The 54574-nt window shown below is 70.7% G+C and carries 58 protein-coding genes and 3 tRNA genes (1 of these 61 cut by a window edge); 30 read left to right on the top strand and 31 right to left on the bottom strand.

Features of this window, described 5'->3' with window-relative positions; genetic code table 11:
- Positions 1 to 251, top strand: partial view of a right-handed parallel beta-helix repeat-containing protein gene (locus DJ73_RS09145; RefSeq protein ID WP_094557817.1) — the 3' end only. Its footprint begins 991 nt before the window's first position; the window shows 251 of its 1242 coding nt (coding positions 992-1242); its start codon lies beyond the left edge, outside the window; the stop codon is at positions 249 to 251.
- A gap of 64 nt (positions 252 to 315) precedes the next feature.
- On the opposite strand, the gene DJ73_RS09140 is transcribed toward DJ73_RS09145, so the two are convergent.
- Both DJ73_RS09140 and DJ73_RS09135 read right to left on the bottom strand, forming a co-directional pair.
- Positions 316 to 1317, bottom strand: a complete 1002-nt coding sequence (locus DJ73_RS09140; RefSeq protein WP_094525744.1) for a cytochrome d ubiquinol oxidase subunit II — start codon at positions 1315 to 1317, stop codon at positions 316 to 318.
- Positions 1310 to 2758, bottom strand: coding sequence for a cytochrome ubiquinol oxidase subunit I (locus DJ73_RS09135; RefSeq protein WP_094527377.1), 1449 nt, complete (start codon positions 2756 to 2758; stop codon positions 1310 to 1312). Before DJ73_RS09135 ends, DJ73_RS09140 begins: the two co-directional genes overlap by 8 nt.
- A gap of 833 nt (positions 2759 to 3591) precedes the next feature.
- On the opposite strand from DJ73_RS09135, the gene DJ73_RS09130 reads away from it, so the two are divergent.
- Positions 3592 to 4017, top strand: coding sequence for a universal stress protein (locus tag DJ73_RS09130; protein WP_094525742.1), 426 nt, complete (start codon positions 3592 to 3594; stop codon positions 4015 to 4017).
- Positions 4018 to 4073: 56 nt separating this feature from the next.
- Here DJ73_RS09130 and DJ73_RS09125 read toward each other — a convergent pair whose 3' ends face one another.
- Entirely contained in the window at positions 4074 to 5477 is a 1404-nt protein-coding gene (locus tag DJ73_RS09125) for an NAD(P)/FAD-dependent oxidoreductase (protein WP_094557816.1), read from the bottom strand.
- 301 nt (positions 5478 to 5778) lie between these two features.
- On the opposite strand from DJ73_RS09125, the gene DJ73_RS09120 reads away from it, so the two are divergent.
- Complete coding sequence (locus DJ73_RS09120; protein WP_094527427.1) at positions 5779 to 6546, top strand: MBL fold metallo-hydrolase; 768 nt, start codon at positions 5779 to 5781, stop codon at positions 6544 to 6546.
- A gap of 123 nt (positions 6547 to 6669) precedes the next feature.
- Entirely contained in the window at positions 6670 to 7674 is a 1005-nt protein-coding gene (gene moaA / locus DJ73_RS09115; protein ID WP_094525740.1) for a GTP 3',8-cyclase MoaA, read from the top strand.
- A 57-nt stretch (positions 7675 to 7731) separates the two neighbouring features.
- On the opposite strand, the gene DJ73_RS09110 is transcribed toward moaA, so the two are convergent.
- From DJ73_RS09110 to DJ73_RS09100, 3 genes are all read right to left on the bottom strand, one after another.
- Positions 7732 to 9702 carry a prolyl oligopeptidase family serine peptidase gene (locus tag DJ73_RS09110; RefSeq protein ID WP_094557815.1) on the bottom strand — a complete coding sequence of 657 codons (1971 nt, stop codon included), beginning with the start codon at positions 9700 to 9702 and terminating at the stop codon, positions 7732 to 7734.
- A 138-nt stretch (positions 9703 to 9840) separates the two neighbouring features.
- Positions 9841 to 10755, bottom strand: coding sequence for a substrate-binding domain-containing protein (locus tag DJ73_RS09105; RefSeq protein ID WP_094557814.1), 915 nt, complete (start codon positions 10753 to 10755; stop codon positions 9841 to 9843).
- Between the two features lie 523 nt (positions 10756 to 11278).
- Positions 11279 to 11353 (bottom strand) — tRNA-Arg (locus DJ73_RS09100).
- Between the two features lie 102 nt (positions 11354 to 11455).
- On the opposite strand from DJ73_RS09100, the gene DJ73_RS09095 reads away from it, so the two are divergent.
- Both DJ73_RS09095 and DJ73_RS09090 read left to right on the top strand, forming a co-directional pair.
- Positions 11456 to 12070 (top strand): AAA family ATPase, encoded by a 615-nt coding sequence (locus DJ73_RS09095; RefSeq protein ID WP_094557813.1) that lies wholly within the window; start codon positions 11456 to 11458, stop codon positions 12068 to 12070.
- Positions 12067 to 12519: an RNA-binding domain-containing protein gene (locus DJ73_RS09090; RefSeq protein ID WP_094525736.1), complete on the top strand. Its 453-nt coding sequence runs from the start codon at positions 12067 to 12069 to the stop codon at positions 12517 to 12519. The genes DJ73_RS09095 and DJ73_RS09090 overlap by 4 nt, the downstream gene beginning before the upstream one ends.
- A 36-nt stretch (positions 12520 to 12555) precedes the next feature.
- Here DJ73_RS09090 and DJ73_RS09085 read toward each other — a convergent pair whose 3' ends face one another.
- The 4 genes from DJ73_RS09085 to DJ73_RS09070 all read right to left on the bottom strand — a co-directional run bounded on the left by DJ73_RS09085 (position 12556) and on the right by DJ73_RS09070 (position 15589).
- Entirely contained in the window at positions 12556 to 13134 is a 579-nt protein-coding gene (locus DJ73_RS09085; protein ID WP_094557812.1) for a transporter, read from the bottom strand.
- Positions 13135 to 13227: 93 nt separating this feature from the next.
- On the bottom strand, positions 13228 to 13821 hold the full coding sequence (locus DJ73_RS09080; RefSeq protein ID WP_094525734.1) for a GNAT family N-acetyltransferase: 594 nt from the start codon (positions 13819 to 13821) through the stop codon (positions 13228 to 13230).
- Positions 13822 to 13918: 97 nt separating this feature from the next.
- Positions 13919 to 14839 carry a DMT family transporter gene (locus DJ73_RS09075; RefSeq protein WP_094525733.1) on the bottom strand — a complete coding sequence of 307 codons (921 nt, stop codon included), beginning with the start codon at positions 14837 to 14839 and terminating at the stop codon, positions 13919 to 13921.
- 78 nt (positions 14840 to 14917) lie between these two features.
- Entirely contained in the window at positions 14918 to 15589 is a 672-nt protein-coding gene (locus tag DJ73_RS09070; RefSeq protein ID WP_094525732.1) for an ArsR family transcriptional regulator, read from the bottom strand.
- Positions 15590 to 15800: 211 nt separating this feature from the next.
- On the opposite strand from DJ73_RS09070, the gene gpmI reads away from it, so the two are divergent.
- Complete coding sequence (gene gpmI / locus DJ73_RS09065; RefSeq protein ID WP_094557811.1) at positions 15801 to 17372, top strand: 2,3-bisphosphoglycerate-independent phosphoglycerate mutase; 1572 nt, start codon at positions 15801 to 15803, stop codon at positions 17370 to 17372.
- A gap of 21 nt (positions 17373 to 17393) precedes the next feature.
- Here gpmI and DJ73_RS09060 read toward each other — a convergent pair whose 3' ends face one another.
- The gene (locus tag DJ73_RS09060; RefSeq protein ID WP_094527368.1) at positions 17394 to 18866 is read right to left on the bottom strand and encodes an amidohydrolase; all 1473 of its coding nucleotides are present in this window, start codon (positions 18864 to 18866) and stop codon (positions 17394 to 17396) included.
- A gap of 175 nt (positions 18867 to 19041) precedes the next feature.
- On the opposite strand from DJ73_RS09060, the gene DJ73_RS09055 reads away from it, so the two are divergent.
- From DJ73_RS09055 to DJ73_RS09035, 5 genes are read left to right on the top strand one after another with little or no spacing between them, the layout of a single operon-like run.
- Positions 19042 to 20184: a thiolase family protein gene (locus tag DJ73_RS09055; RefSeq protein ID WP_094557810.1), complete on the top strand. Its 1143-nt coding sequence runs from the start codon at positions 19042 to 19044 to the stop codon at positions 20182 to 20184.
- 47 nt (positions 20185 to 20231) lie between these two features.
- The gene (locus DJ73_RS09050) at positions 20232 to 20819 is read left to right on the top strand and encodes a DUF655 domain-containing protein (protein WP_094525728.1); all 588 of its coding nucleotides are present in this window, start codon (positions 20232 to 20234) and stop codon (positions 20817 to 20819) included.
- Positions 20820 to 20864: 45 nt separating this feature from the next.
- Positions 20865 to 21803, top strand: coding sequence for a 16S ribosomal RNA methyltransferase A (locus DJ73_RS09045; RefSeq protein WP_094557809.1), 939 nt, complete (start codon positions 20865 to 20867; stop codon positions 21801 to 21803).
- 8 nt (positions 21804 to 21811) lie between these two features.
- Complete coding sequence (locus DJ73_RS09040) at positions 21812 to 23128, top strand: mechanosensitive ion channel family protein (protein ID WP_094525726.1); 1317 nt, start codon at positions 21812 to 21814, stop codon at positions 23126 to 23128.
- Positions 23125 to 23742, top strand: coding sequence for a HemK2/MTQ2 family protein methyltransferase (locus DJ73_RS09035; RefSeq protein WP_094525725.1), 618 nt, complete (start codon positions 23125 to 23127; stop codon positions 23740 to 23742). The genes DJ73_RS09040 and DJ73_RS09035 overlap by 4 nt, the downstream gene beginning before the upstream one ends.
- Positions 23743 to 23748: 6 nt before the next feature.
- Here the strand turns inward: DJ73_RS09035 and DJ73_RS09030 are convergent, their stop codons facing one another.
- Positions 23749 to 24699 (bottom strand): ABC transporter substrate-binding protein, encoded by a 951-nt coding sequence (locus tag DJ73_RS09030; RefSeq protein ID WP_094525724.1) that lies wholly within the window; start codon positions 24697 to 24699, stop codon positions 23749 to 23751.
- A gap of 111 nt (positions 24700 to 24810) precedes the next feature.
- Here DJ73_RS09030 and DJ73_RS09025 point away from each other — a divergent pair, with 111 nt between their 5' ends.
- The 3 genes from DJ73_RS09025 (at position 24811) to DJ73_RS09015 (ending at position 27758) form a co-directional block, all read left to right on the top strand.
- Complete coding sequence (locus DJ73_RS09025) at positions 24811 to 25812, top strand: 5-methyltetrahydropteroyltriglutamate--homocysteine methyltransferase (protein ID WP_094525723.1); 1002 nt, start codon at positions 24811 to 24813, stop codon at positions 25810 to 25812.
- Positions 25812 to 26882 (top strand): methionine synthase, encoded by a 1071-nt coding sequence (locus DJ73_RS09020; protein ID WP_094557808.1) that lies wholly within the window; start codon positions 25812 to 25814, stop codon positions 26880 to 26882. The genes DJ73_RS09025 and DJ73_RS09020 overlap by 1 nt, the downstream gene beginning before the upstream one ends.
- 126 nt (positions 26883 to 27008) lie before the next feature.
- The gene (locus tag DJ73_RS09015) at positions 27009 to 27758 is read left to right on the top strand and encodes a sugar phosphate isomerase/epimerase (RefSeq protein ID WP_094557807.1); all 750 of its coding nucleotides are present in this window, start codon (positions 27009 to 27011) and stop codon (positions 27756 to 27758) included.
- Between the two features lie 36 nt (positions 27759 to 27794).
- On the opposite strand, the gene DJ73_RS09010 is transcribed toward DJ73_RS09015, so the two are convergent.
- The 3 genes from DJ73_RS09010 to DJ73_RS09000 form a co-directional block, all read right to left on the bottom strand.
- Positions 27795 to 28685 carry a hypothetical protein gene (locus DJ73_RS09010; RefSeq protein ID WP_094525719.1) on the bottom strand — a complete coding sequence of 297 codons (891 nt, stop codon included), beginning with the start codon at positions 28683 to 28685 and terminating at the stop codon, positions 27795 to 27797.
- Between the two features lie 85 nt (positions 28686 to 28770).
- Positions 28771 to 30009, bottom strand: coding sequence for an enhanced intracellular survival protein Eis (gene eis, locus DJ73_RS09005; protein WP_094557806.1), 1239 nt, complete (start codon positions 30007 to 30009; stop codon positions 28771 to 28773).
- Positions 30010 to 30113: 104 nt separating this feature from the next.
- The gene (locus DJ73_RS09000; protein ID WP_094525715.1) at positions 30114 to 31217 is read right to left on the bottom strand and encodes an NADH:flavin oxidoreductase/NADH oxidase; all 1104 of its coding nucleotides are present in this window, start codon (positions 31215 to 31217) and stop codon (positions 30114 to 30116) included.
- 148 nt (positions 31218 to 31365) lie between these two features.
- Between DJ73_RS09000 and DJ73_RS08995 the strand changes: the two genes are divergently transcribed.
- Positions 31366 to 31551 carry a hypothetical protein gene (locus tag DJ73_RS08995; RefSeq protein WP_094525714.1) on the top strand — a complete coding sequence of 62 codons (186 nt, stop codon included), beginning with the start codon at positions 31366 to 31368 and terminating at the stop codon, positions 31549 to 31551.
- A gap of 168 nt (positions 31552 to 31719) precedes the next feature.
- Here the strand turns inward: DJ73_RS08995 and DJ73_RS08990 are convergent, their stop codons facing one another.
- The 4 genes from DJ73_RS08990 to DJ73_RS08975 form a co-directional block, all read right to left on the bottom strand.
- Positions 31720 to 32265 carry a DUF1684 domain-containing protein gene (locus tag DJ73_RS08990; RefSeq protein WP_094525712.1) on the bottom strand — a complete coding sequence of 182 codons (546 nt, stop codon included), beginning with the start codon at positions 32263 to 32265 and terminating at the stop codon, positions 31720 to 31722.
- Between the two features lie 85 nt (positions 32266 to 32350).
- A complete protein-coding gene (locus DJ73_RS08985) occupies positions 32351 to 33052 on the bottom strand; it encodes a helix-turn-helix domain-containing protein (protein WP_094525710.1) in 702 nt (233 codons plus the stop codon).
- A 157-nt stretch (positions 33053 to 33209) separates the two neighbouring features.
- Positions 33210 to 33488: a hypothetical protein gene (locus DJ73_RS08980; RefSeq protein ID WP_094525708.1), complete on the bottom strand. Its 279-nt coding sequence runs from the start codon at positions 33486 to 33488 to the stop codon at positions 33210 to 33212.
- Positions 33485 to 33883, bottom strand: a complete 399-nt coding sequence (locus DJ73_RS08975; protein ID WP_094525706.1) for a helix-turn-helix domain-containing protein — start codon at positions 33881 to 33883, stop codon at positions 33485 to 33487. The genes DJ73_RS08980 and DJ73_RS08975 overlap by 4 nt, the downstream gene beginning before the upstream one ends.
- Positions 33884 to 34013: 130 nt before the next feature.
- Between DJ73_RS08975 and DJ73_RS08970 the strand changes: the two genes are divergently transcribed.
- The 3 genes from DJ73_RS08970 (at position 34014) to DJ73_RS08960 (ending at position 37043) form a co-directional block, all read left to right on the top strand.
- Positions 34014 to 35648: a TrkA family potassium uptake protein gene (locus DJ73_RS08970; RefSeq protein ID WP_094525704.1), complete on the top strand. Its 1635-nt coding sequence runs from the start codon at positions 34014 to 34016 to the stop codon at positions 35646 to 35648.
- A gap of 190 nt (positions 35649 to 35838) precedes the next feature.
- Positions 35839 to 36210, top strand: coding sequence for a 30S ribosomal protein S8e (locus DJ73_RS08965; protein WP_094527355.1), 372 nt, complete (start codon positions 35839 to 35841; stop codon positions 36208 to 36210).
- 50 nt (positions 36211 to 36260) lie between these two features.
- Positions 36261 to 37043 (top strand): ribonuclease HII, encoded by a 783-nt coding sequence (locus DJ73_RS08960; protein ID WP_094525700.1) that lies wholly within the window; start codon positions 36261 to 36263, stop codon positions 37041 to 37043.
- Here the strand turns inward: DJ73_RS08960 and DJ73_RS08955 are convergent.
- From DJ73_RS08955 to secF, 4 genes are all read right to left on the bottom strand, one after another.
- On the bottom strand, positions 37040 to 37792 hold the full coding sequence (locus tag DJ73_RS08955; RefSeq protein ID WP_094557805.1) for a TMEM165/GDT1 family protein: 753 nt from the start codon (positions 37790 to 37792) through the stop codon (positions 37040 to 37042). The two genes, DJ73_RS08960 and DJ73_RS08955, sit on opposite strands and share 4 nt — an antisense overlap.
- Positions 37789 to 37932 (bottom strand): hypothetical protein, encoded by a 144-nt coding sequence (locus DJ73_RS20290; protein ID WP_176451107.1) that lies wholly within the window; start codon positions 37930 to 37932, stop codon positions 37789 to 37791. Before DJ73_RS20290 ends, DJ73_RS08955 begins: the two co-directional genes overlap by 4 nt.
- A gap of 101 nt (positions 37933 to 38033) precedes the next feature.
- Positions 38034 to 39635 carry a preprotein translocase subunit SecD gene (locus DJ73_RS08950; RefSeq protein ID WP_094525698.1) on the bottom strand — a complete coding sequence of 534 codons (1602 nt, stop codon included), beginning with the start codon at positions 39633 to 39635 and terminating at the stop codon, positions 38034 to 38036.
- Positions 39635 to 40516, bottom strand: coding sequence for a protein translocase subunit SecF (secF, locus tag DJ73_RS08945; protein ID WP_094557804.1), 882 nt, complete (start codon positions 40514 to 40516; stop codon positions 39635 to 39637). Before secF ends, DJ73_RS08950 begins: the two co-directional genes overlap by 1 nt.
- Positions 40517 to 40651: 135 nt before the next feature.
- Here secF and DJ73_RS08940 point away from each other — a divergent pair, with 135 nt between their 5' ends.
- Entirely contained in the window at positions 40652 to 41002 is a 351-nt protein-coding gene (locus tag DJ73_RS08940) for a hypothetical protein (RefSeq protein ID WP_094527353.1), read from the top strand.
- A 1-nt stretch (position 41003) separates the two neighbouring features.
- On the opposite strand, the gene DJ73_RS08935 is transcribed toward DJ73_RS08940, so the two are convergent.
- Both DJ73_RS08935 and DJ73_RS08930 read right to left on the bottom strand, forming a co-directional pair.
- Entirely contained in the window at positions 41004 to 41534 is a 531-nt protein-coding gene (locus tag DJ73_RS08935) for a DUF5812 family protein (RefSeq protein WP_249269059.1), read from the bottom strand.
- 45 nt (positions 41535 to 41579) lie between these two features.
- Entirely contained in the window at positions 41580 to 42164 is a 585-nt protein-coding gene (locus DJ73_RS08930) for a hypothetical protein (RefSeq protein ID WP_241881530.1), read from the bottom strand.
- An 82-nt stretch (positions 42165 to 42246) separates the two neighbouring features.
- Here DJ73_RS08930 and DJ73_RS08925 point away from each other — a divergent pair, with 82 nt between their 5' ends.
- Positions 42247 to 42936: an undecaprenyl diphosphate synthase family protein gene (locus DJ73_RS08925; protein WP_094557803.1), complete on the top strand. Its 690-nt coding sequence runs from the start codon at positions 42247 to 42249 to the stop codon at positions 42934 to 42936.
- Between the two features lie 30 nt (positions 42937 to 42966).
- Here DJ73_RS08925 and DJ73_RS08920 read toward each other — a convergent pair whose 3' ends face one another.
- The 3 genes from DJ73_RS08920 to DJ73_RS08910 all read right to left on the bottom strand — a co-directional run bounded on the left by DJ73_RS08920 (position 42967) and on the right by DJ73_RS08910 (position 45305).
- Entirely contained in the window at positions 42967 to 44133 is a 1167-nt protein-coding gene (locus DJ73_RS08920; RefSeq protein ID WP_094525690.1) for an inorganic phosphate transporter, read from the bottom strand.
- 302 nt (positions 44134 to 44435) lie between these two features.
- Positions 44436 to 44506: transfer RNA gene (locus DJ73_RS08915), tRNA-Gly, on the bottom strand.
- A gap of 88 nt (positions 44507 to 44594) precedes the next feature.
- On the bottom strand, positions 44595 to 45305 hold the full coding sequence (locus DJ73_RS08910) for an enoyl-CoA hydratase/isomerase family protein (RefSeq protein ID WP_094557802.1): 711 nt from the start codon (positions 45303 to 45305) through the stop codon (positions 44595 to 44597).
- 59 nt (positions 45306 to 45364) lie between these two features.
- Between DJ73_RS08910 and DJ73_RS08905 the strand changes: the two genes are divergently transcribed.
- The 9 genes from DJ73_RS08905 (at position 45365) to DJ73_RS08865 (ending at position 52131) form a co-directional block, all read left to right on the top strand.
- Positions 45365 to 46030 carry a hypothetical protein gene (locus DJ73_RS08905; protein ID WP_094525686.1) on the top strand — a complete coding sequence of 222 codons (666 nt, stop codon included), beginning with the start codon at positions 45365 to 45367 and terminating at the stop codon, positions 46028 to 46030.
- A gap of 148 nt (positions 46031 to 46178) precedes the next feature.
- Positions 46179 to 46250 (top strand) — tRNA-Thr (locus tag DJ73_RS08900).
- 136 nt (positions 46251 to 46386) lie between these two features.
- Positions 46387 to 47085: a haloacid dehalogenase type II gene (locus tag DJ73_RS08895; RefSeq protein ID WP_094527350.1), complete on the top strand. Its 699-nt coding sequence runs from the start codon at positions 46387 to 46389 to the stop codon at positions 47083 to 47085.
- Positions 47086 to 47197: 112 nt separating this feature from the next.
- Complete coding sequence (locus tag DJ73_RS08890; RefSeq protein ID WP_094557801.1) at positions 47198 to 47857, top strand: hypothetical protein; 660 nt, start codon at positions 47198 to 47200, stop codon at positions 47855 to 47857.
- A gap of 25 nt (positions 47858 to 47882) precedes the next feature.
- The gene (locus DJ73_RS08885; RefSeq protein ID WP_094557800.1) at positions 47883 to 48851 is read left to right on the top strand and encodes an A/G-specific adenine glycosylase; all 969 of its coding nucleotides are present in this window, start codon (positions 47883 to 47885) and stop codon (positions 48849 to 48851) included.
- Between the two features lie 86 nt (positions 48852 to 48937).
- A complete protein-coding gene (locus DJ73_RS08880) occupies positions 48938 to 49336 on the top strand; it encodes a DUF5778 family protein (RefSeq protein ID WP_094525678.1) in 399 nt (132 codons plus the stop codon).
- A gap of 33 nt (positions 49337 to 49369) precedes the next feature.
- Positions 49370 to 49999, top strand: a complete 630-nt coding sequence (locus tag DJ73_RS08875) for a dienelactone hydrolase family protein (RefSeq protein ID WP_094557799.1) — start codon at positions 49370 to 49372, stop codon at positions 49997 to 49999.
- A 78-nt stretch (positions 50000 to 50077) separates the two neighbouring features.
- Complete coding sequence (locus DJ73_RS08870; RefSeq protein ID WP_094525674.1) at positions 50078 to 51316, top strand: cytochrome P450; 1239 nt, start codon at positions 50078 to 50080, stop codon at positions 51314 to 51316.
- A 104-nt stretch (positions 51317 to 51420) separates the two neighbouring features.
- Positions 51421 to 52131 (top strand): class I SAM-dependent methyltransferase, encoded by a 711-nt coding sequence (locus DJ73_RS08865; protein ID WP_094557798.1) that lies wholly within the window; start codon positions 51421 to 51423, stop codon positions 52129 to 52131.
- A gap of 45 nt (positions 52132 to 52176) precedes the next feature.
- On the opposite strand, the gene DJ73_RS08860 is transcribed toward DJ73_RS08865, so the two are convergent.
- From DJ73_RS08860 to DJ73_RS20940, 3 genes are all read right to left on the bottom strand, one after another.
- Positions 52177 to 52506 carry a transcription factor S gene (locus DJ73_RS08860; RefSeq protein ID WP_094525670.1) on the bottom strand — a complete coding sequence of 110 codons (330 nt, stop codon included), beginning with the start codon at positions 52504 to 52506 and terminating at the stop codon, positions 52177 to 52179.
- Between the two features lie 366 nt (positions 52507 to 52872).
- A complete protein-coding gene (locus tag DJ73_RS08855; protein ID WP_094557797.1) occupies positions 52873 to 53985 on the bottom strand; it encodes a putative sulfate/molybdate transporter in 1113 nt (370 codons plus the stop codon).
- Positions 53986 to 54072: 87 nt separating this feature from the next.
- On the bottom strand, positions 54073 to 54574 hold a 502-nt coding region (locus tag DJ73_RS20940; protein ID WP_254921625.1), incomplete at its 5' end, for a hypothetical protein.

Below are 54574 nucleotides of genomic sequence, written 5' to 3'. Positions count from 1 at the left end.
TCGGGTGCGTCGACGCCGACGTGTACGCCGCCTCGCACCACCTCGAGGAGACCGAGCTCTTCGCCCGCGACCCGACGCGAAACGGCAACGCCCGAGCGCGGTCTCACGGCGTCATCCTGCCGACGGACCTCACCGCCGTCGACGGCGCCTGCGAGTACGACCGGGGGTACCACGTCGGCGGCGACGGCGTCGAGGGCCACGCTATCTGGCGGAACGGCGGGTGGAAGGTGTCAGAGACGGTCTCGCTCTGAGGCGTTCCGCGCGCCGAAGCGAGCGGGATCCCGCGTCGGGGTCCCGCGGTCGACGATTGACGGGTCAGCTCCCGTACCCCTCGGCGTCGACGGGGCCGCTGAACACGCCGTAGAGGAATTTGAAGTACCATAACACCAGTAGCAACACGGGGAACCCGAGGACGGTCACGAGGTTCAGCGCCAGCGGCGAGACGACCGCTCCCCTGACGCTCAGCCCGGTCGACGGGTAGAGCGTCGGGTACAGCAGGAGCGCGAGCAGTACGCTCAACAGCGCGGGAAGCGTCAGCGCGCTCGCCAGCCAGGCGCGGTACGCGCCGCGTCTGGCCAGAACGGTCCCGGCAAGCCCCGCGGCGATCGAAAGGGCGACGACCGCCACCGCGAGCGGCGAGCGGATCGCCTCGGCGGCGCCGCCCGCGTCGGTCGCGACGACGGAAGCCAGCAGCGCGACCGTCCCGCCGAGGTACGCCAGCGTCGCGGCGGTTCCGTACCCCCGCAGTTCCGACGCCACGTCCGGGTCGCTTTTCGCCGCGAGGAACGCCGCTCCCGTGACGATCGAGACCGCGACGAGGTCGACGCCGGTGAGCAGTGCCGGAAGCGACAGCGTCGCGACGTCGAACGCCCAACGACCCGCGAGCATCCCGAACAGCAGCGGTGCGGTGGCGCTGCCGCCGACGAACGCGTAGTCGCAGTACCGCTCCCACCGCTCGTCGTCGCGCTGTTCGCGTAGCTCCGGACCGAGTCCCCGGAACAGCAGCGCGAAGACGAGCCCGATCGCGAGCAGATTGTGGTCGGCCAACAGCGCGGAGTACACGCGCGGGAACGCCGCCAGCAGCATCGTCGCGAAGGCGATCAGCCACACCTCGTTGGCGTCCCAGACCGGACCGAACGCCGCCAGGAACGTCTCTCGCTCGTGTTCGGTCGTCCGCGTCGCGTACAGCATCCCGATGCCGAAGTCGAACCCGTCGAGGACGACGTACATCCCCAGCGCGAACATGACGGCGGCGAACCAGATCTCCGGCAGCGACGCGACGAGATAGGCGTCGACCGGCAGCAGCGACTCAGTCATCGTCGCTCACCTCCGGGAGCGGACCGCGCCAGCGGTCGCCGCTCGGCTCGTTCACGCCGAGCGCTCGGAGTTCGTCTTGGATCAGCCACTTCAGGACGTACAGCGCCGTCGTCACCAGCCCGACGTAGACGACGACGAACGCGGCCAGCGTGAGGGTCGCCTCCGCCCCGGTCAGCGTCGAGGAGACCGCCTCACCGGTTCTGAGTTCGCCCTGAATGACCCACGGCTGGCGGCCGATCTCGGTGACGTACCAGCCCGTGAGCAGGGCGGCGTATCCGAGCGGCGACGCCGCGACCATCGCCTTCAGGTAGCGGTCGCTGTCGGAGAGCCGCCCGCCGTACGTGAGGTAGCCGCCCCACAGCGCCAGCGCGATGAACAGGAAGCCGAGTCCGACCATCGCGCGGAACGACCAGAACACGAGCGCGACGGGCGGGTTCTCCTCGTACTCGTTCAACCCGGTCACCTCGGCGTCGAAGTCGCCCCCGCTGGCGAGGAACGACCCGACTCTGGGCAGGCTCACCGTGACGAGGTTCTCGGCGCGGGGGTCGGTGAGCGCGTCGACCTCGCTCGGGAACGCCAGCAGGTGCAAGTCGGCCTCGTCCGTCTCGTAGTGGGCCTCCATGGCCGCGAACTTCTGCGGCTGCGTGTCCTCGACGTGACGGGCGTAGGCGTCGCCGTGGACGGCCTGCACCGGCGCAGTGACGAGCAGGATCACCACGGCGAGCTTCAGCGCGGTGTTCCACGCCGCCGACTCGCGGGTCTTCCAGACGATGTACGCCGAGACGCCCGCGACCAGTAGCGCGACCGCGATCAGCGACGCGTTGATCATGTGAACGTACATCCAAGGCATGCGCGGGGTGAGGAACGCGGCGCTCGGGTCCGTGAGCCTGGCGACCTCCATCCCGTTCCGGGAGACCATTTCGTATCCCCTCGGCGTCTGCATCCACGCGTTGACGATCAGGATCCAGAACCCCGACAGCCACGCGCCGACGCCGACGAGCACCGACGAGAGGACGTACGTCCCGTCCCGGACGCGCTCGCGGCCGTACAGCAGCACGCCGAGGAACACGGCCTCGAGGAAGAAGGCCATCTTCGCCTCGAAGGCCAGCGGACCGCCGATGAGCTCTCCGGCCACCGCCGAGAACTGCGGGAAGTTCGTCCCGAACTGAAAGCTCATCGGGATCCCGGTGACCGTCCCCATAACGAAGCCGACGGCGAACACCTTCACCCAGAACGAGCGCAGTCGCGCGAACCGCTCGTCGTCCGTCCGCACGTCCTTCCAAGTGAAATAGATCATAAACGGCGCGAGACCGATCGAGAGAGACGCGAAAATGATGTGAACGGAGATGGTCCAGCCGAACTGTGCGCGGCTCGCGAGCTCCGGGGAGAGGAGCGCCACCCACCCCGGATCGATGCCACTGAATAACGTGCTCGGCAGCATGCGGCCCGTCTTTGGCTCGAAGGCGTAAAGAAGATTGACCCGGCTCCCCGTTCGGAGTACCGTACTCCAACAACTTATCCGTGTCAGGCCGTAGCTCTGGACCGGCACCGTTCCGAGTGGGCGCGAGGAACGAAGCGGTACGGCTCCGTGTACGCGGACCCGGAACCGGCCGCCTCGCCGGAGATAGCGACCGGGTCGAACGAGACGTCGCTGAGCGAGAGGGTCCGTGCGCGCTGTCGGGGTCGGGAATCGCCGCTACACGACATCGTATCAGACTTATATACTATCATTACTTTTTATATTTCGTCGATCGGCCAGTCGGTCACCCGTTCGCGGTCGGCTCCGGAGCGCCGACCGACAGCCCGCGGACCGAACGCGTCGAGAGCGTGTCGCGGCCGGTAGAAGCCAGAATCGCATCGACGGGCCGCTGGATCGGTCGGACGCCGCCGTCGATTCGAAGTCGGCGATGTATCGGTCCAAACGCGCGTTATGCGTCAATTACTCGAGTGACTGCCGAAACGGTCCGTTCCGAACTCCGCGGGAAACGTCGGGTGGAAGCCGCGGTCCGCCCCGGCGACTGGGTTCCGTGACCCCGCGTTGCACGTCGCCGTCACGGGCGCCGACTCCGACGCGAAGCGGGGCGGTCGGAACAGCGCTATATGTATTATATAATATCTAACTGATAAATTAACAGTCTGCTTAATTATTTCGGTGGCCCCGCTATCGGTGACGCGCGGCTCCGGACCGCGGCCACCGTCGAGGCCCGGTCGATATGACCGCCGCTCCGGATCCGAGACCCCATCGTTATTGTGGCGCCCGTCGAACCGTCGCGTATGTACGACGATATCCTGGTGCCGACCGACGGCAGCGAGGCGGTCGACCGCGCGCTCGATCACGCCCTGCGGCTGGCGAGCGACCACGACGCGACGGTCCACGCGTTGTACGTCGTCGACCGGCGGATCGCGACCGCGAACTCCGGCGACCTCCACGACGAGATCGTCGAGGACCTGGAAGCGCAGGGCGAGGACGCGGTCGCCGCGGTCGCCGAGCGCGCCGAGGGAGATGGACTCGCCGTCGAGACGAGCGTCCTCCGGGGAACGCCCGACACGGAGATCGTCTCCTACGCCGACGAGAACGGGATCGACGTGATCGTGATGAGCCCGGAGGGGAAGTCGCCGCGCGAGCGGATCCGGTCGCTCGGCAGCGTCTCCGACCGCGTCGCCGACGACGCGAGCGTCCCGGTGTTCCTGATCAAGTAGGCGGCGCGGGAGTCCGGCGGCGGCCGACGGCGCGGGACCGGGGAGCCTGGCGGCCGCTACTCCGCGAGCGTCGCCGCCGCCTCCCGGAGGAGGCCGTCGAGGATCTCCGGCGTGGTGGGGTGGTACGCGCGGTCGGGCACGTCTCGGACGTCCGTCCCGGTCTCGATTATCACCTGCATCGTCTTCGCCATCGCGTCGGCGTGGTAGTGCAGCCCCTGGTACCCGAGGACCGCCCCGTCGGCGCCGACGACGAGCCGGGCGAGGCCCTCCGGGACGTTCTTCGTCTTGAACACGCCGTCGTCCGCCGCCTCGCGGGTGACGACGCGGTGGTCGAGGCCGGCCGCCTCGGCCGACGCCGCCGAGTGCCCGACGCGGGCGAACGGGAGCACGCCGAGCCCGGAGAACACGACGTGGTGGTGGACGTTCTCGTAGTCGACGAGCGGGTCGCCGTCGCGGTGCCGCAGGACGTTCTCTGCCGCCGTCGCCCCCTGTTCCTTGGCGACGTGGAGGATCTGCTCTTTCCCGTTGGCGTCGCCGACGACGAAGACGCGGTCGTCGTCGCGGACCCGCATCGCGTCGTCGACCCACCCCCGCCCCGGGTCGAGGCGCGTCTCCTCCAGACCGAGCCGGTCGAGCGCCGGGCGGCGACCCGTGAACGCGAACAGCTGGTCGGCCTCGACCGCGGTCTCCTCGCCGTCGCGATCGACGCGGAGCCTGACGCCGCCGGAGTCGGTCGGCTCGACGCGCCGCTCCCTCGCGTGCGTGAGCACGTCGACGTCGAACGCGTCCCGGTAGTAGTCGAGCAGCGCGTCGCCGAATGGTGCGTCGGCCTCGTCGAGCGGGCGGGCGTCGTGCTCGATCACCGTGAGGTCCATCCCCGCCGCCTCGCTGAGGTATGGCACCAGCTCCATGCCGACGTAGCCGAACCCCATGACGACGCCGGAGTCGCCGAAGGCCGCCGCGTCGAGCACGTCCGCGCTCGTCGTCACCTCGACGTCGTCGATCCCGGGCAGCGACGGGAGGTTCACCGTCGAGCCGGTCGCGATCACGACGTAGTCGGGATCGATGGTCCGGTCGCCGACCGCGAGGCGGCGGTCGCCGACGAACCGCGCGGCCTCGCGGTGGAACGCGACCCCGTCCCGCTCCGCGAGCTCCTCGACGGCGGCGCGGCGGTGAGCGGCGAAGCTCGACGTGTGCTCGTTCTTCCGCGCCACGACCGCTTCGAGATCGACGTCCGGGAGCGGGCCGGAGAGGCGGTCGTCGTGTCGCGCCGCGAACCGGTGTTCGGCCGCCGACAGCACCTCCTTCGAGGGCATACAGCCGCGGAGGATACAGAGCCCCCCGCCGGGGTCGCCGTCGTCGATCAGCGTCAGCTCGACGTCCGGGGCGTCCGCGAGCCGCTCGGCGGCGGCGACACCGGCGCTCCCGTACGCGCCGACGACCGCGACGTGCGTTGGCATACCCCGACCCTTTCGGTCGGCCCACATAACGGTTCCGCGGAATGGTGGCCGATCGACAGACGCGGTCGCCGTCCGGTCGGTACCGAGCCGACCCGGAGTCGGTCGGAGATCGACGTCGCAACACAGTTAACCGTGCCTGTCACCGTCGGTTAGCCACGATGTGCCGCGAGAGACGCCGACACCGAACCGGGAGGCGACCGGCGCGCGGCTCCGAAACCGGGAGCGGACCGCCGCGCGGCTCCGGAACCGGGGGGCGACCGCCGCACGAACGCGGGGCCGACGGAGCGGGGGCGCTCGGCTGATGGAGCTCACCGTCCTCGGCTCCGGCAGCGCGATGCCGGTCCCCGACCGCGCGCAGGCGGGCTACCTCCTCGACGACGGCGACCGCTCCCTCCTCGTCGACTGCGGCAGCGGCGTCCTCCAGCGGCTCGCGGGCACCGAGACCGGCTACGAGGGGGTCTCGACCGTCCTCCTCACGCATCACCACCTCGACCACGTCTCCGCCCTCCTCCCCCTGCTGAAGGCCCGGTGGCTGGCGGGCGCCGAACACCTCGAAGTGGTCGGCCCGACAGGGACGAAGTCGCTCGTCGACGGACTCCTCGACGTCCACGACTACCTCGACGGACGGGTCGACCTCGCGGTCCGGGAGGTGTCTGCGGCGCGCCCGTTCGCGGCGGCCGGGTTCGACGTCGCCGCCCGCGAGACGCGCCACTCGATGGACGGGCTGGCCTATCGGTTCTCGCCGCCGAGTTCCGACACGGATCCCGCCGCCGGCCCGCTCGCGCTCTCCGGCGACACGGAGGCGTTCGCGGGGATGGCGGCGTTCGCCGACGGGAGCGACCTCCTCGTCCACGACTGCTCGTTCCCCGACGGCACCGACGTGTCGAACCACCCGAACCCCGCGGAGCTGGGCGCGTCGCTCGCGGGCGTCGACGTCGACACCCTGCTCCTGTCGCACCTCTACCCGCACACGGGCGGTCGAGAGCGCGAGATGGCTCGGAGCGTCCGCGAGGCGGGGTTCGACGGCGAGGTCGACGTCGCGAGCGACGGGCTGCGCGTCGAACTCTGATCGGCCCTCGGCCCGGATCCGGTCCCGATCGTCGGCGGTTCCGCCGAAAACGTAACCGTTGGTGATTACCTGAACCCGTGAACGACCCTGATATTTAAGCGATCATAGCCGCACGGTTCGGACATGACCGAGCCGCTCGCGGACGACTTCGGACGGGAGGTGACGGGGGTCCGGGTCTCGCTCACCGACCGGTGTAACTTCGACTGCGTCTACTGTCACAACGAGGGGTTGGGCGATACGCGGGGGCCGATGGAGCCGAGCGACGACGAGATGAGCACCGACGACGTGGTCCGCTTCCTGGAGGTCGCGGAGGGGTACGGCGTCGACTCCGTGAAGTTCACCGGCGGCGAGCCGATGCTCCGCCAGGACCTCGAGGAGATCGTCGAGCGCACGCCCGACTCGATGGAGGTGTCGATGACGACGAACGGCACCTTCCTGCCGGGCCGCGCCGAGGACCTGAAGGCGGCCGGGCTCAGCCGCGTGAACGTCTCGCAGGACGCGCTCGACCCCGACGACTTCGCGGAGGTGACGAAGTCCGGCGCCTACGAGCGGGTGCTGGAGGGCGTCAAGGCCGCCGTCGACGCGGGGCTCGACCCCGTGAAGCTGAACATGGTCGTGTTCACGCACACCGCGGGCTACGTCGAGGAGATGGTCGACCACGTCGCCGACAACGAGGGGCTCCAGCTCCAGCTCATCGAGTACATGCCGGAGCTCACCGGGAAGCCGGAGTGGAACATCGACATCGGGCGCGTCCACGACTGGCTCGCCGAGGAGGCGGACCGGATCGAGCACCGCGAGATGCACGACCGCAAGCGCTACTTCGTCGGCGAGGACGCGGACGGCGAGGGCGGCGGGATGGTCGAGATCGTCGACCCCGTGGAGAACGAGGAGTTCTGCGCCAACTGCGGCCGCGTCCGCGTCACCCACGAGGGGTATCTGAAGGGGTGTCTCAACCGCAACGACGACCTCCGGTCGATGGGCGAGATGACGCGCGAGGAGATCGCGGAGACGTTCGAGGCCGTCGTCGCCAACCGCGTCCCCTACTACGGCGAGTACTTGGTCGAGAACGAGGAGGGCGAGTACGAGATCAACGAGGAGTACCTCGGGACGCCGAGCATCGCGGACTGAGGCCGCGTCGCAGACTGAGGGACCGCGTCGCGAGCGGTAGCGGAGCCGCGCCGCGAGCTACTCCGGCGGCTCGTACGGCCGACTGCTCCCGTCGTCCGGGAGCTCTTGCAAGTACTTCGCGAACAGGTCCGCGACCCGCGTGTACGCGTCGAGGACGTGCGCTCGCTCCCCGAAGCCGTGCGGTTCGCCCTCGTACCGGCGGAGCTCGTGGCGGACGTCGTGCCGCTCCAGTTCCTCGACCAGCTGCTCCGACTGGCTGATCGGGACGCGGGCGTCCTCCTCGCCGTGGAGCACCATGAGCGGGTCGTCGATGTCGGGCACGGTCCGGATCGGGCTCGCGTCGCGGTAGGCGTCGAGGTCGGAGACGAAGTCGCCGAGCTCCCGCTTGAGGAGCTGCCAGCCCACGTCGTCGGTGTCGTCGACGAACGTCTCGTAGTCGTACACGCCGTAGAAGGCGGCGCCGGCGCGGAACCGGTCGCTGTTACCCAGCGCGTTCACGGTCATCAGCCCGCCGCCGGAGCCGCCGAAGATCCCGACGCGGTCGCCGTCGACGGCGTCGTACCGCGTCGCCGTCGCGTCCGCGGCCCGGACGACGTCGTCGAGGTCGCCGCCGCCCCAGTCGCCGTCGTTCGCCATCCGGAACGCCCGGCCGAAGCCGTCGGAGCCGCGGTAGTTCGGGCGGACGACCGCGTAGCCGAGCGCCGCGAAGTAGGCCGCGCGGTGGTCGAACCCGAAGCCGTCGAAGGCGGTGGGGCCGCCGTGCGGCTTCACGAGGAGCGGGACCGTGTCAGGCTCGGCGTCTGACCCGCTCTCGGCGTCTGACCCGCTCTCGGCGCCCGACTCCGGCGGGTGGACCACCGCGTGGACCTCGGTCCCGGCCGAGTCGTATGTGAACGCCTCCGGCTCGGGGAGCCGCGCCCCGAACCCCGCCGTCGCCGCCGGCGTGAGCCGCTTCCCGGTCGCCGCGTCGACGACGGCCGGGGGGTCGGTCGGCGTCTCTCGAACCGAGATCACCCGGTCGCCGTCCCACCGAGGCGCGCCGTGGATCGCGTCGCCCGTCGCGAGCGCGATCGCGTCCTCGGCGTCCGCGGGATCGACCTCCGTTCCGAGGCCGGCGTCCGCGAGCGGTCCGTCGACGTCGACCGCGTGGACGTGAGTTCGACCGCCGCTCGTGGCGGTCGCGGCGAGCCGGTCGCCCGCGTCGTTCCACTCGGGCGCCGCGACTTCCGTCTCCGAGACGCCGTAGATCGGGATCGGCGAGCCGCCCTCGGCATCACCGCCGCCGTGGTCGCCTCCGGCGACGCCGTCGATTCCGTACACCGCGTCGTACCCGCTCCCGTCGTGGACGAACGCGACCGCCCCGTCGTCGCCGGGGCGCGGGCGCGGGCAGGCCGCCCGGACGCCCGGCTCGGCGAACAGCTCCGTGACCCCCTCCTCGTCGCCCTCACTCTCGCCGGCGGGGGAGAGGGGGACGCGGACGAGCGCGGCCTCGTAGTCGAACAGGTCGGCGTGTCGCGATCGGGTCGCGACGACGGTGTCGCCCTGCCAGTGGGGGTCGGCGTAGAGGTACTCGTCGTTCGCGATCGCCTCGACGCGGTCGCCGTCCGGCGAGACGACCGCGAGGCTCGCCCGCGAGAAGCCGTCCGTGACGACGGCGATGCCGGGCTCGCCCCACGCGAGGCCTGAAATGCCTCCCGACAGGTCCGTGAGCACGTCGACCGCGCCGGTGTCGGCGTCGACGGTCGCCAGTTCGGCGTCCGCGGTGACGAAGGCGATCCGGTCGCCGTCGGGGCTCCAGTCGAGCCACCGCGCGTCGGTCCGGCCGTAGCGCATGGCGGAGACGCCCTCGCTGGTGAGTCGGACGTCGCCGCCGTCGGTCGCCAGCCAGAGGTCGGTGGTCAGTTCGCGGTTCTTCGCGTAGGCGATCCGGCCGTCCGGGCCGACAGCGGCCTGCACGACGCGGTCCGCGACGGCCATGTCGGCGAGGAGGCCGTCGTGGTCGGCGTCTCTGAGGTCTCGTCGGTACACGCGTGAGTCTCGGGCGAGCGGGTACTTGGGCGTGTGGCTCGCGGAACCGTCGGCCGGGGCCGCGCCGCGGCCAGTCGAGGGACGAGGGAGCCGAGAGACGAGAGAGGAGACAGACGAGAGAGCCGAGAGACGAGAGAGTCAGTCCGCCTCCGCGTTCGACCAGTCGCTCGGCACGTACTGGTCGAACCGCGGCTCCCGCGACCGGGCGAGCGGTCTGAACGCCCGCTCGCCGCCCACGCGGAATTCGTCTATCCGGGTCTGCCCGGGCCCGGTGACGTAGCCGAGGAAGGCCATCGCCAGCGGATACGCCGCGTCGTGCCGGGCCGGATTGACCGGGATGGCGGCGTACTCGTTCCGGAGCAGCGGCGGCGGGTCCTCGACGCCGCGCGCGACGTGAGCCGCCAGCCCGCCCGCGTCGACGTTGAGGAACGTCCCGCGGTCCGTGAGGGTGTACGAGCCGGACTGCGCGGCCATCACCAGCGTGTTCCCCATCCCCTGGCCGGACTCGCGGTACCAGGAGCCGGCGGGGTCGATCCCCGCCTCCCGCCACAGGCGGCGCTCTCGGAGGTGCGTCCCCGAGCGGTCGCCCCGCGACAGGAACGACGCCTCGCTCCCGGCGATCGCCGCGACAGCTTCGGCCGGGCCGGCGCCGGCGACGCCGGCGGGGTCGTCCGGGGGACCGACCAGCAGGAAGTCGTTCACCATGACCGCGCGCCGGTTGATCCCGTGTCCCGCGCGGACGAACTCGTCCTCCAGCGGCCGAGCGTGGACGAGAACCACGTCGCAGTCGCCGTTGCGGGCGGTCCGGAGCGCCCCGCCGGTGCCGCGGGCGATCGCGTCCACCGTCACGCCGAACGACTCCTCGAACCCGGGGACCAGTTCCGTGAGGAGCCCGCTGTCCCGGGTCGTCGTCGCCGTCGCGACCGTCAGCGTCTCCCCGTTCGTTCCGCAATCGGCCGTTTCGGAGGCCGACGCCGGCGTCCCGCCGAGACAACCCGAGAGCGAGAGGGCGCCGCCGACACCGACCAGTTCCACGTAGCGCCGCCGGTCCATTGTCGGAGTAAACGTCACCGGCCACAAAACTGTTTTTAGACACCGGTAGCGGTTACGTTACGACCGCGGAGCGGAGCGCGGTCGGCGACGGTGCGAGCGTCGATATCAACGTCCTGCGCGTCTGCGTCGCCGGTTCGACCGCCTCGCGGCGAGGCGCGCGTGAGCGCGGCCCGAACGAGACCGCGGTCGCTCGAAGCGACGCGCTCGATCGGAAACGCCGTGTTGGAGGTTCTCGGCGCGTCTCTCGTGGGGAGTAACGGCTGGCAGTTTCGCAGAACCGAGGAACGGCGGTTCCACTCCACGCTGTACGGGCACAGTGGGACTCCCGCGAGCGATCGACGGGAGCGAGGGGGCACAGTGGGATTCGAACCAGAATCAGACGTGCTCGCTCGCTGCTCGCGGCTCCGCCGCTCGCTTACCGAGGTGCTCACTCCGTTCGCACCTCGCATCGCTCGCTGCGCGCGACTCCCAGGGTTCGAATCCCCTGCGTGCCGGTTCGCTCGTCGCTTCGCTCCTCGCTGTACGGGCACAGTGGGATTCGAACCCACGACCGTCGGATTAGAAGTCCGACGCTCTATCCGAGCTGAGCTATGTGCCCTCACATCTTCCTCTACCGCCCGATATAAAAAACGCCGACGGTTCGCGCCGGCGGGCGGCGCCAACAGCAGACCTAAGTCCGGCACGAGACTACTCCGCGTCAATGAACGTTATCGGAACCGTCGGGCTCCCCGGGAGCGGGAAGGGGGAGGCGGCGAACGTGGCCGAGGCGGCCGGGATCCCGGTCGTCGTCATGGGCGACGTGATCCGGGCGGAGTGCCGCCGCCGCGGGCTTGACCCCGCCGAGCACCACGGCCGGATCGCGCGGGCGCTCCGCGAGGAGGAGGGCGACGACGCCATCGCCGCCCGCACGCTCCCGCTGATCCGCGAGGCCGCCGCCGAGAGCGACCGCGACGCCGTCCTCGTCGACGGGCTGCGCTCCACCGTCGAGCTGGAGCGCTTCCGCGAGGCGTTCGGCGACGACTTCACGCTCGTGGCGGTCCGGGCCCCCTTCGAGGTGCGCGCCGAGCGCCTCGACGACCGGGGACGAGACGACTCCGACTCCGACCTCGAGGCCCTCCGCGAGCGCGACGCGCGAGAGATCGAACTCGGCCTCGGCGAGACGCTCGACCGCGCCGACGTCGAGATCGACAACACGGGGACGCTCGACGAGTTCCGGAGTCGCGTCCGCGAGGCGCTCGGCGTCGCCGGCGAGTCGGGCGAGGAAGCGGGCGCGGAGTCGACGGCGACCGCGAACGCCGGAGGTGACGGCGCGTGATCTACAGCGTCGACGTGCGGATCGAGGTCCCGGTCCGCGACACGGAGGTGACCGACCGGGTCTTCGACGCGGTCCGGAACGTGTTCCCGGACGCGGAGCCGGTCCACGAGGACGGCAGTCTCGTCGCCGAGGCGCACACCCTCGACGCCTTCTCCGACGTGCTCCACGAGCAGGAGATCCTCGACACGGCCCGCCGGGTGTTCCTGCGCAACAGCACCGACGAGGGGTTCGCCTTCTCGCTGAAGAAGCAGGCCGCGTTCGAGGGGGTCGTCAACTTCGCAGTCGGCGAGCCGGACGAGCTCGGCGAGATCGACGTCGACGTCCGCGTCCGCGAGCCCGACGTCGAGTCGTTCATCGACTACGTCGCGCCGGAGACCGACGAGGGCCGGCCGGTCGATCCCGTCCGGGAGTACGGCGACCGCGTCGAGCCCGACGAGGGCGACTACTGAACTCCGAGAAGACGACCGACCGCTCTTTCGACTCTCTCAGTCGCTCAGCAGCGTCGCGCCCGCGCCGCCGATCGCGCCGAACGCCGCCGGGTACACCGCGCCCGCGAGCAGCACGGCCGTGAGGAGGTCGGGGGCGATCGTCGCCTCTCGGACCGCGTGCCGGAAGATGAACGCGCCGATCACGGCCAGCGGGAGGTACCCGACGAGGACGGACGCGCCGGCCTGCGCGCCGTCGACCGGCGCCGTCGCCCCAGCGATCCGGCTCGCGACGAGTCCGGCGACGACCAGCAGGACGGGCGGAACGACGAACAGCAGCGTCAGCGAGCCGCCGTCGGCCTGCGAGATGATGTTCGTCATCTGCGAGCCGCCGACCAGCGACGGTACTCGGGTGTCGGCGAAGTGGCCGTTGTAGAACACCCACCCGACCGCCTTCCACGTCGGAATGGGATCGCCGCCGAACAGGTCGGCGAAGACGTTGAACCCCGCCAGCTGGTCCTCTATCGCGCTCCCCTGCGTGACGTACGCGAACAGGTAGCCGAGGACGTAGGCGGCGGCGCCCGCGGCCGCCCCGCCGACGATTCCGCTCGTCCCGCTCGTTCGGTCGGTGACTGACATGCACCCGCAGTCGTTTCGGCCGTGGTAAGTGTTTGTTGGCTCGCGATGAGCAAGTAAAAAACTCGTTTCAGGCGCCGAAACACCCGATGCGCGTCAGCTCGTCGCCTCGCGCCACTCCGCCTGTGAGATCGTGTAACGGACTTCGTCGTGGACGCTCCCGTCGAGGAAGGTGAGGGTGTTCCGCAGGCGGCCCTCGCGGCGGCCGCCGAGGCGCTCGATGTACTTCTCGATCGCCCGCCGCGAGTTGTCGTTGTCGGGGTGGTGGCCCACGGCGACGACCTCCAGGTCGAGGTCGTCGAAGGCGACCTCGACGAGCGCCGCGGCGCGCTCGCCCGAGTAGCCGCGCCCCCAGAACCGCTTGCGGAGCCACGTCCCGAGCTCGGCGGTTCGCCGCTCCCAGTCGACGGAGAAGCCGCCGAAGCCGGCGATATCGCCGGCGCCCTCCTCGCCCTCGCGGGGGCGGATGACGTAGCTCGCGGCCTCGTGGTCTTCCCAGCGCTCGCGGCCGCGTTCGAGGAACTCGCGGGTCTCCTTCTTCGTCTCGTGGGGGTCCCACGTGACGTGTTCGGTCACCTCGTCGATCGCGGGGTCAGACGAGCAGATCCGGTAACAGGCGTCGAGGTCGACGTTCTCGGGCCGTCGGGGCTCCAGTCGCAACCGGTCCGTTTCGATCGTCTCGGGGAACATGGCGGCCCGTCTCGTGGGAACGCCTAAAAGGATCGCCGAGTGTGAGGGCTGTTCGCATCCCCCGGCGGCGGGCGGGAGAGCGGCCGGGAGCGCGACCTCACGCGGCGATCCCGTACTCGCGGAGCGCCGACCGCAGCGCCGCCCGCTTCACGAGGGCGAACCCGACGCAGATGATCAGGAAGCCGGCGACCGTGTTGACCGTGATCCCCTCGCTCAGGAACACCCACCCGGCGAGCGCGGCGAAGATCGGGGCGACGTAGGAGACGAGGTTGATCTCGATCGGTCCGAGTCGGTCGAGCAGGTCGAAGTAGATGAGGAAGCCGAGCCCGCTGGCGGCGATCGACAGGTACGCCAGCGCCAGTACGCCCTCCCTCGTCCACGCGACGTCGGCGACCGACTCGCCGAGCCCGACCGACAGCAGGTGCATCAACAGCGCGCCCGCGAGCATCGACCACGCCTCCATCGTCTCGATCGGGAGGTCGGCGTCCGACGCCCGGGTGAGCACCGATCCGAGTGCGAACGAGGCCGCCGCGAGCAACACGAGGAACTTCGCGACCGTGCCGCCGCCGGTCAGGTTCGCGGGGTCGGGCGCGGCTAGCACGACCGCGCCGACGAGGCCGACGAGGAGGCCGATCACCCCGACGACGGTCAGCCGCTCGGACGGGAGGAAGGCGCGGGCGAAGACGGTCGTCAGCACGGGCGAGAGGCTGACGATCACGGCCGCGACGGCGCTCGTCACGGCGGGGTCGCTCTCGCCGACGAAGAGGAACGCGTGGTAGCCGGCGATGATCAGCGTCGCGCCGACAGCGACGACGGCCCACTCGTCTCGCCCGCGAGGGACCGGGTCGTCGACGGCGTACGCGGCGTACGCGAGCATGACGACGCCGGCGATGTCGTACCTGAGCGCGGCGAACAGCACCGGCGGGAAGTACGCCAATCCGGCCTTGATCGCCATGAACGCGGACCCCCAGACGGCGGCGAGGACGAGGAACAGCGCGAGGTCCCGTGCTCGGCTCACAAGCCCCCTCCTCCGGGCGCGGTTCAAAAGGTTCCGGAAGCGGCCGGACGTGCAGGGAGAGCCCGAAACGCCGACCGGCTACCGGACCCGGTACCGGTCGTCGTCGCCGGCGGCCTCGCGGGCGAGGACCCCGACGTCGGCGAGGCGCCCGAGCGCGTCGTCGACGGTCTCCTCGCGGGCGCCGACCTCCTCGGCCACGGCCGCGGGCGTGCCGTCCGTCTCGATCACCGCGGCGAGGATCGCGGCGTAGAACCGGCTGTCGGCCTCGGTTCCGAGCCGCTCGTCGATCTTCGCGAGCGTGTCCTCGACCCGCCCCTGCACCCACCGCTGGGCCAGCGAGAGCTCGCGGTCGAGGTCCTGAAGGCGGGCGTACTCCCCCGCGAGGTCGCCGATGTCGTTCGACGCGCCAGACCCGTCGGGCGCCTCGATGGTGAGGTGGGGACACCGGCCGGACATGTCGAGGCTGTTCTTGGCGGGGTACGCGCTCTTCGCGCCGAACCCGTACGGGGAGACGCTCACCTCCAGTCTGAGGCTGCGGGTGATCCGGAAGTACTTCCGGCGTTGGTCGTCCGTCGTCGACTCGATCAGGCCCGCCTCCTCCAGCTTCCGCAGGTGGTCGATGACGGCCTTCGGGCTCACGTCGAGGTACTCCGAGATCTCCGTGACGTAGCAGGGCTTGGTCGCGAGCAGCCGGAGGATGCGCCGCCGGTTCTCGTTCCCGAGGAGATCGAGCAGTACCGCGGAGTCCATTAACGTATAGTTAGCGTCGAGAGCGTAAAAGGCTGACTTACGGAGGGCGACCCGACCGGGTCGCCTCCCGGGGGTCGTTCCCCGCGGCCACGTTGTCGCCGACGGGCGATCGCCACGGAACAGTCGCCGCCGAACCGTCGCCGCCGGCCGGTCGTCGCCGGGAGTTCGCCCGGAGCGAAGGGTAGTTACCCCGCGGAGCGGAACGGGGGGTATGGAGACGGCACTCATCGTCCTCGACGGCTGGGGACTCGGGAGCGGCGCGGGAGGCGGCGACGGCGAGGACGGCGAGACGGTCGATCCCTCGGGGCGACCGGCCGGCCGAGACGCGGTCGCGGCCGCCGACACCCCGGCGTTCGACGACGCGAGCGAGCGGGGCGCGGACGGGCGACTCGTCGTCCACGGGCGGCGCGTGGGGCTCCCCGAGGGGCAGATGGGGAACTCGGAGGTCGGCCACTTGAACATCGGCGCGGGGCGGGTCGTCAAGCAGGCGTACACCCGGATCACGGACGCGCTCGCCGAGGGGTCGCTCTCGGACAACGACGCCGTCGCGGGGGCGCTGGACCACGCGAAGTCGACCGGCGGGCGGGTGCATCTCATGGGCCTCGTCTCCGACGGCGGCGTCCACTCGGACGTCGAGCACCTGCTCGCGCTGATCGACGCGGCGGCCGACGCGGGAGTGCCGGCGACGACCCACGCGTTCACCGACGGCCGCGACACGGCCCCGGAGATCGCCGACCGCTTCCTCGCCGAGGTGGAGGCGAAGGCCGAGGAGCGGGGAACCGGCCGCGTCGCGACCGTCACGGGCCGGTACCACGCGATGGACCGCGACGAGAACTGGGAGCGGACGAAGAAGGCGTACGACGCGATCGTCGAGCGCGAGGCGCCCCACCGGGCCGAGACGGCGGTCGAGGCCGCGACCGAGGCGCACGCGCGCGGCGAGACCGACGAGTTCATCGAGCCGACGCTCGTCGACGAGGAGCCCGCGCTCGCCGACGGCGACGCCGTGATCTTCTTCAACTTCCGGGCGGACCGCGCCCGCCAGCTCGTCCGGCTGCTCACGGACACCCGGCCCGAGTGGGGGTTCGAGGTCGACCAGCCCGACGTCCGGATGACGACGGCGACCGAGTACGACGAGACGTTCGAGTTCCCGGTCGCGTTCCCGCCGGAGATCCCCGAGAACACGATCGGCGAGGTCGTCGCCGACGCGGGGCGCACGCAGCTCCGGATCGCCGAGTCGGAGAAGTACCCGCACGTCACCTACTTCCTCAACGGCGGACGCGAGGTGGCGTTCGAGGGCGAACTCCGAGAGATCGTCGAGAGCCCGGACGTTCCAACGTACGACCTGCAGCCGGAGATGTCGGCGCCGGAGCTCACCGACGAGGCGATCGCGATCATCGACGAGGATGACCCCGACCTGATGGTCCTCAACTACGCGAACCCGGACATGGTGGGCCACACCGGCGACTTCGACGCCGCCGTCGAGGCGGTCGAGGCGGTCGACGCGGGGCTCGACCGGCTCCTCGACGCGGTCGCCGACGCGGGCGGGCACGCAGTCGTGACGGCCGACCACGGCAACGCCGACGACATGGGGACGCCCGAAGACCCCCACACCGCCCACACGTTCAACCCGGTCCCGTTCGTCTACCTGACTCCCGACGGCGACGACGGCGGGCGCGCGGTCCGCGAGGGCGGGTCGCTGTGCGACATCGCCCCGACGCTCGTGGACCTGATCGGGCTCGACCGCCCCGCGGAGATGACCGGCGAGCCGCTCCTCTCGGAGTAACTCGGGGCCGCTGAACGCGGCTCAGTCGTCGTCGGCAGCCTCCGCGCCCGAGGAGTCGCCGGCGGAGCCGTCGCTCGGATCGAACGTCGGTCGCTCGACGCCGAGCAGTTCGTACGGATCCGCGTCGTCCGGCATCGGCGACTCGTACTCGTCGGCGCCGCCCTGCCGCTCGAACTCGTCGACGACGTCGGCGAGGAGCTCGGGGTCCGTGAGCAGTCGGCCCAGCGTTCCGCCGATCGACTTCGCGGCGTAGAGCATGCCGTCCACGCCGGTCGAGCCGCTGGCGGCGACCGCCTGCCACGAGTGCGCCGGCGTGCCGACCGGCCACGTCGCGGTGCGCATCCGACCGAGCGGCACGACTTGGCTCACGTCGCCGGAGTCCGTCGAGTAGGCCCCGACCTCCCCGGCGTCGGGCGCCTCGATCGGCTCGGTGAAGTACGACCGGTCCGCCGCGCGGTCCCGGACCTCCGGCGGGAGCTCCTCGAGCGCGTCGGAGACGTCCCCGAGCGAGTCGCGCAGGTCCGACGCGAGCGCCTCGTCCGAGACCGAGAAGGAGCCGATGTCGGCCATCGTCTCGTAGATGGCGTCGCCGAGCGTCTCGTTCGCTCGCACGCCGTACACCCCGCTCGTCTTCGTTATCTCGACGTCGACGTCGGCCATCAGGGCGGCGCCCTCGGCGGCGCGGCGGAACCGCTCGGTCACCGACTCGACGAGGTCGCGGCTCGGCGCGCGGACGAGGTACTCCGCGGTCGCGTCCGGCGGAACGACGTTGGGGGCGTCGCCGCCGTTGGTGATCACGTAGTGGAGCCGGACGGGGTCGGGGACGTGTTCGCGCATGTACTCGACGCCGGTGTTGAGCAGTTGGATCCCGTCGAGCGCGCTTCGCCCGGCCTCTGGCGCGGCGGCGGCGTGCGAGGAGGTCCCCTCCATGGTCACCTCGAAGGCGTCGACCGCGAGACACGACGCCTTCGTGGGCGCGTTGAACCACCCCGGGTGCCACGAGACGACCGCGTCGACGTCGTCGAACGCGCCCGCGCGGGTCAGGTACGTCTTTCCGGCGCCGGCCTCCTCCGCGGGGGTTCCGACGTACACCACGGTTCCGTCGACCCCCTCGTCGATCAGGTCGGCGACCCCGACGGCGGCCCCGAGCGATCCGACGCCGAAGAGGTTGTGTCCGCAGCCGTGGCCGTTCCCGCCCCGTTCGACCGGCTCGCGGGTCGCGCTCACGCGCTGGGAGAGCCCCGGGAGCGCGTCGTACTCGCCCATCGTTCCGACGACCGGGTCGCCGTCGCCGTACCGGGCGACGAAGGCGGTCTCGATGCCGCCGACGCCGACGTCGACGTCGAACCCTCGCTCTTCCAGCGCTTCGACGAGTCGACCGGCGGCGTACGTCTCCTCGAAGGCGGTTTGCGGGTGATCCCAGATGTCCAGCGCGAGGTCGGTGAGCCGGTCCCGGCGGCTTTCGACCGACTCGACGATCGCGTCAGTTACCATGGTAACTACTTGCGAACGTAAGTAAAAAAGGCTCTGTCGAGTTCGGTCGGCGGCGTTCGGTTATCGGTCGTGCTGAATGTGTTAAAATATCAACAGATGCGATAAACCGTAAACTTCGGGTATATTTCCGCCGGTTCCATGACCATTTAAGAGCGTTACCGGTCTGTGATCGTTCATGACAGATGAGACCACGCCGGTGATCGCCGCCGCATATCGGACGCCGCAGGGGAGAGACGGAGGCGTCTACGAAGACGTCCGGAGCGAGGACCTCTCGACGACGCTCATCGACCACACGCTCGACGAGACGGGGTTAACGAGCGACCACGTCGACGACCTGATGTGGGGCGTCGCCCAGCAGCGCACCGAGCAGGACAACAACGTCGCCCGCGTCATCGCGCTCCTCTCGGAGCTCGGCGAGTCGGTGCCCGCCACCTCGATCAACCGCTGGTGCGCCTCCTCGATGCAGGCGATCATCTCGGCGTCGGACGCGATCGCCGCCGGGAATCGCGACTGCGTCGTCGCCGGCGGCGTCGAGAACATGAGCCGCGTCCCGATGGACGGCGACTCCTACCAGCACCTGCACCCCGAGCTGTCGGAGCAGTACAACGTCTTTCAGCTCCAGATGGGGATGACCGCCGAGAAGGTGGCCGAGGAGTACGGTGTGAGCCGCGAGGCGCAAGACGAGTACGCCGCCCGGAGCCACCAGCGGGCCGCCGAGGCGACCGACTCGGGCCGGTTCGACGACGAGATCGTTCCGGTCGAGACGGACGACGGACTCGTCGAGGCGGACGAGGGGATCCGCCCGGACACGACGGCCGAGAAGCTCGCCGACCTCTCGCCCGCGTTCACCGGCGACGGGACGGTGACCGCGGGGAACTCCTCGCAGATCTCCGACGGCGCGTCGCTGACGCTGGTGACGAGCAAGGCGTTCGCCGAGGACCACGGGCTCGACGTGCTCGCGGAGGTCGGCACGAACAACGTCGCCGGCGTCGACCCGACCGTGATGGGGATCGGTCCGGTGCCCGCGACGCGGGGCCTGCTCGACCGCGCCGGGACGACCATCAACGACTACGACCTAGTCGAGCTCAACGAGGCGTTCGCCTCGCAGTGCGAGTACTCCCGGCGCGAGCTCGGCGTCGACGAGGAGCGGTACAACGTCAACGGCGGCGCCATCGCCATCGGGCACCCGCTCGGCGCCTCCGGCGCACGGCTCCCCGTCACGCTGCTCCACGAGATGGAGAAGCGCGACGCCGACCGCGGACTCGCGACCCTCTGCGTCGGCTTCGGGCAGGGCGCCGCGATCGAGTTCTCGCGATAGCCCGACGCGGCAGCGGTTTTTTCACCGTTCGGCGCCGTAAAACGTGTATGAGCGATCCCGACGCCGACGCGCCCGACGCGGCGGACGCCGACGACGGTCCCGCCGCCGTCCTGCTGGACGTGTTGCCGAACGGGCGGCCGGACGACGACCGGCCCCCGTCGCGGAAGTCCCCTATCGCGTACGGCCTCGGGACCGACTCGTTCCGCCTGTACGAGCTCTCGGTCGACGACGACACCGACGTCTCCGTGAGCGACCGGGTCGCGCTCGACGGCCCGGCAGTCGGCCGGTACCGCGAGGTGTCGTACGACGACCTCACCAGGAACGCGGCCGCGGAGGTGGAGTACGCCGTCGAGGCGATCGTCGAGTCCGACGAGGAGCGCTTCGTCGACTTCTACAACGAGGCCGGACCGATCACGCTCCGGCTCCACCAGCTCAACCTCCTTCCGGGGGTGGGCAAGCAGCTCCGGAACAACGTCCTCGACGAGCGCAAGCGCGGTCCCTTCGAGAGCTTCGACGAGGTGTCCGAGCGCGTCTCGGGGCTCCACCGCCCGCGGGAGGTGATCGTCGAACGCGTCGTCGAGGAGGTCCGCGAGGACGACCTGAAGTACCGGACGTTCGCCGGCCGCGAGGAGTGAGCCTCGAAACGGGACTTTTACCCGGAGCGCCGGCCTATCGCGGCCATGACCGACCTATCGACGGGTGAGGGCGCGGCGTACGGGGACCGCGACCCCGACGCCCTCGCGCGGCGCGCCGGGGAGCGCGCGAACCCCGACCGCGACCAGCATTTCCTCGTCGACGACCGCGTCCTCGACCGGATCCCGGGGTACCTTCCGGACGACGCGGACGCGAGCCACCTGCTGGAGATCGGCGGAGGCGCCGGCGCGCTCACCGACCGACTGCTGGCGGCGGCGGTCGCGGCTGACGGTGACCGTGTCGGCGACGGCGACCGCGCCGACCGCGACGGCAACGCTCCCGGCCGCCTCTCCGTCGTCGAGCGCGACGGGACCTTCGCCGACTTCCTCCGCGAGGAGTTCGCGACCGCGGTCGACGACGGTCGCCTCGACGTGATCGAGGGCGACGCGCTCGACGTGGAGCTCCCGCCGTTCACCGCCTGCGTCGCCAACCTCCCGTACGGCGTCTCCTCCGAGATCGCCTTCCGACTGCTCCCCGAGGGGAAGCCGCTCGTGTTGATGTTCCAGGCCGAGTTCGCCGATCGGATGGTGGCGTCCGCGGGGGAGTCCGAGTACGGCCGGCTCTCCGTCTCGGCGCAGCACTACGCCGCCGTCGAGATCGTCGAGCGCGTCCCCAAAGAGGCGTTCGACCCGCAGCCCGCGGTCGAGAGCGCCGTGGTCCGGTGTACGCCCCGAGACCCCGACTACGCGGTCGGCGACGAGGCGTTCTTCCTCCGGTTCGTGAAGGCGCTGTTCACCCAGCGGCGCAAGACAGTGCGGAACGCGATCCGGAACACCGGCCACATCTCCGGGCTGGACGACCCGGACGCGGTCGTCGAGGCCGCAGACGAGGAGCTGCTCCGCCGGCGCCCCGGGACGCTGGAACCGAGCGCGTTCGCCGCGCTGGCGGAGCTGGCCCGCGAGCACGGCGCGCCGACCGAGGTGTGATCGCGGGGATGGCGCTCGTAGACGCCGTCCTGGCGGTCGGCTCGCTTCCCGTTGACCCGCTCTCCGTCAGCCCGCTCTCCGCCGCGACCCTCCCGGAACTGCTGACCGCCGGCGGCGACGCCGCCGGTCCGGCGGGGGGCGTGTACGACGCCCTGACCGAGAACGTCAAGCGCACTCTCGCCTCCGTCCTCATCATCGCGGCCGTCTTCGGCGTGCGGCTGCTCACCGCGTGGGCGAAGCGGCGCGACGGCGAGCTCACCTCGACCCAGCGCCTGCTGCTCTCGGCGTCGGTCGGCGCCGCCACCGCCGTCGGCGCGATCTCGCTGCTCGCGGTGTGGGACCGCAGCGGCGCGCTCCTCGACGCGTTCGAGGCGGCCGCGATCACGGACCAGCTGTCGAACGTCGTGATCGCGGTGGTGCTGCTGGCGAGCGCCTACGCCGTCACCGACTTCCTCGGCGGCGTCATCCGCGAGATCTCCGCCGACAGCACCGTCCTCACCGACCACCAAGAGGAGGTGGTCCGGCGGCTCACGCAGCTGACGGTGTACACCCTCGCGCTGCTCGTCGTGGTCGGCCTGTTCACGGACAACGTCGGCGGGCTCCTCGTCGGCGCGGGGTTTCTGGGGATCGTGGTCGGGATGGCCGCCCGCCAGACGCTCGGCGCGGTGCTCGCCGGGTTCGTGCTCATGTTCTCCCGCCCCTTCGAGGTCGGCGACTGGGTCGAGGTCGGGGACCACGAGGGGACGGTCACCGAGATCTCGATCATGAGCACGCGCCTCCGGTCCTTCGACGGCGAGATGGTCACGCTGCCGAACGACGACGTGCGGTCGGGCTCGATAATCGACCGGTCGCGCCGGAACCGCCTGCGGATCGAGGTCGAGGTCGGCGTCGACTACGCGACCGACCTCGAGCGCGCGGCGGCGGTGATCGAGGAGGCGATCGCCGGCGTCGACGACATCGCCGCGATGCCCGAGCCGGATGCCGTGACGAAGCGGTTCGACGACTCGGCGGTCGTCTTCGGCGCCCGGTACTGGATCCGGAACCCGAGCATGCGGAAGCGCTGGCGCACCCAGACGGCCGCGATGGGCGCGATCAAGTCCGCGCTGGAGGCCGAGGGGATCGTCATCCCGTTCCCGCAGCAGACGCTCTCCGCCCGGGAAGAGAGCGCGTCCGGCCCGCAGCTCGACGCGTCGGTCGAGGGGCGGGCGGCGACCCGAGGTGGCGGCAACCGAAGCGACGGCAGCGAGCCGGCCGACGGGTCGAGTGACGGAGGCGACGACGCGAGTGCCGGGTCCGGCAACGCCGCCGAGGGGGCAGACGAGTGAGCGACGGGAGCGTGCCGGACGGGGACTCCGATCCCGGGCCCGACCTCGCCGCGCGGCGCGGCGTCGACGACGCCGTCGTCTACCAGCCCGCCGAGGACTCCGGCCTCCTCGCCGAGGCCGCGGTCGAGGCCGCTCGCGGCCGCGTGCTGGAGGTCGGCACCGGCTCCGGCTGGGTCGCGGCGCGGATCGCCGCGGAGCGCGACCTGGACGTGGTCGGCACCGACCTCAACCCGCACGCGGCGCGTGAGGCCCGCAAACGCGGCGTCGAGGCCGTCGTCGCCGATCTCTGTGCCCCGTTCCGCGCGGACGGCTTCGACACCGTCTGTTTCAATCCCCCGTACCTCCCGACCGACCCCGACAACGAGTGGGGCGACTGGATGGAGCACGCGCTCTCCGGGGGCGAGTCGGGGCGGGAGCTGATCGAGCCGTTCCTCGACGACGTGGGGCGCGTCCTCGCGCCCGGCGGCGTCGTCCTGCTGCTCGTCTCCTCGCTGACCGGCTACGAGGAGGTGCTCGGGCTGATCGACGACGCCGGCTTCGACCACGAGGTCGCCGTCGAGGAGTCGTTCCCGTTCGAGACGCTCTCCGTGCTGCGGCTCGACCGACGGGAATAAGCCGCGCTAGCCGCTCGTCGAGTTCCCGACGGCACCCGAGCCGACGCGCCGCACCTTCTCGCCGTACTCCCCGAATCGGTCCGGGTGGATCACGGCCGCCAGCGCCTCCAGCGTGTCGACGACGCGGTGGCTGTGGCGGTTCAGGTAGGCGGTGCCGTCCATCGCGTACACCCGCCCGTCGCGCACCGCCGTCACGTCGCCGATCGACTCGCGCTCCAGCAGGTCGGCGGCCGCGCGCTGGGCCTCGCCGACGTCGGCGCTACAGGGACCGATCACGACGACCTCCGGGTCGAAGGCGCGCAGTTCGTCGAGCCCGATCTTCCGCGACCGTTCTCCGGCCGCGACGAGCCCGGCCTCCCCGCCGGCGATCCGTATCAGGTCGGGGACCCAGAGCCCGGCGTGGCGCAGCGGGTCGGTCCAGTCGAGGACGGCGACGCGGGGGCGGGAGGTGGTCGACGGGGTCGTGCTGGCCGAGGCGGTCGCGTCGGCCCGGGGGACCGCGCCGGCGACGGCGTCGATCCGGGCGTCGAGGTCGTCGCGGAGCGCGGCCGCGGCCGCCGGACGGCCGACGGCCTCGCCGACCCGCTCGACGTTCGCGAGGACGTCGGCGAGGTCGTCGGCGTGGACGTCGAGCACCGCCGCGTCGAGGTCGAGCCGCTCCACCGCGCGGCGCGCGAGCCCGGCGTCGAGCGCGCACACCGCGCAGACGCCCTGCGTGAGGACCGCGTCCGGGTCGGCCGCGGCGAGTCGGTCGCCGTCGAGGTAGTAGGTGTCGTCGTGGGCGGCGACTCGGTCGAGGTCGGCGGGGTCGGCGTCGAGGTCGCGGACGAGCCCGGTGAGCGTCGGCCGGTCCTCGACCGCGGGCGGGCGGTCGCACTGATGCGAGACCGCGGCGGGCGTCGCGCCGAGCGCGGCCGCCAGCTCGGTCGCGGAGGGGAACAGGGAGACGACGGTCATGGGTACCGATCCCCGACCGTCGGCTTAACCGTTCGGCCGACCGCCGCTAATAACTATCGGGCATAATACGTATTAGCAAATATTATACGGCGGCATATCGAACCACTGGTGATGACTGAACGTGTCGCGGCCACGCCGGGACTGTACCCGCTCCCGGACTGGGCGAAAGAGACGCTCTCGGACCTCAAGGGTCACCAGAAGGGCGACCTACTGAGCGGCGACGAGAGCGAGGCGATCGTCGAGCAGTACGACGAGGTCCGCGCGGAGTTCGTCGACGACCAGCTGGACGCCGGCCTCGACCGGGTCGGCGAGGGGCAGGGCCGCTGGGACGACATGATCGCGCACCCGCTGACGGTGCACGACGGCGTCGAGACCGGCGGTATCGTGCGGTACTACGACAACAACAACTTCTACCGCGACCCCCGCGTGGTCGCCGACCTCGACTTCTCCGGCGACGTGGCGCGCGAGCTGGAGTCCGCGGCCGACCTGATCGACGGCGAGGCGCCCCTCGCCGCGACGCTGCCGGGTCCGTACTCGCTGGCCGACCTCGCGAGCGACGAGCACTACGGCGACGAGGCGGCGTTCCAGGCCGCGATCGCCGAGTTCCTCGCGGGCGAGGTCGAGGCGTTCCCCGCCCACGAGACGCTGTTCCTCCTCGAACCGTCGCTGGTGACGAACCCGCCCGCCGAGGGAGCGGAGTCGACCGCGACGGACGCCATCGCGACGGTCGCCGACGCGACCGACGCGGACGTCGTGGTACAGACCTCGTACGGCGCGCTCGGCGAGAAGCTGTACGCGCACCTCGTCGACGAGGCCGGCGCCGACGCGCTCGGGCTCGACCTCGTCGCCGGCGACCGCGACGACACGGTGTACAACGTCCAGGAGTTCGGCTCCACCGACTCGCTCGCGCTCGGGCTCGTCGACGGGCAGAACACGCTCGTCGAGGAGCCGGAGACGGTCGCGGAGCGGGTCGAGTGGTTCGAGTCGCAGATCCCCGCCGAGGGGTTCGACCGGACCTACCTCACCCCTAATACGGAGCTGTTCTACCTGCCCGCCAACAAGTACCGCGCGAAGCTGAACGCGCTCGCCGCCGCCGCGGAGGTGCTCGACTAATGGTCCGAAACCCAGACGCCAACCGCGAACAGTTCCGCCCGAACGACCACCCGAACGACGCGTTCCTGCTGACGACCGTCGTCGGCTCGTACCCGAAGCCGAAGTGGCTGAACCGGGCGGACGAGCTCGTCGACGACCCGGACTCGAAGTTCGACGCCGCGGACCTCGAGGAGGCCCACGACGACGCCTGTCGGCTCATCACGCACGAGCACGAGCGCGCCGGGCTCGACACGGTCGTCGACGGCGAGATGCGCCGCAACGAGATGGTGGAGTTCTTCGCCGACCGCATCGACGGCTACGAGTTCAACGGCCCCGTGAAGGTGTGGGGTCACAACTACTTCGACAAGCCGTCGGTCGTCGAGGAGGTCGAGTACGACGAGCCGTGGCTCGTCGACGAGTTCGACTTCACCTCGAACGTCGCCGAGCGCCCCGTCAAGGTCCCCATCACGGGGCCGTACACGCTCGGCTTCTGGGCATTCAACGAGGCGTACCCCTCCACCGAGGAGCTCGTCTACGACCTCGCCGACCTCGTCAACGAAGAGGTCGAGAAGCTGGTCGAGGCGGGCGCGCGCTACATCCAGATCGATGAGCCCGCGCTGGCGACGACGCCGGAGGACCACGCCATCGTCGGCGAGGCCTTAGAGCGGATCGTCTCGGGTATCGACGAGGAGGTCCGCATCGGGCTCCACGTCTGTTACGGCGACTACTCGCGGATCTACCCCGAGATCAACGACTACCCGATCGACGAGTTCGACGTCGAGCTGTGTAACGGCGACTTCGAGCAGATCCCGACGTTCACTGACCCCGAGTTCGAGCCCGACCTCGCGCTCGGCGTCGTCGACGCGCACACGGCCGAGATCGAGTCCGTCGAGGAGATCAAGGAGAACGTCCGGCAGGGGCTCCGCGTCGTCCCGCCGGAGAAGCTCACGATCTCGCCCGACTGCGGCCTGAAGCTCCTGCCCCGGGAGATCGCGTACGGCAAGATGGAGAACATGGTGACCGCGGTTCGCGAGGTCGAGGCCGAGATCGATTCCGGCGAGATCGACGTCGACAACCCGCTCGACGACTGAGGCGAGGATCGATCCGCGACCGCCTCGACGACTGAGGCGGGGATCGATCCGCGACCGCCCCGGCGACACCGCCGGCCGCACCGCCAGCGCCACTACTTATAAATCTCCGCCGCACCCACCGCCGACATGGAGATCGGTCTCACCGTCGGCGACGACCTCGACCGGCTCGCGGCGTCGCCGTCGCGGTTCGACTTCTGCGAGCTCGGGGTCGGCGAGCCGACGCTCGTCCCGGGAGAGATCGACCGGGGGCGGCTGACCGACGCGCTCGCCGGCCGCGACCTGCTCGTTCATCTGCCGTACAGCCAGCGACTGGCCAGCTACGTCCCCGAGGTCAACGACGCCATCGTCGACTACCAGCGGCGCCTCCTGGAGGCGGCCGGCGACCTCAGCGCGGAGAAGGCGGTGCTCCACGCGACGTCGGCCGACCGCGACGACATCGAGTTCCGGCAGACGGCCGCCGACCAGCTCCGACGGGTCGCCGACGCCGGCCGCGAGGCGGGCGTCGAGGTCGTCGTCGAGAACGTCGGCCACCAGCACGCGGGGCTCCAGCTCTCCGTCCTCGGCGACATCGCCCGGGAGACTGACACCCCGATCTGCTTCGACGTGGGACACGCGTACATGGAGGGCGACAACAGGGCGATAACGCGGTTCCTCCGCGCCCACGGCGACCGGGTCTCGCACCTCCACTGTCACGACGTGCGCCGCCGCGGCGACACCCACCTCCCGGTCGGCGCCGGCGAGGTGGACTACGGGGCCGTCGCGGCCGAACTCGACGAGTTCGACGGCACCGTCGCGCTGGAGGTGTTCACCGACGACGACGCCCTGCTCGTCGACTCCGCGGAGCGCGTCGCCGACCGGCTCGGCGTGGACTTTTAAAAACGAACGGCGAGAGCGGCGCGGGAGGCGAGCGGGTCAGTTCGCGTCGCGGCCGTCTCCGTCGCCCTCCTCGGCCGCGTCGTCCCGGTCGTCATCGGTGGAGCCGTCGGCGTCGGTCGGGTCGCCGGCGTCCGAACCGGCACCCGCGTCATCGCTCGCGTCCGCCTCGTCAACGGCGTCGGCGTCGTCCGCCTCGTCGCCGTCGATCTGTCGCTTGATCGACTCAAGCTCGGACTCGACGTCGACCTCGGGCGCCGGGTCGTCCTCCGTCTCCTCGTCGGCCCCGCTCGCTTCGGGCTCCGCGTCGGGGTCGGTCACGTCGATCCGAACGCCGCGGTCCCGGCCGGGGGAGTCGTCGTCGCGGGCGCGGCCCCCGTCTCGGGCGTCGGACTCGGGGCCGCCCGCCCCGCGGTCCTTCCGGCGGTCGTCGTCCCGCCCGGGTCGCCGCGCGGCGTCGGCCTCCCGACGGCCCTCCTCGATCCGCGACTCGATCTCGGCGGTGAGGTCGCGGGCGTCGGTGATGATCGAGCGCGAGGCGGCCTCCTCCGGGAGGTCGGCCTCCGAAAGCGCGGTCCGGAGCTCCGAGAGCGACCGGGCGAGGCCGGCGCTCGCGCCGTCGCGGACGTCGGCGAGGCGGTCGGCAGTCGCGCCGGACTCGTCGGCGAGGCTCCGGCCGGGGTCGGCGAGCCGGAGCGTCCCCCGGAGCAGTTCGAGCGACTTGATCGTCGTCTCCAGGAGCGCGATGACCGTCGGGATCGTGTACTGCTCGGTGAACCGGAGTAGCTCGGAGAGGCGGGGCGGTCGCGGCGGCCCCCGTCGGTCCCGCTCGCTCTCCCCGAGGTCGCGCCGCAGCTCGGTCAGGACATCTTCGAGCTCGTCGAGCCGCTCCTCGAGCTCGTCGTCGCGTCGGTCGTCGCGGGAACTCATACCACCGAGTACGCGGCGCGCGGATAAAAAGCCCGGCCGGCGCTGACGGTCGCGTCCCGGCGCGTGACGTCGCCGACGCGGCGACTCAGAACCCCTCGCGGAGGTGCGTCGTCCGCGGCGGGAACAGGCCGCGGAGCGCGGCGGCGACGCCGTCGTCGAAGTCGGCCCCGTCGCCGGCCGCGAGTCTCCCGGCACGGACCGCCTCGTCGACGGAGCGGTAGCCGACGTACAGCTGCGAGAGGGCGCCGACGTCGACGGTCGCGTCCGGGCTCGCGGGCTCGGCGTCGAACGGCTCGACCGCGACGTCTCCGTCGACGACCGCGACCCGGAACGTCGCGTCGTTCCACGCCGCGAGCGGGTCGACGACCGCGAGCGAGAGCGTCGCCTCGACGGCGGGGTCCGGGTCGAGCGCCTCCACGGCGCCGGCGACATCGACGAGCCGGACCATCGGCCCGGTCCGGACCTCGCAGTCGACGGCGCGGGGGTCTTCGACGAGATCGAGCAGCGGGGCGTCCGGCGGCGCTCGGACCCGGACCTCGGCGACCTGCGAGTCGTGGTTGCGGCAGAACCGCAGCAGCTGGAACCACGCCTCGTCGTCGACGGCGGCGGCGTCGGAGACGCGCATGACGGTCTCCCCGGCGTCGTCGGGGTCGTCGTCGAACTCGTACCGACAGAGCCCGCGGAGGTCCCCGTCGCGCTCCCAGCCGTAGACGAACGGGTCGGTCGTCCAGCCCGAGAGGGTCCGCTCGCGCCACCACTCCTCGGTCCAGTCCATGGTGAGGTCGTAGCGGTCCGCCGTCGCCGCGAGCACCGGCTCGACCGCCGCGAAGTCGCCCTCGTCGAGCGGGCGGAAGGTCCCGGCCGCGTTGCCCGTCGTCGCGACGAGGTCGTCGACGAAGCCGAGCTGTTCGGGGGGCGCGGTGAGATAGCGGTAGCGGCTCGCGGTCGCCCAGCCGTAGTTCGCGTAGAACGCGTACTCGAAGGGCCACAGCACCGAGACGTCGACGCCTCGGTCGCGGTACTCCGCGAGCGACTCGCGGAGCAGCCGGGCGACGTGTCCCCGGCGGCGGTGCTCGGGCGAGGAGGCGACCGCGGAGAGCCCGGCGACCTCGCGGTCGGCGCCGCGGATCCGCAGCGCGAAAAGGTGGTGCGCGCAGACCGCGACGGTGTCGTCGGCCGCGTTAAAGAGACCGCGCCGCTCGGCGATCGTGTCGTGGTCGTCGGCCTCGTCGGGGTCGTAGGGGCCGTCCGCGGGAGCGAAGGCGTACCGCATGAACGCGCCGAACTCGTCGGCGCGCTCCTCGGGAAACGGTCGGTACTCCATACGCGGTCGGCTCGCGGGAGCGGAATAAGTCTTCCCGGAGCGTGAGAGGGGGCCTCAGTCGAATCGGCCGCGACCGATCGCAGTCGACCCGGTCGAACCCGACCTCAGTCGAACCGGCCGCGGCGGTACTGCACCGGCCACTCGACGTCCGCGCCGAGCTCGTGGGCGGCCTCCAGCGGCCAGTACGGGTGCCGGAGCAGCTCGCGGCCGAGCGCGACGAGGTCGGCCCGACCGTTCCGGACGAGGGCGTCGGCGTGGGTCGGGCCCGTGATCCCGCCGACGGCGGCGACGGGCACGTCGGTCCCCTCGCGGATCGCCTCGGCGTACGGCACCTGGTACCCCGGTCCGGTCCCCGGAATCCGCTGGTCGGGGTGGATCCCGCCGCCGGAGACGTCGATCAGGTCGGCGCCGGCCTCGGCGAGCAGCGGCGCCAGCCGCACGGAGTCGTCGACGTCCCACGAGTCGCGGTCGGGGAGCCAGTCCGTCGCGGAGATCCGGACGAAGACGGGCTTCTCCTCGGGCCAGACGTCTCGGACGGTCGCGACGACCTCCCGGAGGAGTCGGGTCCGGTCCTCGAAGCTCCCGCCGTACTCGTCGTCGCGGTCGTTGGTGACCGGCGAGCAGAACTGGTGGAGCAGGTAGCCGTGGGCCGCGTGGACCTCGGCGATCTCGAAGCCGGCGTCGAGCGCGCGCGCCGCGGCGTCGGCGAACGACTCGGTCACGTCGGCGATGTCGTCACCGTCCATCCGGCGGGTCGCCGCGGATTCGCCGGTCTCAGAGCGGTCGCCGTCCGGGTACGGCTCGTCGGTCGCGGATATCGTCTCCCAGCCCGCGGGGTCGTCCGCGGGGATCGGATCGCCGCCCTCGGCCGGCGGGCGGTGGGAGGCCTTGCGGCCGGCGTGGGCCAGCTGGATACCGGGCGTCGCGCCCTGCGACCGGACGAAGTCGACGATCGGCTCGATCGCGTCGGCGTGTTCGTCGGACCAGATCCCGAGACAGCCCGGGGTGATCCGACCGCGCTCCTCGACCGCGGTCGCCTCGGTCATCACGGCGCCGGCGCCGCCGACCGCGCGGGAGCCGAGGTGGATCCGATGCCAGTCGTTCGCGAACCCGTCGTCCGCGGAGTACTGGCACATCGGCGACAGCATGACGCGGTTCCGGAGCTCGGTGTCGCGTAGCGTGAGCGGCGCGAAGAGCGAATCCGTCATCGAGACACCGGAGTGCCGCCGGCTGGTAATGCGCTCCGATTCCCCGCGCGGATCGCCGCGATCGCACCGGTGCGGGGATCGCCCCGATCGCGGCGAGGGTTTAGGCCGACCGAAACCTATAACCACCCGTGCCTCTGACAGACTGGTAATGAGCACTGGGGACCGAATCGGGCGCAGCGCCGAGGACCGGATCGAAGACGGCACAGAGGAGTCGACGGACGCACGGCCGATCGTCGCGGCGAGCCGCTGCTCGCCCGATCGAACCGTCTTCACGGAGCAGGGGAACACGGACGCGTGGATCGCGACCGACCTGACGGTCGAGTTAGAGCGGTAGCGCGGCGCGAACGACCCTCTCTCGTCTTCTCTACTCCGCATCGAGCGTCGAGTCTCCCCTTCGAAAGCGGTCGGCTCCGAGCGCGGTTCCAGCGCACCGAACGCCGCGCGGCGACGTGCGGTGGGCCGCGTCGCCGCCGACGGCGACGCGGCGGTGACGAGCCCCCGACTACTCGATATCCGGTGCGCGCTCCCCGGCCGGGACGACGATCTCCAGCCAGTTCTCCTCGGGCGGGAGCGGGCAGGCGAACGTCTCGCTGTACGCGCAGAAGGGGTTGTACGCGAGGTTAAAATCGAGGACGACGACGTCGCCGTCGGCGAGCTCTCCCTCCGGTTCGAGCTCCATGTACCTGCCTTGGTAGTACGTCTGCTGGCCGGTCGTCTTGTCGCGGAACGGGACGAATATCTCGCCGTCCTCGCCCTCCTGTCGGTAGCCGGCGAGCGCGTGCTCCTCGCCGTCGACCTCGAACGCGAAGGTGACGACTCTGAGGTATCGGACCGGGTTGCTCGCGGTGGTCTCCATCTCGACGGGCTCGGGGTCGCCGTGGACCGTCACGGTCGCCTCGACGCGGTAGTCCTCGTCCGGCGGGAAGTAGTCGAGCCCGTCGAACCCGTCGCGGTGCTCGGGCGGGATCGGCGACTGCGGGTGCTCGGCGAAGAACTCGTCCTTCTCGCGGCGGTTGGCGCGGAGCCGCTCGGCGTACTCGTCGGTCATACGCGGTCGAAGGAGCGCCGGCGGTTTCAGGCCCGCGGTTCGGGCGGGTCAGGTCCCGAGGCCGGGAGACAGCTCGCCGGGGCGCTCAGAGCGCCTGCAGGTCGGCCAGGCAGTCGTCGAGGTCGCGCGTCGACGTCGCCAGCGAGAAGCGGTCGACGCGGGCGAGGTCGGCCGCGTGCTCCCAGAGGTCCTCGGACTCGATGCCGTGGAGGACGACCGCGTTCGGCGTCGGGCTCACGACCCGGAGGGCGACCAGCGGCGACTCGCCGCGGGTCACGCCCGTGAACACGAGCGCGCGGTTCGTCGACTGACCGTACAGCCGGTAGAACTCCTCGCTGGAGAGCCGCGTGATCGCCTCGATAGAGTTGATGACGGTGTGACCGTTGACGTGGTCCTGGTCGCCGCGAACGACTTCCGTGGCGTCCATCGCCTCGTAGAACTCCTCGACCGGCACCGCGGTCGAGTACTCGCGGAGGGCGTGGACGATGTCGCTCTCGAAGCCCGCCGAGAGCACGCGGGCGTACTGTCGGAGGCGCCCGCCTCCGCGCCGCTCGTCGATATCGAGGAGGCCGTCGACGATCCGGCGGACGATGCCGATCCCCGGGCTCTCCCGACGCCCGCTCTCGTAGTCGGAGATCACCGACGAGGAGACGTCGAGCTGCTCGGCGAGCTCGGTCTGTGAGACGTCGAAGTCGGTCCGCCACTTCCGAAGCGTCGCTCCGGGGTCGTCGCTGAGCGTTATTTCGCCGGCGATCCGGCGAGAGAGCTCCTCGCGTGCGTCGCTCATTAGGCGGTCCGAGGGCGGAGCGCCGCAAAAGGCTACCGAAAGCGGGGTTCGTCGGACGTCGACACTTCTCCCGAGATCGACGTCCATCTGGCTCGACGTCCACCGGCCCCACTTCTCCCGGCTCGACGTCGAATCCGGAGCGGCCCCGCGAGCGGGGTCACTCCACGTACAGCGAGTAGACGATGACGCCGAAGCCGACCGCGGTCAGCAGGCTGTTGATCGCGATCCCCGCCGCCAGAGACGCGCCGATGATCTGGTGAGAGACGCCGCCGATCAGCGCGCCGATCGTCACGATCCCGAAGCCGAGCCCCAGCGCGCGCAGCGAGGGGTCGCCGGTCCGGCCGTACGCGCGGAGCGCGTAGTAGGTGATGCTGCCACCGAGCACGAGGATGGCGGTCTTTGCCACGATGATGGCGAGGTCGATGTGCGTTGTCATGTTTCCTCTCGCAGTTCCGACCACAGGTCGGCCAGCCGTTCGTCCCGCGTGCGCTCCGGACGGGAGAACTCGACGGTGAGATCGCGCGACTCGTCCGCCTCGTCGTCCGCGTGGTCGATCGAGACCGTCACGGAGTCGAACGAGACGGAGTAGCGCGTCGTGTGTTGCCCGTCGCGGCGGATGTCCGTCGACTCCCGGAGCAGGGAGGCGTCGGTGAGCTTCTCCAGCTTCCGATACGTCGTCGACAGGGGGATGTCGCACTCCTCGGAGAGGTCGCTCGCCGTCTTCGGCTCGGTGAGTGCCGTCACGATCCGGCGCGCGGCGTCGTCGGCCAGTGCGTCCAGCACGTCGTCGACCGACGGCGGATCCTCCTCGCGCGACGGGTCCCGCACCATGTTCCCCAGTTGGGCCCCCCCGTGTCTTAAACCATCGAACTTCGGCCCGGCCGCGGTCGCGACCGCAACCGCATCCGTCACGCGGCCGGACGCGGCCCGTTTTTGTGGGTGGGCGGCGTACAACGGACCGATGGACTCGTGGAAGCGCCGCGTCGTCGGGTACTTCGCCTTCGTCCTCTTCGTGCTGATCTTCACCGCGATCGCCTACCGATACGGGATGCGGGTGTACGAGGGCGACCCGCGCACGATGATCGAGGCGCTGCGCTTCTCGATCGAGATGTTCACCACCACCGGATTCGGCGGCGACGCGCCCTGGGAGAGCCAGCAGTTGAACGCGTTCATCGCGGTGATGGACCTCGTCGGGATGGTCCTCCTGATCGGCGCGCTGCCGGTCGTGGTGACGCCGCTGTTGGAAGAGGCGTTCTCGACGAGCGCCCCCACGTCGGTGGACGGAGCGCTGTCGGGTCACGTCGTCGTCTGTTCGGACACCTCCCGGTCGATGGCGCTCATCGAGGAGTTCGACTCCAGGGACATACCGTACGCGATCGTCGAGCCGGACAACGACCGAGCGGTACGGCTCCACGAAGCGGGGCAGACCGCGATCCGTGCCGACCCGGAGTCGACGGACGGGTTGGCGGCCGCGAACCTGCCCGACGCGCGGGCGCTGATAACGGACGTCTCCGACAAGGTCGACGCGAGCATCGTGCTCGCCGCGAAGGAGCTGTCGCCGGAGGTGCGGGTCATCAGCATCGTCGAAGACCCGGAGCGCGAGCGGTACCACCGCCTCGCCGGCGCGGACGAGGTGCTCTCGCCGCGGTCGCTGCTCGGCGAGAGCCTCGCCGCGAAGGTGACGACCGCGCTGCAGACCGATCTCGGCGAGGCGGTCGCCATCGGCGACTCGCTGCAGCTCGCGGAGGTGTCGGTCCCGCACGGGAGTCCGCTGGCCGGGTCGGCCCTCGGCGATAGCGGGATCCGCGAACGCGCCGGCGTCAACGTCATCGGCGTGTGGTTCAACGGCGAGTTCGACGCGGCGCCCCCGCCGGACGCGACGCTGTCGGCCGGGACGGTCCTGCTCGTCTCCGGGCGGCCGGATCAGCTGGAGCGGCTCGTCGAGCTGACGAACTCCGCCACGCGGCGATTCGGCGCGGGCGAGACCGTGGTGATCGGGTACGGGCAGGTCGGCCGGACCGTCGCCGAGACGCTCGAAGACGCCGACCTCCCGGTCACGGTCGTGGACCGGGCGGACGCCGAGGGCGTCGACGTGGTCGGCGACGCGACCGATCCGGAGACGCTGCGGGCCGCGGGCGTCGAGTCGGCGCGGACCGTCGTGCTCGCGCTGCCCGAAGACACCACGACGGAGTTCACGACGCTCGTGATCCGCGATTTAGCGCCGAACACGCAGATCCTCGCACGGGTCGAGGAGGCCGCGAGCGTCCGGAAGATGCACCGCGCGGGCGCCGACTACGTGCTCTCGCTCGCGACCGTCACCGGCCGGATGTCCGCCTCGACCGTCATCGAGGGACGCGACGTGCTCTCCCTGGACCAGCAGGTGGAGGTCGTCAAGAGCCGCGTGCCGCGGCTCGTCGGGCGGACGGTCGGCAGGGCGAACGTGCGCGAGGCGACCGGCTGCACCGTCATCGCGGTCGAGCGCGACGGAGAGACCCTGACCGAGATCGGTCCCGACACGCGGATCGGCGACGGCGACGAGCTCGTCGTCGTCGGCACCGACGAGGGGATCCGGGAGTTCGAGCGCCGGTTCGCGTGACCCCGCTCGCCGGTTCGCGTGACCCCGCTCGCCGGTTCGCGCTGACTCGCGTGCCGGTCCCCGCGGCCGCGTTCGCCGCTCCCGGCGAATCCGTGCGCGGGGCCGTCGCGTCCCGTCCGACCCGTCACGCGCCGCCTCGGGACCGAGTCGAGTCGAACGGTTCAAGTATTCGCTGGCTGTTCGTACCTGTATGAAAGACCAGGGACGCTCCACGCGCAAGCGGACGGGCGGCCGACTCAAGCACGCCTCGAACAAGAAGCGCCACCAGCTCGGCCGAGAGCCCGCCGAGACCACCGTCGGCGAGACGCGGGTCCAGTACATCGACTCCCGCGGCACGGAGCGGAAGGTCCGCGCGCTCTCGACGAACGTCGCGCAGGTCGCCGACGGCGGCGAGGTCAGCGAGGCCGAGATCGAGAACGTCGTCGACAACCCCTCGAACGTCAACTACGCCCGACGGAACATCGTCACCAAGGGCGCCGTCATCGACACGTCCGCCGGCCGCGCCCGCGTCACCTCGCGTCCCGGCCAGACCGGGCAGGTCAACGCGGTCCTCATCGACTGAGCCCGTTCGCTTTCTGAACGTATTTACCGTTCGACGACGACGAGCGACGCGTGTACCTCGGCGTCGACGAGGCCGGCAAGGGGCCCGTGCTCGGACCGATGGTCTCGGCGGCCGTGTTCGCCGACCCGGCGAGCCTCCCGGCCGACGTCGACGACTCGAAGCGGCTCTCCCCCGAGCGACGCGAGGCGATGGCCGAGACGATGCGCGGAAGCGACCGCGTCGCGGTCGGGGTCGCGTTCGTGGAGCCCGCGGAGATCGACCGGCCCGACACCGACATGAACACGCTCACGGTCCGCGGGCAGGCGCGGGCGGTGCGAGCCGCGCTCGGCGAGATAGCGGGCGTCACCGGCGTGGAACGTCCGGCGGAACCGGTCCGCGTCGTCGCCGACGCTGGAGACACCAGCGAGGCGCGGTTCGCGCGTCGGCTCGGTGCGTTCGCCGAGGGCGGTGACGACCTCGGCGGTAACGATACCGGCGGCGGTGACCCCGAGGACGGCGGAAGAGTGGTCGTCGACTCCGAGGGCGACGAGTCCGCCGCCCTCCCTCCGGTCGACGTCGAGGCCTTCCACGGCGCCGACGAGGCCGACCCGGTCGTCGGCGCGGCGAGCGTGGTCGCGAAGGTCGCGCGCGACGACCGGATGGCGGCGATCGACGACGGGTATCCGGGATACGAGGCCGTCGGGAGCGGCTACCCGAGCGACCCGACGACGCGGTCGTTCCTGCGGGCGTACGTCGCCGACAACGGCGACGTCCCGGAGTGCGCGCGCCGGACGTGGTCGACTTGCGACGACGTGTTGGCGGCCGCCGAGCAGTCGGGGCTCGACGACTTCTAGACGAGCGCCGAGACGGCCTCGCTCACGGCGCCGATGAACGTCTCCCAGACCGAGAAGCCGGCGACGATCGAGAGGACGGTGTCCGCCCCGAAGAAGGCGAACAGCACCGCGGACGCGATGTGTGCGCGCCGCACGTCGAAGCGGTGGGCGAACGTGTGGAAGAAGTACGCGTTGGCGAGGCTGATCGGAACGATCGCGAGCATCTCGCCGACCCATATCGCGGAGGTCGCCCCGTACTGCACCGCCAGCCCGATCGTGACCAACTGCGTCTTGTCGCCGAACTCGCCGGTGGCCATGAGCACGAATATCGGGAGGAAGCCGCCGAACGACCCCTCGTACCGGTCGAGCGGACCGGGGAGCGAAACCGAGTCGAGGTCGGCGTAGTCGGCGTCGGCCGCCGAGGAGTCCGGCGTCTCGGCGCCGGCGGCCGGTGGCTCCGTGCCGCCGTCGCTGGACGCGACCCGTCCGGGGTCGCGATCCGGCATCGACCGGTACAGCAGGTACGCGAACGCGAAGAACAGGGCCGCGGTCACGACGTCGAGGACCACCCCCGGCAGCGCCGACTGCAGCGCCTGCCCGAAGACGATCTCGATCGCGGTCCACCCGGCGAACGCCGACGCGGCGGCCGCGACGACGACCTTCGGGTCGTAGCGCGTCGACAGCGCGGCGATCATGAACTGAACTTTCTCGCCGGGGAGCACGGCGATCTGGGCCACGAACGCGACGATCAGTATCTCCGAGTAGCTCATGCGTCCCCCGATCCCCCGCACTCGCCGGTCGCGGCGGTCCGATCGCGAGCGCCCGCCTGTCCGGCGTCCGTCGTTCCGGTCCGCGGATCGGTCCGCGGATCCGTCCGGTCGATCGGTTCGGGGCGGTCGTCGGTCGTCACGTGGCGGTTAGATCGGTCTAAAACAATAGTTTGTCGGCTCTCGATTCGCGCCGGCGATCCGCACGCGACGCGGAGCGGCACCGCGTCGCTCCCGCGTCCCCTCACCGGATCGTCAGCAGACGGCGGAGGATGTCCCCGTAGGCGGGCCGGGTGATCAGGACCCCGATCAGGACGCCGAGGATGGTGAAGATCGCGAACCCGGAGAGGTCCCCGAGCGAGAGCACCATCAGCGGCGACATCGCGACGATCGTCGTCGCGGCGGCGGCGCCGATGACCCAGAAGGCCCGGCGGAACCGGGAGTTGAACACCTTTCGTGAGTTCACCTCGCCCTCGCTCATCACCTCGTCGGCGATGATCACCAAGTCGTCGACGCCTGTCCCGACGACCGCGATGAAGCCGGCGATGACCGCCAGCTCTATCGGATAGCTCACGAGCGCGGCGAAGCCGAGCAGGGCGTACACCTCCGCGAGCGCCGTGACGATCATCGGCAGCGCCACCGCGGGCTCGCGGTAGCGCAGGAACACCATGCCCGCGACCGCGAACACCGCGAGGATCCCCGTCACCAGCGAGTAGTTCTTGTAGTTCTCCCCCTGCGCGGCCGAGATGGTGCTGGAGGTCCCCTCCCCGCTGATGTCGAGCTCGGCCGGCAGCGCGCCGGCGCGCAGGTTGACCGATATCTCCTGCGCCGTCGTGAATTCGGGCGTGGTCAGCTCGAAGTTCGGGGTGTCGGCCCACGAGCCGCTCGCCATGCTGTCGGCGAGCCCCGGGTCCATCCCGAAGGAGTTGACGACTTCGCCGTCGACCGTGAGCAGGAGGCAGGGGTTGGAGTTCCCCAGTTCGCCCGTCTCGGGGTTGTACTCGCAGCGGTCCGCCTGGGACTGGTACGCCGAGGCGAAGCCGCGGTCGGCGACGGCCTGCTGGAACTGCTCCGCGGGCGACGGCTGGCCGTCGGAGGCGGTGTTCCTGACCGTCACGGGGACGTACGATCCCGTGCCGCGGTCCCGCTGCGACGCCGTCCCGATGTTCTCGAAGTCCTCCTGCGTGAGCACCGCTTCATCGACGGCGGTGCCGTTATCGCTCGGATACGCGATGTCGATCTGGACCGTCCCCCGCTCCTGCAGCAGCGAGACGACGTCGCTCCGGCCTTCGCCAGGCACCTCGACGAGCATGAAGTACTCGCCGGTGAGCGACTGGACCTGCTGGACGCTCCCGCCCGAGAGCCCCGCCTCGTTGATCTTGCCCTCGATGATGCTCTGGGTGAGGTCGCGGGTCTCTGCGGTTACGCCGGGGCGGATGCTCTCGTAGGAGTAGCCCGAGGCGTCCATCGCCGCGCGGAACTCCTCCTCGCTCACGGACGGGTCGGTGACCTCGACGGCCTGCTCGTCCTCGCCGAAGCTCGATCCGACGTCGCGGAGCTGCACCCCGTCGAGCTCGTCGGCGACGGCCCGTTCGACCGCCGGGGGATTGTCGCCGGCGAAGTCGACGCCGGTGGCGGTGTACCCCTTCAGGGGGGCCCGGACGCGGGTGCCGCCCTCCAGGTCCAGCCCGTACTGGAGGTTCGTGATTCCCTGGCTCGCCTCGCTCTGGTTCTCGCCCGGCGCGGTCTCCGGGGCGAACTGCGGGGCGAACAGCGCGACCGACGCGCCGACCACGACGACGACGAGCAGCAGGATGCGCCAGTTGTTCTTGATCGGTTCCAACATCAGCGCTTCACCCCCTCGAACTTGTACCAGCGGAGCAGCGAGACGTTCAGCAGGTACGTGTTCATCAGGTCGGCACAGAGGCCGACCGCGAGGATGATCCCGATGTTCCGCAGCAGGTCGACGCCGAAGAGGGTCGCGACGATCGCCATCACGATCATCGCGGCCATCGACGTGAGCGTCATCGTGACACCGGTCCGCATCGCGCGGCTCACCGACTCGTAGAAGTCGCCCGTCCGGCGTAACACGGAGTTGTTCAACAGGATGTCGGAGTCGACGCTGTACCCGATGATCATCAGGAGCGCCGCGATCGTCCCGAGCGTCATCTGGATCCCGAGCAGGTTCATCACCGCGACCGGGATGACCAGGTCGGAGAACGCCGAGGCGACCACCGCGAGCGAGGGGATGAACGTCCGGAACAGTGCGAACACGAGCACGCTCATCCCGAGGAACGCCAGCGCGACCCCGAACACCGCGGTCCGGGCCGTGTCGCTGGCGAAGCTCGGCGACACCTGGTCGACCGCGGTCGTGGCGAGCCCCGCGTCGTCCGCCTGTTGCGCGAGCTCGTCTGCCAGTCCCTCGGGGTCCTCGTCGGCCGCGCGGAAGGTGACGACGTACACGTCGTCGGCGGGGATCGACCGGATCGAGTCGGGCCGTCTGTCCAACTCTGTTTCGATGCGTTCCTCGACGTTACCACCGTCGTCGGCGATCCGGAGCTCGACGCCGCCCGTGAACGCCAGTCCCAGGTTCGCCGGCGCTCCCGTGACGAGATACCATCCCAAGATGATCGCGAGCGCGAGAACGAGGACGGCGAGCGGGATCGCCACAAGCTGCCGGTTCGAGTACTCGGTGTAGTTGACCTCCGGTGCCTCGATCGCTACCATAAATACCGGTTCCTGCGCGGGCGCGAATAAGCCTTCTCACTCGGCCGCGAGCCGGCGCGTTCGGTCGGTCGCGCTCGGGCGAGCGCGGCGCGGATCGCCGAAACGAACTAACCGAACGGCGTGTTACCATCACCCATGAGTACACCCGAAGCGGCCCGCGTCGTCCTCTCGTATCCCGAGGGGCTCAGCGACTGGGGCCGCGACCAGATCGAGACGGACCGCTACCGGTCGTACTTCGCGCGGGTCATGGACGATGTCGCGGTCGGCGACGTCCGCGAGGAGTTCGTCGACGTCGGGTGCTGCGGAGACAGCCTCGACGTGCCGTTCCGCGTGGAGCGGATCGAGGTCGACGGCGACCCGGTCGACGCGGCGGCCGTGACGGCCGAGACGACCGTCGACTACGAGGCGCGTACCGGCGACGTCGACGGCGGCTGGCGGGTACAGAGCGCCGCCGGTCCGTCGGACCCGGCCGCCGGAGTCGACTGAGTCAGGGCATGTAGCGCACGCTGACCACGCCCGGCTCCGACCGGATCTCGACGCGGTTCACGCCGAGCCGGGCGGCGCGGGAGAGCGTCGCCTCGCGGTCCTCGATCACGTCGGCGACCGCGCTCTCGGTGTCCGACTCGGGCGGCGTCAACACGTGGACCTCGCCCTCGCCCGCGCGCGGCTCACGGGCGAGCTCTCCCGTCGGCGTCTCCGCCGCGAGCTCGCGCTCGTGGACGGTGGGCGGCTCCTCGCTCTCCTCGATCGAAAGGCGTCGGCGCTCCGCGACGTCGATCACCCGATACGTGACCTCCATCGGCGGATCGGGCGCGACGGTGGCCTCGACCGCATCGTCGGCCTCGAGTCCGGGGTTCGAGCTCAGCGTGTGTACCTGTCCGTCGTGGACGTCTTTCAGCACCGCCGAGCCGCTCTCGACGTGCGTGACGAGGAACGTGCTCTCCTTGCCGTCCGTCGGCTCCGTCCCGTCGGCGTCGTCCGGCCCATCCGCGTCGGTGCGCTCCGGCTCATCGGTCATTGCTCCGTGGTAGGTGGCCGACCCTTTTCGGGGTTTCGAGCCGCGTCAGTCGTCGTCGACCGGTGGGTCGTCCGCCGAAGTCGGGGGTTCGCCCGCGCTGTCCGCGTTGTCGGCCGCGCCGTCGCCGGTGACACGGAGCCGGTAGTGGATCGCGAACACGGTGACCGCGGCGGCGGCCGGGGGGACGAAGCCGGCGAGCCGCGGGAGCGCGTAGAGGGCGTTCACGACCGCGGACTCGGTCGGGTCTCGCAGCGCCGCCGGCGCGGAGATCACCATGCCGACGTACAGCGACAGGAGGAACAGGAAGCCGCCGTACGCCATCTTCCGGTCGTATCCCGACCGCACGGGGTCGCCGCGGCGGTGGCGACGCGCGACGAACAGCAGCGGCGCCAGCAGCGGCGCGACCGCGGCGAAGCCGGCGATAACGTACAGCGACCGCGAGAACAGGAACGTTCCGCTCTGCACGTCGGCAGTCTCCGCCATCCAGACGACGAGCGCGAGGGTGACGACTGTCGCGATCAGCCCGGCTGTGAGCGCGCCGACCACCCCGTAGACGCGCATGGTCCACGACTCGGTGTGCCGGATCGCGTAGGGGATCGCGCCGAACACCCCGCGGTAGCTGTCTGCCATCGACGCAGATAGGGCCGACGCCGAATTAAACCCCTCGTCGGCGGACGTGGGATTTTAAATTCTCGCGACGGAAGCGTCTCACGTGGGCCTGTACGACGCGTATCTCGCCGTCCGCCACCGACTCCACGACGGGGACCCCCCCGAGCACGTCGCGATCGTCATCACGGAGCGGGACCTCCTCGCCGACGGCGCGTTCGACACCCTCTCCGAGGCGCTCGGGTGGGCGCTGGAGTACGGCGCCCGGCGCGTCACCGTCTCGGTCTCGGTGCTCGACGAGTCAGTGGTCCCGACGCTCGCGAGAGAGCTCCGGCGGCTCGACGCGCCCGCCCCGTTCGTCGTTCGCGGGCCGGACGACGCCGACGGGGAGCAGAGCGCAGGCGGCGAGGCGAGTGGCGCGGACGGCGCGGCGGGTGGCGCGGACGGCGAGGCGGGTGGCGCAGACGGCGACGACGCCCCCATCAGAATCACCGTCGGACTCGGCGGAAAGGCCGAGTTCGCGGCCGCGGTCCGCGAACTCGCGAGCGACGTCGACGTCGGCGAGCTCGATCCGGCGTCGATCGACGCGGACGACGTCGCCGACCGGCTCGTGTTCCCGGAGGAGCCGGACCTCGTTATCAAGACGGGCGCGGAGCGGCTCTCCGACTTCGCGATCTGGCAGTCGGTGTACGCCGAGCTCTACTTCACGGACGTGAACTGGCGCGACTTCAGGCGCCGCGACTACCTGCGCGCGGTCCTCGACTTCCAGGACCGACAGCGGCGGTTCGGACGGTAGCCGGGTCGGCGCGGGAAGAGCGGTCGAGCCCTACCAGACGAAGCGGAACAGGATCGTGAACGTGACGAGCGCGCCGACGGTCGAGAGGATCGGAACGACGTTCTGCATCAGGACGACGCGCGCGCTCGTGCTCGGGTTGAACAGGTCCGACGCCGAGGGGATGTCGGTCGGGTCGCCCTCGCCGATCTTGCCCGTCCCGTCCGCCTTCAGCGCGCCGACGGACACCTTCGGCTCCTTCTCGCCGCTGATCCCCTGCCGCACCGTGACGGTCCGGGTCGCGCGCCCCCAGCCGAGCCCGACGATCGACATCGTCGCGATGATGACGAACGACGCCGGGATCCCGACCGCCGAGAGGCTGATGACGATCCCGGAGGAGACGCAGGCGACGACGATCGCCGCGGTCAGCGGGAGGTCGGTGATGTCGTTGCCGAGCGTGTCGAGCGTCCGCCGGGCGATCGTGAACGCGCCGACCGCGACGGCGGCGCTCCCGAGCAGGATCATCGGCGTCATCTCGACGTTGTCGAGCGCGACGAGGGGCGCGATCGCGTTCGCGATGTTCGAGGTGCCCGACGAGAACGCCATCAGACAGCCGATGGCGATGACGACGAATCCGCCGAAGAGCTCGCGCCGGGTCGTGTTCGGGCCCGCCACCGGCTTCGGGACCAGCCCGGAGCGGTCGAACTCGAACAGCGCCCCCTCGGTGCTGTCTATCGCCACCCAGTTGTCGATGGCCGGGTAGAAGTAGCGCCCCACGACGCCCGACACCCAGAAGCCGATGATGGGCGCGACGATCCACCAGATGGCGATCTCGCCCATCACCGCCCGGTCGAGGGTGCCCGTCGCGAGCCCGAGACCCGCGATCGCCCCGACGGCCGTCATCGACGTCGACGCGGGGACGCCGGCGAAGTTCCCGACGAACAGCGCGCCGCCGATGAAGAAGAGGACCACGATGCTCGTTTCCAGCGTGAACACGTTCCCGCCGGTGACGAGGTCCTCCCCGAGCGTCGTCACGACGCGCTGTCCGAGCGTCCCGGCGCCGATGAAGAAGAAGATCGACATCAGCGCCGCGGCGCCCGACTTCGAGAGCACTCCCGATCCGACGGCCGGCCCGAAGGCCGGACCGGTCGTGGCGCCGCCGATGTTGTACCCGACGAACGCCGCGACCACGAAGCCGACGAGAAGTAAGACCTCAATCATATACTCGCTACAACGACACACGTCCGGTTAAGCGGACAGGTTCGCGCCGAGGATAGCGGGCCGCTCTCCCGGCGGCGGTTCGTCGGATAGAGACGCCGGACACTGTCGGACGGAGTCAGGGCGGTGCACGACCGAAGGGAGTTCGTCGAACGGAGTGAGACGAACGTCGACTGACGGAGTCAGTCGGAAGTGCACCGGCCGAGATTTGAACTCAGAATCAGACGTGCTCGCTCACTCCGTTCGCTGCGCGCGACTGATAGCGTTCAAATCACTCGGCGATTTCTCTCACTACGTTCGAGAAATGCACCGGCCGAGATTTGAACTCGGGTTGCAACCATGGCAAGGTTGCGTGATACCACTACACTACCGGTGCGTGCTTCGCACCTGCAGATTGGTCGGAGGTTCACTTAAACCTGTCACATCGGGACGGCGCCGGGGTCGGACCGCTTCGCCCGCGCGGCTCACTCCGTCCGCGACGCCGCGATGTCCGCCCCGTGCGACCGGACGAGGGCGGCGAACGCCTTCGCCTCCGCGTCCGCCTGCATCGCGTCGTCCCGCCGGTCACGCACCCGTCGCTTGACCGTCCGCAGCGCGTCCGGCTTTCCGTCCGCGATGACGTCGGCGACCGCGCGCGGGTCGTCGACGACCCGGGAGACGAGCCCGGTCCGGAGCGCCTCGTCGGCGTCGAGGACGCGGCCCGAGAGCGCGAACTCGAGGGCGTCGCCCTCGCGCATCACCCGCGGGAGTCGGACCGTGCCGCCCCACGCCCCGAACAGGCCGAACTCGACGCCCGGCTCGGCGAACGTCGCCGCGGGCGTGGCGGCTCGGACGTCGGCCGCGAGCGCGAGTTCGACGCCGCCGCCGCGGGCCGCGCCGTCGATCCCGCAGACGACGACCGTGTCAGCCGCCGCGATCGCCGCGGCGGTGCGCTGTCCCCGCCGAGCGAACGACGCCGCGTCGGCCTCGTCGTCTCGGTCGAGGCCGGCGACGGCGTCGAGGTCGGCGCCGGCACAGAAGGCGTCGCCGGCGCCGCGAAGGTACGTGACGGGCGTTTCGGCGCGGTCGACGGCCCGCCGGAGCGCGTCTAGGTCCTCGGGACGGAGGGCGTTTCGCCGCTCCGGGCGGTCGATCGTGACGACGCGGACGCGGCCGTCGGTGCTGGTGCGGATCACGCCGTCGTATCCCGGCGGTTTCCAAAGGTCTTTGCCCTTCGCTCGACTACCTCGTGGCAATGGACGATGCCGCGCGAGCGCGTGAGGCCGCTCACGAGGCGCTCGCGGACGTCGAGCCCGAGCAACTGCGCGAGGCCCTCGAGAGCCGTATTCTGGACGCCGCCGTGACGCCCGGTGTTCTGGCGCTCGTCACGGCCCGGGCGGTCGACCCCGACGTGCGCTCCGACGAGCTCGTCGACCGGGCGGCGGGCGTGCAGCTCATCTACGAGGGACTGCGGCTCACCCGCACGGTGGCCCACGAGGAGCCGTGGCTGACCGCGCCCACCAGCGAGACCGACATCGACGCCGACATGGACGTGCTCACGGCCGACGTGCTCGTCTCGCGCGGCTTCTCGCTGCTGGCGTGTACCGACGCGGCCGGCGCCGCGGTCGAGGTCGTGCGCGCGTTCGGCCGAGACCAGACGCTCCGCGACCGCGATGGGACCGACCCCGCCGCGGCGGCCGCGCTCGACCGGAACCTGGAGGTCGACGCCCTCGAACTGGCGGTCGTCGCCGGCACCACGGCCGTCGGCGGCGACCCGCCGGAAGAGCTACTGACGTACGCCCGCGAGCTGGCGGCCGACTACGACGGCGAGTTCCCGCCGCCGGGGCGTGCGCTCCCTGACGCGACCGCCGACCGGATCGCCGACATCTCGGACCGCGCCGTGAGCGCGACGGACCGGTAAGACGGACCGGGAAGGCGGACCGAGAATGCGGACCGGGAAGGCGAATCCCGACCCCGCGACGGCGTCGCCGGCGTCCCCTCGGATCGGGCGACGACTCGGCGGCGGATCGAAACCCATAAAGTCGAATCCGGTCAACGACTGATTGCGTGCCTGGGTAGCTTAGCGGTAAAGCGCGTCCTTGGTAAGGACGAGACCCCGAGTTCAAATCTCGGCCTAGGCTCTTTCTCCGGTTCGTTCCCGCGCGAACACGGTCCCGTCCGCGACGCGGTCGGCCCCGCTCTGCCCCGCGGCGACCGTGCGACCGTCGTCGTGGCGGGATTCACTACGGTTATGATGTGGGCCGCAGTACCACGACCATGGACCTCGACTCCGTCTCGACCGTCACCGTCGACTCGTACAGCACGCTCGTGGACATCGGCTCGCAGGAGGCGGTGCTGGAAGCGCACGTCGACGGCCTCGACGACGCCGAGAGCGTCTCGCAGCTGTGGCGCGCGCAGTACCTCCAGTACTCGATGATCGCGAACGACATCGACGCCTACCGGCCGTTCTGGGAGCTCATCGGACAGGGCCTCCGATACGCCCTCGAAGCGAACGGACACGACGTGCCGGAGGCGACCCGCGACGAGATCCGGCGCACGGTGTACGAGGACGAGCTGTCGATCTTCGACGACGTTCGGGACGGGATCGGGCGGATCGCCGACCTGGGGTACGAGGTGTACATCGTCTCGAACGGCTCGCCCGAGATGCTGGAGCACCTGGTCGCGGCGGCGGACCTCGGCGACGTCGTGACGGACGCGATCAGCGCCGACGAGGTGGAGACGTACAAACCGGAGGCGGGGATCTACGAACACGCGGCGGAGCGGACCGACACGCCGATCGGGGAGATACTGCACGCCTCCGGCGGCGGGATGCGCGACGTCTGGGGCGCGAAACACGCCGGCATGTCGACCGCGTGGGTCTCCCGCCCCGGGGAGACGCTCCCGACGGAGGAGCTGGGTTCCGAGCCGGACCTCGTCATCGAGGGGTTCCACGACCTCGCGGACCGGCTCGAGTGAGCGGTCCGGTCCTGCCGATCAGGACGCTTTCGACGGACGCCGCGGGCGTCGCGGGCGACCGACGGCTCGCGCAGTCGCAACGCCGATACCCGTGGCGGACCACGGTCCGGCCATGACCTTCGCCGACCTGTTCGAGCGGGCCGCCGACCGCGACGCGACCGAGGACGCGGTGCGCGTCGCGCTCGCGGATCGCCGATCTGGCTCCGGGAGCGGGGGAGAGTCCGACGACGGCGACGCCGAGAGCGACGCCGACGTCTCCCCCGCCGACCGCGAGCCGAGCCCCGCCCGCGTCGTCGCCGACGCGGACGTCCTCGCGACGGACCTCCTCGTCGGCGGCGCGGCCCGCGAGGCGCTCGACGCGCTTCGCGCGCACTCGTGGACGACGCTCGTCGCCAGCGACGCCCTGCTCGACGACGCCGAGGCGGTGATCGCCGAGATCTCCGACGCCGACCTCGCGGCCGACTGGCGCGACGCGGTCGAGGCGTGGCGCGAGCCGACGGCGCATCCCGCGGGCGACCACCCTGCGCTGGCGTCGGCGTACCGCGGCGCCGCGATGCAGGTCGTGAGCCTCGACCCGTCGCTCACGGGGGCGGAGGCCGCCGCCGGGCTCCGCGACCGCCTCCCCGTGAGCGTCCGGGAGCCGCGGGCGTTCGCGGCGGTGTTCTCAGCCGAGAACCTCTATCCCGAGGCGGTCGGCGGCGAGTATCCGGGGCCGGACCGCGACCCGCGCTCGATGGCTCCGGTCGGACGCGGCGAGGACCAGCACCGATAAACGACCGCCGCCCCGACTGACGGTAATGAACGATTCGGACGCGACCGCGGGAGAGGGGGGCGGCACAGAGGGGCTCGCCGAGGGCGACGCCCCCGAACTGCCGGCCGACCTCGGCGCGGTCCGCGAGGCGCTCGTGGAGTGGTACGAGGCCGACCACCGCGACTTCCCGTGGCGGCGCACCGAGGACCCCTACGCGGTCCTCGTCAGCGAGGTGATGAGCCAGCAGACGCAGCTCGATCGGGTGGTCCCCGCATGGGAGGACTTCCTCGACGAGTGGCCGACGACGGTCGACCTCGCCGCCGCCGACCGCGGCGACGTGGTCGCGTTCTGGTCCGACCACTCGCTCGGCTACAACAACCGCGCGAAGTACCTCCACGAGGCGGCCGGACAGGTGGAAGAAGAGTACGGAGGAGAGTTCCCACGGTCGCCCGGCGAACTGCAGGAGCTGATGGGAGTCGGCCCGTACACCGCGAACGCGGTGGCGTCGTTCGCGTTCAACGACGGCGACGCGGTCGTCGACACCAACGTGAAGCGCGTCCTCCACCGCGCGTTCGCGGTGCCGGACGACGACGCGGCGTTCGGTCGGGTCGCCTCGCGGGTCATGCCCGACGGCGAGTCCCGCGTGTGGAACAACGCGATCATGGAGCTCGGCGGCGTCGCCTGCGGCACGACCCCGCGCTGCGACGAGGCGGGCTGCCCGTGGCGGGGGTGGTGTCACGCGTACGAGACCGGCGACTTCACCGCGCCCGACGTGCCCGAGCAGCCGAGCTTCGAGGGGAGCCGGCGGCAGTTCCGGGGGCGCGTGGTCCGGACGCTCGGCGAGTACGACGAGCTGCCGCTCGACGAGCTCGGACCCCGGATCCGGGTCGACTACGCGCCCGACGGCGAGCACGGGCGAGAGTGGCTCCGCGGGCTCGTCGACGACCTCGCCGACGACGGGCTGGTCGACGTGGACGAGGGAGACGACTGTGCGATCGTTCGCCTGCGGGACTGAGTCCTCGGCGTGCCCGCTCGCCGCCCGGAGAGGTGCCGAACGTGTGAACCGTCACCCGTTTATCACCGGAGCCGGAACGAACGGGTATGAGCGAAACCGTCGACTCCGACCTCTACACGCGGACGAAGGCCCTGCTGGAACCGGGCGACATCGAGCTTCTTGGCTGTATCGTCCACACGACGCTCGGCGGCCAGGAGGACTTGGAGATGCACGATCTCACGGTCGCCGCCAACGACGTCATCGCCGACCACGCCGACAAGGGCGAGGCGTACATCGAGGCCGGCAACGACGACACGAACTTCTCGTCGAACCAGTTCCAGGGGCTCACCCTCGACGGCGAGGAGTTCGTCTGGGAGTGCCAGCAGCTCCTCCGTGACGGCACCTTCGACCTGGTGTTCTACTACGAGGCCGGCGTCGATCAGGAGGCGCTCGCCGCGGACCTGACCGCGCTCGATAACGTCGACCGCGTGACGCAGGTTCCCTGACGCGGCGGTGCATCCGCCCCTACCCCTGCGCCCGTGAGCGAAACCGTCCTCATCCCCGGCGGCCGCGACGTTCGAGCCACGCTCGACACCGCCGCGAGCGACGGGAGTCGCGCCGACGCGGTCGTCGTCGCCTGTCCCCCGCACCCGCAGCAGCGCGGCCGCCGCGGCGACGAACGACTGACCGCCGTGAGCGACGCGCTGACCGGCCGCGGGATCGACTGCCTCCGGTTCGACTACGGCGACTGGGACGAGGGGTACGGCGAGAGCACGGACGCCGACAACGCGGTCGCGTGGGCGGCCGAGCGCTACGAGCGGGTAGGCTTGTTCGGCTTCTCGTTCGGGGCGGCGGTCGCGCTCGTGACGGCCGCCTCGCGCCCCGGTCTCGCCGGCGTCTGCGCGCTCGCGCCGACCGCTCGGCTGAATCCCGACGTGGACGCGGTCGCGGCGCTCGACGACCTCGTCGACCTCAGCGTGCCGACGCAGGTCCTGTACGCGACCCGCGACTCGACGGCGGACTGGGAGCCGGTCGTCGAGCGGGCGAAGGAACTGGGAATCGAGACGAAAACGTTCGAATCGGACCACTTCTTCGTGGGGCGCTCGGGGGACGTGGGTGAGGCGGTAGCGGCGTTCTTCGAGCCGCGGCTGGTGGCTGACGGTGAATAGAGGTTAGTCGGAAACCGCCGCGGTGCGACGAGCCCCTCGCCCGAGATTTTTATCCCGTTCGTCCCCAAGGCCATGGGTATGAGTTCGGCAGGTCCCCAAGGACTCCAAGCCGTCCCCGAAGAACTACAGGACCGCGAGTCGTGGCTGGATCCCTTCGACTGGTACGAGCGGATGCGCGAACGGTCGCCAGTCCGGTACGATCCCGACCGTCGAACGTGGGACGTCTTCCGGTACGAGGACGTGAAGCGCGTGTTGGACGACGACGACGTGTTCTCGGCGGACCCTCGGGAGGCGGACGACTTCGTCGAACCCGAAGGACCGGGGGAGGGGTTGATCCTCGACACGATGTTGTTCGAGGACCCGCCCCGCCACGACGAACTCCGAGGTGTCGTCGACGAGTGGTTCCAACCGCGGACGCTCGCCGACCGCGAACCCCACTTCCGAGAGCTGGCGGGCGAGTTGCTCGACGATGCCGTCGGGACCCACGGAGAGATGGACGTCGTCGAGGACCTCGCGTACCCGTTCCCGGTGACGGTGATCGCCGAACTGCTAGGAGTCCCGCCGTCGGACCGCGACCGGTTCAAGACGTGGTCGGACACGATCGTGGAGGCCGCAAGCGACGATGAGGGCGCGGACGCCTTCGCCGAACGCCAGCAGCAGACCCAGATGGAGATGGCCCAGTACTTCCTGGAAATGATCGAAGATCGCCGCGAGAACCCGCAAGACGATCTGCTCTCCGTTATCGTCACCGCCGAGTCCGACGCGGGGGGACGGCTCTCCCGCGAGGAGGCGCTCGGGATGTGCATCCTGCTGCTCGTCGCGGGGAACATCACGACGACGAACCTCATCGCGAACGCGGTGCGGTGTTTCGCCGAGGCGGACCCGGATCTGGTCGACGAGTTGCGCGGGGACGACCGCGCGCTCACGAGCGCCGTCGAGGAAGTGCTGCGATACCGGTCGCCGGTGCAGGCCATGAGCCGGGTCGCTACAGAGGACGTGACCATGCGCGGCGAGACCATCGAAGCGGGCGACCGGGTCATCGCTTGGATCGGCTCCGCGAACCGCGACGAACGCCGGTTCGACGCAGCCGACACGTTCCGACCTGACCGCTCGCCCAACCAGCATATCGCGTTCGGCCACGGCACCCATTACTGTCTGGGGGCACCGCTCGCTCGGCTCGAGGCCAAAGTCGGGCTCTCGGAGCTACTCGACCGCGTCGATCGCGTGCGGCTCACGGAGACGCCCCTCGAGCCGACGCGAAGTTCGTTCATCTACGGCGTCGAATCGCTACCGATCCGATACGACGAGAGACGGTAGATCGCCCGCCCGAAGCGACGGTGCCCCGTGCGGGACCGACCGTCGGTGTCGCCCGGTGAACGAAGGGGCAGTTATAAGCCCGCCACAGACGACGATCGTGACCCGTGAGAACACTTCTCGATGAACTGAAGGGGCGGGTCGCGGATCTCGTACCGGCGCGAGCCTATCCCTTACTGAAGGGCGCGTACGCCTCGATATATTACGAACCGGATCGGGTCAAGACCCCTCACGCGAGGGACTCCGTCCCCGAGACGCTCTCGGAGGAACACGTCCGAGACGCCGAGGTCGTCCCGGCTCGAGAGGACATGCTGGAAGCGTTCCCGCGGGGCGGACGAGTCGCGGAGTTGGGGACAGACGAGGGGGATCTCTCCGAGAGGATTCTCTCGATAACGGACCCCGACGAACTGTACCTGATCGACGTCTGGGGGTCGAAGGAGTTCAGTGACCGGAGCGTGGAGGAGGTGGAAAACAGATACGCGGACCGGATCGCGGACGGAACCGTGGAAGTCCTGCCGGAGCGGCCGGACGTCGCGCTCGACCGCTTCGAGGACGGCTTCTTCGACTGGGTGTACATCGACACCACCCACACGTACGAGCAGACACAGAGGGAACTGGAGATCGCCAGGGAGAAAGTGAAATCCGACGGCGTCATGGCCGGACACGATTACTGCCTCGGCGACGTCCCCGCGGGGCGGTGGTACGGCGTCATCGCCGCGGTTCACGAGTTCTGCGTCGAGTACGAGATGAAGCTGACGCACCTGTCGCTGGAAACGCACGGCCACAGCAGTTTCGCGATAGAGCGGATCGACCCGTAGACCGGTCCGGTCGGCGTCCGTCCGACGCCCGGTCGGCGTTCCGTCTCAGTTGTAGCCGCGCCAGCGACGCCCGCACTCCTTGCACTTGAAGAAGCGCGTCGGCGGTTCGTCGGCGGCGCCGGTCTGTTTGATCGTGTACCACGCCTCGCCGTGGCCGCACTCGTCGCAGACCACGTCGGTCGCGGTCGGCTTCCCCTCGAAGTTCGCGCCCTCCTCCGTCTCGATCACCTCGTCGCCGGTCTGTTCCGTGGTCGACTCGAAGTCGGCGGCGAGCGCCTCGTCGCGCTCGGCGGTGCCGCCGCAGTCGTCGCTCTGACACACCATCTCGCCGTCGACGGAGACCATCATCGAGCCGCAGTCGTCACAGAACTGCATATATGTATCTCAGTAGGGTATCGAGCGGTTTAGCTCCCCTGACTGCGCTCGGTACGCGTATGCTGTTCGCTTAAAAACAGTCGGTGTCGACAGCGCGGTGAACGCTTCCAAAGCCCCAGCCGCGAGGCGGGCGCAGGCGACGTAAGCACTGGAAGGAGCGAGCACCGCGAGCGACTGAAGCGCGCAACGAGCGTGCGTCCGCCTCGCGACTGCCCCTTTGAGTCCCGCCCGACCGCACGGCACCGAACCTCACGCCTCCCCAGCCTCGTCGCTGGCGCGTTCCGCGCCAGCGACTCCCTCGCGCGTGCCCCTCGCGCCCTTATCAGGGCGCTCGGCGGCACGCGCCGCCGCACCGCCGTTCATTTATCAGTCGTCGCCGGTGTCTCCGACGCGCTCCCACGCGAGGTGGGCGACGATCCCGAGCAGGAACGCGACGCCGAGGTTCGTCGCCAACGCGACGAGACCGATCGCGACCGAGAGCGCGACGTTCTCGGAGTCGAGGGCGTTGCGCGCGAGCGAGACGGCGACGATCGCAAGGAGCGCGCCGAGCATCGCCACCGGGAACGCGCCGAGGAGGCCGGGCGTCGCGAACGGGACGGCGAGGAGGTAGCCGACGCCGAGGACGACGTTCGCGCCGCCGGTGCGCGCGCCGAACGCGTGCTTGCCGGCGACGCCGTCGCAGCCGTGACACATCGGGATCCCGCCGAGCGGCACCGCGAGCAGGTTCGTCGCGCCCATGCTCGCCGACAGCTCGTCCGGCGTCACCTCGGCGTCGAACAGGTCGGCGAAGAGGAGCGACGTCGCGAGCGCGGCGTTGCCGATCGTCATCGCGAGCTGCGCGACGACCCCGTCTGCGGTCGACCGGGTGACCGCCGCGGCGAGCCCCGACAGCGACGGGGTCGGCGGCGCCCCGGGCCACTGCGGCGCCGGCACGCCGACGGCCACGACCGCGATCGCGACGCCCGCGACCGCCACCGCGAGCGCGCTCGCCGTTCGGTGACCGGCGAGGGCCGCGAGCGCGGCGATCGCCACGCCGACGGCCGCGAGGAATGGGTCGCCGATCGCGAGGTCGACCCCGGTCTGCAGGAGGATCAGCCCGACCGCGAGCTGCACCCCGCGGATCACCGGCTCGCCGATCCAGCGCTCCACCCGCGCGAGCGTCCCCGTAAGCCCGATCGCAAGGAGGAGCCCTCCGAGGATCAGCCCGGCGAGCGCGAGCTCGGCGTACGTCAGCGCGCCCGCGATCGCCAGCGCCGCCAGCGCCTTCATCGGCTCGACGGACACCGGCAGTCCGTACCGGGCCCCCCAGACGATCTGGAAGACGCCGAAGCCGGCGAGCGCGTGCGGCAGCGACACGTCGGTCAGCAGCGCCAGCGCGACCACGAGCGGGATGACGGTAATCGAATCCCCTATCGCCCCGGTGAGCGCTCCCGGGCCGAACTCGATCCCGCGCCGGCGCGTCGCCTCGACGATTCCCACGATGTGAGCCGACTCGCGCCGAAGGCGCTTGAGAGTGTTCAGAAACCGTTGCCGGGATCGCTCGGCGTCGGCGTAACTGGTTTCAGTTCACTCGCCCGAGTCGAACGTCGGGTCCTCTTCGGAGACCATCGGGCAGTTCCGCACGCGGAACTCGTCGAAGCCGACCGCCTCGAGGATGCTCGTCCCCTCGTGCGCGCACGCCACCTCGGGCGGCGAGGTGAAGTGCGGGCACTGCTGGCAGTACGCCCGCTTGGAGACGACGTGTTCGGTTTCTCCGCCGCCGGAGACGAACGCCGCGTCTCCGAACGCGTCGCCATCCTCCGCGTCCGCGTCGAGGGACTCCCAGACGTCTTCCTCGGCCGGGCCGGCGACATCCATCCGCTCGAACGCGTCGTCGAGGTCGGCCCCGGAGTCGGCGGGACCGAGCTCGTCGAAGGGGTCGTCGCGCCGCGTGCCGGAGGCGTTTCCGGGCGGAGACGAGTCGGACCCGAGATCGACAGGGTCGGGGTCGACGGGGCCCCGCTCGACGTGGTCGTCGACGGAGTCGACGGTGGCTCCCTCGTCCGGGTCGTCTCCCGCGACGCCCGCG

Source organism: Halorubrum sp. Ea1 (assembly GCF_002252965.1).
GTDB lineage: Archaea > Halobacteriota > Halobacteria > Halobacteriales > Haloferacaceae > Halorubrum.
The sequence above is the reverse complement of the archived record's forward strand: the minus strand, read 5'-3'. Positions and strand labels throughout refer to the sequence as shown.

Bases quoted from the DNA above. Each gene is read 5' to 3' on its own strand.
- DJ73_RS09140 (WP_094525744.1), bottom strand. From the start codon at position 1,317: ATGACTGAGTCGCTGCTGCCGGTCGACGCCTATCTCGTCGCGTCGCTG.
- DJ73_RS09135 (WP_094527377.1), bottom strand. From the start codon at position 2,758: ATGCTGCCGAGCACGTTATTCAGTGGCATCGATCCGGGGTGGGTGGCG.
- DJ73_RS09130 (WP_094525742.1), top strand. From the start codon at position 3,592: ATGTACGACGATATCCTGGTGCCGACCGACGGCAGCGAGGCGGTCGAC.
- DJ73_RS09125 (WP_094557816.1), bottom strand. From the start codon at position 5,477: ATGCCAACGCACGTCGCGGTCGTCGGCGCGTACGGGAGCGCCGGTGTC.
- DJ73_RS09120 (WP_094527427.1), top strand. From the start codon at position 5,779: ATGGAGCTCACCGTCCTCGGCTCCGGCAGCGCGATGCCGGTCCCCGAC.
- moaA (WP_094525740.1), top strand. From the start codon at position 6,670: ATGACCGAGCCGCTCGCGGACGACTTCGGACGGGAGGTGACGGGGGTC.
- DJ73_RS09105 (WP_094557814.1), bottom strand. From the start codon at position 10,755: ATGGACCGGCGGCGCTACGTGGAACTGGTCGGTGTCGGCGGCGCCCTC.
- DJ73_RS09095 (WP_094557813.1), top strand. From the start codon at position 11,456: ATGAACGTTATCGGAACCGTCGGGCTCCCCGGGAGCGGGAAGGGGGAG.
- DJ73_RS09085 (WP_094557812.1), bottom strand. From the start codon at position 13,134: ATGTCAGTCACCGACCGAACGAGCGGGACGAGCGGAATCGTCGGCGGG.
- DJ73_RS09080 (WP_094525734.1), bottom strand. From the start codon at position 13,821: ATGTTCCCCGAGACGATCGAAACGGACCGGTTGCGACTGGAGCCCCGA.
- DJ73_RS09070 (WP_094525732.1), bottom strand. From the start codon at position 15,589: ATGGACTCCGCGGTACTGCTCGATCTCCTCGGGAACGAGAACCGGCGG.
- gpmI (WP_094557811.1), top strand. From the start codon at position 15,801: ATGGAGACGGCACTCATCGTCCTCGACGGCTGGGGACTCGGGAGCGGC.
- DJ73_RS09060 (WP_094527368.1), bottom strand. From the start codon at position 18,866: ATGGTAACTGACGCGATCGTCGAGTCGGTCGAAAGCCGCCGGGACCGG.
- DJ73_RS09055 (WP_094557810.1), top strand. From the start codon at position 19,042: ATGACAGATGAGACCACGCCGGTGATCGCCGCCGCATATCGGACGCCG.
- DJ73_RS09050 (WP_094525728.1), top strand. From the start codon at position 20,232: ATGAGCGATCCCGACGCCGACGCGCCCGACGCGGCGGACGCCGACGAC.
- DJ73_RS09045 (WP_094557809.1), top strand. From the start codon at position 20,865: ATGACCGACCTATCGACGGGTGAGGGCGCGGCGTACGGGGACCGCGAC.
- DJ73_RS09040 (WP_094525726.1), top strand. From the start codon at position 21,812: ATGGCGCTCGTAGACGCCGTCCTGGCGGTCGGCTCGCTTCCCGTTGAC.
- DJ73_RS09030 (WP_094525724.1), bottom strand. From the start codon at position 24,699: ATGACCGTCGTCTCCCTGTTCCCCTCCGCGACCGAGCTGGCGGCCGCG.
- DJ73_RS09025 (WP_094525723.1), top strand. From the start codon at position 24,811: ATGACTGAACGTGTCGCGGCCACGCCGGGACTGTACCCGCTCCCGGAC.
- DJ73_RS09020 (WP_094557808.1), top strand. From the start codon at position 25,812: ATGGTCCGAAACCCAGACGCCAACCGCGAACAGTTCCGCCCGAACGAC.
- DJ73_RS09015 (WP_094557807.1), top strand. From the start codon at position 27,009: ATGGAGATCGGTCTCACCGTCGGCGACGACCTCGACCGGCTCGCGGCG.
- DJ73_RS09010 (WP_094525719.1), bottom strand. From the start codon at position 28,685: ATGAGTTCCCGCGACGACCGACGCGACGACGAGCTCGAGGAGCGGCTC.
- eis (WP_094557806.1), bottom strand. From the start codon at position 30,009: ATGGAGTACCGACCGTTTCCCGAGGAGCGCGCCGACGAGTTCGGCGCG.
- DJ73_RS09000 (WP_094525715.1), bottom strand. From the start codon at position 31,217: ATGACGGATTCGCTCTTCGCGCCGCTCACGCTACGCGACACCGAGCTC.
- DJ73_RS08995 (WP_094525714.1), top strand. From the start codon at position 31,366: ATGAGCACTGGGGACCGAATCGGGCGCAGCGCCGAGGACCGGATCGAA.
- DJ73_RS08990 (WP_094525712.1), bottom strand. From the start codon at position 32,265: ATGACCGACGAGTACGCCGAGCGGCTCCGCGCCAACCGCCGCGAGAAG.
- DJ73_RS08985 (WP_094525710.1), bottom strand. From the start codon at position 33,052: ATGAGCGACGCACGCGAGGAGCTCTCTCGCCGGATCGCCGGCGAAATA.
- DJ73_RS08980 (WP_094525708.1), bottom strand. From the start codon at position 33,488: ATGACAACGCACATCGACCTCGCCATCATCGTGGCAAAGACCGCCATC.
- DJ73_RS08975 (WP_094525706.1), bottom strand. From the start codon at position 33,883: ATGGTGCGGGACCCGTCGCGCGAGGAGGATCCGCCGTCGGTCGACGAC.
- DJ73_RS08970 (WP_094525704.1), top strand. From the start codon at position 34,014: ATGGACTCGTGGAAGCGCCGCGTCGTCGGGTACTTCGCCTTCGTCCTC.
- DJ73_RS08965 (WP_094527355.1), top strand. From the start codon at position 35,839: ATGAAAGACCAGGGACGCTCCACGCGCAAGCGGACGGGCGGCCGACTC.
- DJ73_RS08955 (WP_094557805.1), bottom strand. From the start codon at position 37,792: ATGAGCTACTCGGAGATACTGATCGTCGCGTTCGTGGCCCAGATCGCC.
- DJ73_RS08950 (WP_094525698.1), bottom strand. From the start codon at position 39,635: ATGTTGGAACCGATCAAGAACAACTGGCGCATCCTGCTGCTCGTCGTC.
- secF (WP_094557804.1), bottom strand. From the start codon at position 40,516: ATGGTAGCGATCGAGGCACCGGAGGTCAACTACACCGAGTACTCGAAC.
- DJ73_RS08940 (WP_094527353.1), top strand. From the start codon at position 40,652: ATGAGTACACCCGAAGCGGCCCGCGTCGTCCTCTCGTATCCCGAGGGG.
- DJ73_RS08935 (WP_249269059.1), bottom strand. From the start codon at position 41,534: ATGACCGATGAGCCGGAGCGCACCGACGCGGATGGGCCGGACGACGCC.
- DJ73_RS08930 (WP_241881530.1), bottom strand. From the start codon at position 42,164: ATGGCAGACAGCTACCGCGGGGTGTTCGGCGCGATCCCCTACGCGATC.
- DJ73_RS08920 (WP_094525690.1), bottom strand. From the start codon at position 44,133: ATGATTGAGGTCTTACTTCTCGTCGGCTTCGTGGTCGCGGCGTTCGTC.
- DJ73_RS08905 (WP_094525686.1), top strand. From the start codon at position 45,365: ATGGACGATGCCGCGCGAGCGCGTGAGGCCGCTCACGAGGCGCTCGCG.
- DJ73_RS08895 (WP_094527350.1), top strand. From the start codon at position 46,387: ATGGACCTCGACTCCGTCTCGACCGTCACCGTCGACTCGTACAGCACG.
- DJ73_RS08890 (WP_094557801.1), top strand. From the start codon at position 47,198: ATGACCTTCGCCGACCTGTTCGAGCGGGCCGCCGACCGCGACGCGACC.
- DJ73_RS08885 (WP_094557800.1), top strand. From the start codon at position 47,883: ATGAACGATTCGGACGCGACCGCGGGAGAGGGGGGCGGCACAGAGGGG.
- DJ73_RS08880 (WP_094525678.1), top strand. From the start codon at position 48,938: ATGAGCGAAACCGTCGACTCCGACCTCTACACGCGGACGAAGGCCCTG.
- DJ73_RS08870 (WP_094525674.1), top strand. From the start codon at position 50,078: ATGAGTTCGGCAGGTCCCCAAGGACTCCAAGCCGTCCCCGAAGAACTA.
- DJ73_RS08860 (WP_094525670.1), bottom strand. From the start codon at position 52,506: ATGCAGTTCTGTGACGACTGCGGCTCGATGATGGTCTCCGTCGACGGC.